This window comes from Streptomyces sp. NPDC033845 (genome assembly GCF_055576225.1).
Genome location: NZ_JBVIRI010000002.1, coordinates 341335 through 396232 on the forward strand (window position 1 = coordinate 341335; position 54898 = coordinate 396232).

General features: G+C 74.0%; 54 protein-coding genes and 1 pseudogene (2 of these 55 running past the window's edge). 27 read left to right on the plus strand and 28 right to left on the minus strand.

Annotation, left to right across the window (positions count from 1 at the left end):
• The 3 genes from ACZ50K_RS05595 to ACZ50K_RS05605 all read right to left on the minus strand — a co-directional run.
• Nucleotides 1-790: the 5' portion of an FUSC family protein gene (locus ACZ50K_RS05595; protein WP_468897835.1), read on the minus strand. 266 nt of this gene lie to the left of the window's left edge; only the first 790 of its 1056 coding nucleotides appear in the window; its start codon is at nucleotides 788-790; the stop codon falls past the left edge of the window.
• 30 nt (nucleotides 791-820) lie between these two features.
• Complete coding sequence (locus ACZ50K_RS05600) at nucleotides 821-2206, minus strand: FAD-dependent oxidoreductase (protein WP_468897836.1); 1386 nt, start codon at nucleotides 2204-2206, stop codon at nucleotides 821-823.
• 140 nt (nucleotides 2207-2346) lie between these two features.
• A complete protein-coding gene (locus ACZ50K_RS05605) occupies nucleotides 2347-3027 on the minus strand; it encodes a DUF305 domain-containing protein (RefSeq protein ID WP_468897838.1) in 681 nt (226 codons plus the stop codon).
• Between the two features lie 76 nt (nucleotides 3028-3103).
• Here ACZ50K_RS05605 and ACZ50K_RS05610 point away from each other — a divergent pair, with 76 nt between their 5' ends.
• A complete protein-coding gene (locus ACZ50K_RS05610) occupies nucleotides 3104-4573 on the plus strand; it encodes an LVIVD repeat-containing protein (RefSeq protein ID WP_468897840.1) in 1470 nt (489 codons plus the stop codon).
• Nucleotides 4574-4585: 12 nt separating this feature from the next.
• On the opposite strand, the gene ACZ50K_RS05615 is transcribed toward ACZ50K_RS05610, so the two are convergent.
• From ACZ50K_RS05615 to ACZ50K_RS05630, 4 genes are all read right to left on the minus strand, one after another.
• Nucleotides 4586-5218, minus strand: coding sequence for a TetR/AcrR family transcriptional regulator (locus ACZ50K_RS05615; protein WP_468897842.1), 633 nt, complete (start codon nucleotides 5216-5218; stop codon nucleotides 4586-4588).
• Nucleotides 5219-5353: 135 nt separating this feature from the next.
• Nucleotides 5354-5980: a phosphatase PAP2 family protein gene (locus ACZ50K_RS05620; protein WP_468897844.1), complete on the minus strand. Its 627-nt coding sequence runs from the start codon at nucleotides 5978-5980 to the stop codon at nucleotides 5354-5356.
• Between the two features lie 35 nt (nucleotides 5981-6015).
• Complete coding sequence (locus ACZ50K_RS05625; RefSeq protein ID WP_468897846.1) at nucleotides 6016-6951, minus strand: M56 family metallopeptidase; 936 nt, start codon at nucleotides 6949-6951, stop codon at nucleotides 6016-6018.
• Between the two features lie 139 nt (nucleotides 6952-7090).
• Nucleotides 7091-7546 carry a DUF5134 domain-containing protein gene (locus ACZ50K_RS05630; protein WP_468897848.1) on the minus strand — a complete coding sequence of 152 codons (456 nt, stop codon included), beginning with the start codon at nucleotides 7544-7546 and terminating at the stop codon, nucleotides 7091-7093.
• A 139-nt stretch (nucleotides 7547-7685) separates the two neighbouring features.
• On the opposite strand from ACZ50K_RS05630, the gene ACZ50K_RS05635 reads away from it, so the two are divergent.
• Nucleotides 7686-8219 carry a GNAT family N-acetyltransferase gene (locus ACZ50K_RS05635; protein WP_468897850.1) on the plus strand — a complete coding sequence of 178 codons (534 nt, stop codon included), beginning with the start codon at nucleotides 7686-7688 and terminating at the stop codon, nucleotides 8217-8219.
• A gap of 18 nt (nucleotides 8220-8237) precedes the next feature.
• On the opposite strand, the gene ACZ50K_RS05640 is transcribed toward ACZ50K_RS05635, so the two are convergent.
• Together ACZ50K_RS05640 and ACZ50K_RS05645 are read right to left on the minus strand one after the other, a co-directional pair.
• Complete coding sequence (locus ACZ50K_RS05640; protein ID WP_468897852.1) at nucleotides 8238-8921, minus strand: glycerophosphodiester phosphodiesterase; 684 nt, start codon at nucleotides 8919-8921, stop codon at nucleotides 8238-8240.
• A 190-nt stretch (nucleotides 8922-9111) separates the two neighbouring features.
• Entirely contained in the window at nucleotides 9112-9759 is a 648-nt protein-coding gene (locus ACZ50K_RS05645; RefSeq protein ID WP_468897854.1) for a PadR family transcriptional regulator, read from the minus strand.
• Between the two features lie 50 nt (nucleotides 9760-9809).
• Between ACZ50K_RS05645 and ACZ50K_RS05650 the strand changes: the two genes are divergently transcribed.
• The 5 genes from ACZ50K_RS05650 (at nucleotide 9810) to ACZ50K_RS05670 (ending at nucleotide 14978) form a co-directional block, all read left to right on the plus strand.
• Complete coding sequence (locus ACZ50K_RS05650; protein WP_468897856.1) at nucleotides 9810-10952, plus strand: LLM class flavin-dependent oxidoreductase; 1143 nt, start codon at nucleotides 9810-9812, stop codon at nucleotides 10950-10952.
• 125 nt (nucleotides 10953-11077) lie between these two features.
• Nucleotides 11078-12484, plus strand: coding sequence for a DUF6421 family protein (locus ACZ50K_RS05655; protein ID WP_468897858.1), 1407 nt, complete (start codon nucleotides 11078-11080; stop codon nucleotides 12482-12484).
• A gap of 26 nt (nucleotides 12485-12510) precedes the next feature.
• Nucleotides 12511-13278 carry an SDR family NAD(P)-dependent oxidoreductase gene (locus tag ACZ50K_RS05660; RefSeq protein ID WP_468897860.1) on the plus strand — a complete coding sequence of 256 codons (768 nt, stop codon included), beginning with the start codon at nucleotides 12511-12513 and terminating at the stop codon, nucleotides 13276-13278.
• Complete coding sequence (locus tag ACZ50K_RS05665; RefSeq protein ID WP_468897862.1) at nucleotides 13257-14336, plus strand: threonine aldolase family protein; 1080 nt, start codon at nucleotides 13257-13259, stop codon at nucleotides 14334-14336. Before ACZ50K_RS05660 ends, ACZ50K_RS05665 begins: the two co-directional genes overlap by 22 nt.
• A gap of 42 nt (nucleotides 14337-14378) precedes the next feature.
• Nucleotides 14379-14978: a transglutaminase-like domain-containing protein gene (locus ACZ50K_RS05670; RefSeq protein WP_468897864.1), complete on the plus strand. Its 600-nt coding sequence runs from the start codon at nucleotides 14379-14381 to the stop codon at nucleotides 14976-14978.
• Here ACZ50K_RS05670 and ACZ50K_RS05675 read toward each other — a convergent pair.
• Nucleotides 14914-16257 carry an MFS transporter gene (locus ACZ50K_RS05675; protein WP_468897866.1) on the minus strand — a complete coding sequence of 448 codons (1344 nt, stop codon included), beginning with the start codon at nucleotides 16255-16257 and terminating at the stop codon, nucleotides 14914-14916. The genes ACZ50K_RS05670 and ACZ50K_RS05675 overlap by 65 nt on opposite strands.
• A gap of 24 nt (nucleotides 16258-16281) precedes the next feature.
• On the opposite strand from ACZ50K_RS05675, the gene ACZ50K_RS05680 reads away from it, so the two are divergent.
• A complete protein-coding gene (locus tag ACZ50K_RS05680) occupies nucleotides 16282-16833 on the plus strand; it encodes a CGNR zinc finger domain-containing protein (protein WP_468897868.1) in 552 nt (183 codons plus the stop codon).
• Nucleotides 16834-16904: 71 nt separating this feature from the next.
• On the opposite strand, the gene ACZ50K_RS05685 is transcribed toward ACZ50K_RS05680, so the two are convergent.
• Entirely contained in the window at nucleotides 16905-17633 is a 729-nt protein-coding gene (locus ACZ50K_RS05685) for a lysophospholipid acyltransferase family protein (protein WP_468897870.1), read from the minus strand.
• Between the two features lie 222 nt (nucleotides 17634-17855).
• Between ACZ50K_RS05685 and ACZ50K_RS05690 the strand changes: the two genes are divergently transcribed.
• The 5 genes from ACZ50K_RS05690 (at nucleotide 17856) to ACZ50K_RS05710 (ending at nucleotide 22355) form a co-directional block, all read left to right on the plus strand.
• The gene (locus ACZ50K_RS05690; RefSeq protein WP_468897872.1) at nucleotides 17856-18182 is read left to right on the plus strand and encodes a TlpA family protein disulfide reductase; all 327 of its coding nucleotides are present in this window, start codon (nucleotides 17856-17858) and stop codon (nucleotides 18180-18182) included.
• A gap of 158 nt (nucleotides 18183-18340) precedes the next feature.
• Complete coding sequence (locus ACZ50K_RS05695) at nucleotides 18341-18880, plus strand: flavin reductase family protein (protein WP_468897874.1); 540 nt, start codon at nucleotides 18341-18343, stop codon at nucleotides 18878-18880.
• Nucleotides 18881-19070: 190 nt separating this feature from the next.
• A complete protein-coding gene (locus tag ACZ50K_RS05700; protein ID WP_468897876.1) occupies nucleotides 19071-19856 on the plus strand; it encodes an electron transfer flavoprotein subunit beta/FixA family protein in 786 nt (261 codons plus the stop codon).
• 54 nt (nucleotides 19857-19910) lie between these two features.
• Nucleotides 19911-20885, plus strand: coding sequence for an electron transfer flavoprotein subunit alpha/FixB family protein (locus tag ACZ50K_RS05705; protein ID WP_468897878.1), 975 nt, complete (start codon nucleotides 19911-19913; stop codon nucleotides 20883-20885).
• Nucleotides 20886-21056: 171 nt separating this feature from the next.
• Nucleotides 21057-22355, plus strand: a complete 1299-nt coding sequence (locus tag ACZ50K_RS05710; RefSeq protein WP_468897879.1) for a DUF6986 family protein — start codon at nucleotides 21057-21059, stop codon at nucleotides 22353-22355.
• Between the two features lie 68 nt (nucleotides 22356-22423).
• Here the strand turns inward: ACZ50K_RS05710 and ACZ50K_RS05715 are convergent, their stop codons facing one another.
• Nucleotides 22424-23410, minus strand: coding sequence for a LacI family DNA-binding transcriptional regulator (locus ACZ50K_RS05715; protein ID WP_468898479.1), 987 nt, complete (start codon nucleotides 23408-23410; stop codon nucleotides 22424-22426).
• Between the two features lie 228 nt (nucleotides 23411-23638).
• On the opposite strand from ACZ50K_RS05715, the gene ACZ50K_RS05720 reads away from it, so the two are divergent.
• Nucleotides 23639-24655 (plus strand): NUDIX hydrolase, encoded by a 1017-nt coding sequence (locus ACZ50K_RS05720; protein WP_468897881.1) that lies wholly within the window; start codon nucleotides 23639-23641, stop codon nucleotides 24653-24655.
• Nucleotides 24656-24693: 38 nt separating this feature from the next.
• Here ACZ50K_RS05720 and ACZ50K_RS05725 read toward each other — a convergent pair whose 3' ends face one another.
• Together ACZ50K_RS05725 and ACZ50K_RS05730 are read right to left on the minus strand one after the other, a co-directional pair.
• Nucleotides 24694-25464, minus strand: coding sequence for an MBL fold metallo-hydrolase (locus ACZ50K_RS05725; protein WP_468897883.1), 771 nt, complete (start codon nucleotides 25462-25464; stop codon nucleotides 24694-24696).
• Between the two features lie 144 nt (nucleotides 25465-25608).
• Nucleotides 25609-26973 (minus strand): M20/M25/M40 family metallo-hydrolase, encoded by a 1365-nt coding sequence (locus ACZ50K_RS05730; protein ID WP_468897885.1) that lies wholly within the window; start codon nucleotides 26971-26973, stop codon nucleotides 25609-25611.
• Between the two features lie 318 nt (nucleotides 26974-27291).
• Here ACZ50K_RS05730 and ACZ50K_RS05735 point away from each other — a divergent pair, with 318 nt between their 5' ends.
• Nucleotides 27292-28581, plus strand: coding sequence for a geranylgeranyl reductase family protein (locus ACZ50K_RS05735; RefSeq protein ID WP_468898482.1), 1290 nt, complete (start codon nucleotides 27292-27294; stop codon nucleotides 28579-28581).
• A 91-nt stretch (nucleotides 28582-28672) separates the two neighbouring features.
• Here ACZ50K_RS05735 and ACZ50K_RS05740 read toward each other — a convergent pair whose 3' ends face one another.
• Nucleotides 28673-29386 (minus strand): alpha/beta fold hydrolase, encoded by a 714-nt coding sequence (locus ACZ50K_RS05740; RefSeq protein ID WP_468897887.1) that lies wholly within the window; start codon nucleotides 29384-29386, stop codon nucleotides 28673-28675.
• 77 nt (nucleotides 29387-29463) lie between these two features.
• Nucleotides 29464-29925, minus strand: a complete 462-nt coding sequence (locus ACZ50K_RS05745; protein WP_468897889.1) for a nitroreductase family deazaflavin-dependent oxidoreductase — start codon at nucleotides 29923-29925, stop codon at nucleotides 29464-29466.
• Nucleotides 29926-30083: 158 nt separating this feature from the next.
• On the opposite strand from ACZ50K_RS05745, the gene ACZ50K_RS05750 reads away from it, so the two are divergent.
• Nucleotides 30084-30776 carry a TetR/AcrR family transcriptional regulator gene (locus ACZ50K_RS05750; RefSeq protein ID WP_468897891.1) on the plus strand — a complete coding sequence of 231 codons (693 nt, stop codon included), beginning with the start codon at nucleotides 30084-30086 and terminating at the stop codon, nucleotides 30774-30776.
• A 198-nt stretch (nucleotides 30777-30974) separates the two neighbouring features.
• Here the strand turns inward: ACZ50K_RS05750 and ACZ50K_RS05755 are convergent, their stop codons facing one another.
• On the minus strand, nucleotides 30975-31712 hold the full coding sequence (locus ACZ50K_RS05755; RefSeq protein WP_468897893.1) for a maleylpyruvate isomerase family mycothiol-dependent enzyme: 738 nt from the start codon (nucleotides 31710-31712) through the stop codon (nucleotides 30975-30977).
• A gap of 63 nt (nucleotides 31713-31775) precedes the next feature.
• Here ACZ50K_RS05755 and ACZ50K_RS05760 point away from each other — a divergent pair, with 63 nt between their 5' ends.
• Entirely contained in the window at nucleotides 31776-32585 is an 810-nt protein-coding gene (locus ACZ50K_RS05760) for an alpha-ketoglutarate-dependent dioxygenase AlkB family protein (protein WP_468897895.1), read from the plus strand.
• 31 nt (nucleotides 32586-32616) lie between these two features.
• Nucleotides 32617-33843 (plus strand): ROK family protein, encoded by a 1227-nt coding sequence (locus ACZ50K_RS05765; protein WP_468897897.1) that lies wholly within the window; start codon nucleotides 32617-32619, stop codon nucleotides 33841-33843.
• Between the two features lie 67 nt (nucleotides 33844-33910).
• Here ACZ50K_RS05765 and ACZ50K_RS05770 read toward each other — a convergent pair whose 3' ends face one another.
• Nucleotides 33911-34426 (minus strand): ATP-binding protein, encoded by a 516-nt coding sequence (locus ACZ50K_RS05770; protein ID WP_468897899.1) that lies wholly within the window; start codon nucleotides 34424-34426, stop codon nucleotides 33911-33913.
• Between the two features lie 151 nt (nucleotides 34427-34577).
• Here ACZ50K_RS05770 and ACZ50K_RS05775 point away from each other — a divergent pair, with 151 nt between their 5' ends.
• Nucleotides 34578-35708, plus strand: a complete 1131-nt coding sequence (locus ACZ50K_RS05775) for a PLP-dependent cysteine synthase family protein (protein ID WP_468897901.1) — start codon at nucleotides 34578-34580, stop codon at nucleotides 35706-35708.
• Between the two features lie 34 nt (nucleotides 35709-35742).
• Entirely contained in the window at nucleotides 35743-36675 is a 933-nt protein-coding gene (locus ACZ50K_RS05780; protein WP_468897903.1) for an SCO4651 family lipoprotein, read from the plus strand.
• Nucleotides 36676-36684: 9 nt separating this feature from the next.
• Here the strand turns inward: ACZ50K_RS05780 and ACZ50K_RS05785 are convergent, their stop codons facing one another.
• From ACZ50K_RS05785 to ACZ50K_RS05810, 6 genes are all read right to left on the minus strand, one after another.
• Complete coding sequence (locus tag ACZ50K_RS05785) at nucleotides 36685-37176, minus strand: SRPBCC family protein (protein WP_468897904.1); 492 nt, start codon at nucleotides 37174-37176, stop codon at nucleotides 36685-36687.
• Nucleotides 37177-37293: 117 nt separating this feature from the next.
• Complete coding sequence (locus ACZ50K_RS05790; protein WP_468897906.1) at nucleotides 37294-39810, minus strand: right-handed parallel beta-helix repeat-containing protein; 2517 nt, start codon at nucleotides 39808-39810, stop codon at nucleotides 37294-37296.
• A gap of 109 nt (nucleotides 39811-39919) precedes the next feature.
• Entirely contained in the window at nucleotides 39920-40531 is a 612-nt protein-coding gene (locus tag ACZ50K_RS05795; protein WP_468897907.1) for an Rv1733c family protein, read from the minus strand.
• 277 nt (nucleotides 40532-40808) lie between these two features.
• Complete coding sequence (locus ACZ50K_RS05800) at nucleotides 40809-41642, minus strand: MOSC domain-containing protein (protein WP_468897909.1); 834 nt, start codon at nucleotides 41640-41642, stop codon at nucleotides 40809-40811.
• A 43-nt stretch (nucleotides 41643-41685) separates the two neighbouring features.
• Entirely contained in the window at nucleotides 41686-42264 is a 579-nt protein-coding gene (locus tag ACZ50K_RS05805; RefSeq protein ID WP_468897911.1) for a DUF6643 family protein, read from the minus strand.
• 217 nt (nucleotides 42265-42481) lie between these two features.
• Complete coding sequence (locus tag ACZ50K_RS05810) at nucleotides 42482-43672, minus strand: glycosyltransferase (RefSeq protein WP_468897912.1); 1191 nt, start codon at nucleotides 43670-43672, stop codon at nucleotides 42482-42484.
• A 144-nt stretch (nucleotides 43673-43816) separates the two neighbouring features.
• On the opposite strand from ACZ50K_RS05810, the gene ACZ50K_RS05815 reads away from it, so the two are divergent.
• The 4 genes and pseudogenes from ACZ50K_RS05815 to ACZ50K_RS05830 form a co-directional block, all read left to right on the plus strand.
• Nucleotides 43817-44614 carry a glutamate racemase gene (locus ACZ50K_RS05815; RefSeq protein WP_468897914.1) on the plus strand — a complete coding sequence of 266 codons (798 nt, stop codon included), beginning with the start codon at nucleotides 43817-43819 and terminating at the stop codon, nucleotides 44612-44614.
• 88 nt (nucleotides 44615-44702) lie between these two features.
• Nucleotides 44703-45218, plus strand: coding sequence for a hypothetical protein (locus ACZ50K_RS05820; RefSeq protein ID WP_468897916.1), 516 nt, complete (start codon nucleotides 44703-44705; stop codon nucleotides 45216-45218).
• Between the two features lie 43 nt (nucleotides 45219-45261).
• Complete coding sequence (gene lnt / locus ACZ50K_RS05825; protein ID WP_468897918.1) at nucleotides 45262-46959, plus strand: apolipoprotein N-acyltransferase; 1698 nt, start codon at nucleotides 45262-45264, stop codon at nucleotides 46957-46959.
• A gap of 9 nt (nucleotides 46960-46968) precedes the next feature.
• Nucleotides 46969-47436 (plus strand): annotated as a pseudogene (locus ACZ50K_RS05830) (NUDIX hydrolase); the annotation flags it as partial.
• An 89-nt stretch (nucleotides 47437-47525) separates the two neighbouring features.
• Here the strand turns inward: ACZ50K_RS05830 and ACZ50K_RS05835 are convergent.
• Complete coding sequence (locus tag ACZ50K_RS05835) at nucleotides 47526-48287, minus strand: trypsin-like serine peptidase (protein ID WP_468897920.1); 762 nt, start codon at nucleotides 48285-48287, stop codon at nucleotides 47526-47528.
• A gap of 289 nt (nucleotides 48288-48576) precedes the next feature.
• On the opposite strand from ACZ50K_RS05835, the gene ACZ50K_RS05840 reads away from it, so the two are divergent.
• Together ACZ50K_RS05840 and ACZ50K_RS05845 are read left to right on the plus strand one after the other, a co-directional pair.
• The gene (locus tag ACZ50K_RS05840) at nucleotides 48577-49866 is read left to right on the plus strand and encodes an ATP-binding protein (protein ID WP_468897922.1); all 1290 of its coding nucleotides are present in this window, start codon (nucleotides 48577-48579) and stop codon (nucleotides 49864-49866) included.
• A gap of 277 nt (nucleotides 49867-50143) precedes the next feature.
• Complete coding sequence (locus tag ACZ50K_RS05845; RefSeq protein ID WP_468897924.1) at nucleotides 50144-50467, plus strand: DUF6191 domain-containing protein; 324 nt, start codon at nucleotides 50144-50146, stop codon at nucleotides 50465-50467.
• A gap of 116 nt (nucleotides 50468-50583) precedes the next feature.
• Here the strand turns inward: ACZ50K_RS05845 and ACZ50K_RS05850 are convergent, their stop codons facing one another.
• The 3 genes from ACZ50K_RS05850 to ACZ50K_RS05860 form a co-directional block, all read right to left on the minus strand.
• A complete protein-coding gene (locus ACZ50K_RS05850) occupies nucleotides 50584-51840 on the minus strand; it encodes a Tm-1-like ATP-binding domain-containing protein (protein WP_468897926.1) in 1257 nt (418 codons plus the stop codon).
• 55 nt (nucleotides 51841-51895) lie between these two features.
• Nucleotides 51896-52396, minus strand: a complete 501-nt coding sequence (locus ACZ50K_RS05855) for an NUDIX hydrolase (protein WP_468897928.1) — start codon at nucleotides 52394-52396, stop codon at nucleotides 51896-51898.
• A gap of 65 nt (nucleotides 52397-52461) precedes the next feature.
• The gene (locus ACZ50K_RS05860; RefSeq protein WP_468897930.1) at nucleotides 52462-53496 is read right to left on the minus strand and encodes a cation diffusion facilitator family transporter; all 1035 of its coding nucleotides are present in this window, start codon (nucleotides 53494-53496) and stop codon (nucleotides 52462-52464) included.
• 157 nt (nucleotides 53497-53653) lie between these two features.
• Between ACZ50K_RS05860 and ACZ50K_RS05865 the strand changes: the two genes are divergently transcribed.
• On the plus strand, nucleotides 53654-54898 hold the 5' portion of the coding sequence (locus ACZ50K_RS05865; RefSeq protein ID WP_468897932.1) for an FHA domain-containing protein. 1227 nt of this gene lie beyond the right edge of the window; 1245 of the gene's 2472 nt are visible here — the first part of the coding sequence; it begins with the start codon at nucleotides 53654-53656; its stop codon lies off the right edge, out of view.

The following is a 54898-nucleotide window of genomic DNA, read 5'->3' on the forward strand; positions in this document are numbered from 1 at the left end:
CCTGGAGGAAGTAGCGCAGGGTGAGCGCCGACTGCGAGGCCAGCCGCAGCCGGGGCCGCAGAACCGCCATCCGGGCCGCCGCCCGCCGCTCGCCCGGCACGGACCGCAGCCGGCCCGCGGTCCGCTCCAGCGAGGCGGCCATGGCCCGCGGCCGGTCCCAGAACGCGGCGGCCGAGGCCCCTCCGTCGGCCGCCCCGGCCCGCCGGACCCCCGGCGGATCCCCGTCCCGGCCGGCCAGCTCGGCGCTCCGCGCCAGCAGCGCCGCCAGATCGGCGCGGTAGGACTCCAGCCCGGCCAGCGCGGACCGGTACGGGTCCGGGGGCCACAGCAGCGGACCCAGCAGGGCCACCGCGGCGATCCCCACCGCGCTCTCCTCCAGCCGCACCAGCGGATACCCCGGGGTCGGGGTGCTGTAGATCACCAGCGCGGTGACCAGCACCTGCTGGTTGGGCGAACCGTCGTGCCGCAGCAGGTACATGAGCGCGCAGGCGCTCACCAGCAGCAGCAGGAACGACAGCGAGGACAGCGGCAGCCAGGAGAGCACCGCCACGCTCAGCAGCACCCCCGCGACCACCCCGACCAGCCGCTCCAGGGCCAGCCGGGGCGCGTCGAACAGGTCGGCCCGCAGGATCAGCACGGACGGCAGGGCGGCCGCCACCGGGAACTGGCCGGTGCCCAGCCACAGACAGGCGTACCAGGGCAGGGCCGCGCACACCACCATCCGGGCGGCCGGCCCGAACCAGCCGCCGACCTGGGGAACGCTCCGGCCGGAGACCGGCATCACGGACATAGCGGAGATGTTAGGGGGTCTCCGGGGCGATCAGGACGGACCGTCCCCCGGATCGGCGGCCGCCGCCAGCAGACCGGACCAGTCGGGGATCTTCACCGAACGGCGGCCCAGCGAACGCCCCAGCTCGGCCTCGGCCCGCTCGATGGCCAGCCAGCCCGGCCATTCCACCGGGCGCAGCCCGGCCGCCCGCAGGGCCGGCAGCGGATCGTCCGGCAGCTCGCGGCCCGCCAGCACCGGCGCGTCCTGGAGCAGCGAGGACACCGTCTCCTTGGCGCAGGGCCGGTTGGTGCCGATCACCCCGGTCGGCCCGCGCTTGATCCAGCCCGCCACGTACTCGCCCACCGAGGCCCGGCCGTCCCGCAGCACCCGGCCCGCCGCGTGCGGCACCGTGCCCCGCGCCGGATCGAACGGCAGCCCCGGCAGCGGCACCCCCTGATAGCCCACCGAGCGCAGCACCAGCTCGGCGGGCAGTTCCTCGAACACCCCGGTGCCCCGCACCCCGCCCCGCCCGTCGGCCTCCGGCACCGTCCGCTCGCACCGTACGGCCCGGACCCGGCCCGCGCCGTCGTCCAGCAGTTCCACCGGACGCAGGAAGAACCGCAGCCCGATCCGCCGGCCGTCCTCCGCCGGGGCGCCCGCCGGGGGAGCGGCGGCCCAGCCGCGCAGCACCTCCACATTGCGCCGGACCGCGGTGGGCAGGGGCGCGCCCGGGTCCGCGTACGCCGGATCGAGGGCCAGTTCGGCGGGGTCCACGGTGATCGGCACCCCCGGGAGCCCGCCCAGTTCGCGGAGCTCCTTGGTGGTGAACCGGCCCTGGGAGGGGCCCCGCCGGGCCACCATCCGGACCTCGCGGAGCCCGCTGGCGGCGAGCGCCTCCAGGGCCGGCTGCGGAATGTCCGTGGGCAGCAGCTCGGCGGTGCCCCGGGCCAGGATCCGGGTCACGTCCACGGCCACGTTGCCCGCGCCGACCACCACCGCGGACCGCACCGCTCCGAGTCCGAACTCCGCCGACCGGGCGTCGGGGTGCGCGCTGTACCAGTTGACGAAGGAAGTGGCCGAGAACACCCCGGCCAGTTCCTCGCCGGGGATGCCGAGCAGCCGGTCCCGGGCCGCGCCCACGCAGTACACGACCGCGTGGTACAGCTCCAGCAGCCGTCCGGTGGGCAGCAGTTCCCCGCCGGCCTCGACATGGCCGAGGAACCGGATCCCGTCGTCCTCCAGGACCTCGCGCAGGGTGCCCTGCAGCGATTTGATCTTCTCATGGTCGGGGGCGACCCCGTACCGGACCAGACCATAGGGGGCGGGCAGCCGGTCGAGCACGTCGACCCGTACGCCCGGCACCTCGCGCTGGCGGACCAGGCTCTGCGCGGCATAGACCCCGCTCGGCCCGGAACCGACGACGGCGACACGAAGCACGGCGGAGCTCCCTTCCGCAGGTGACCCACCAGCATGGCACCGGGACCCCCGCCCGTCAGCCCTCCGGCGCGCCCGGACCCGCCCCGGGCGGCGGCGGACCGGCCCGGGAGGCGGCGGACCGGCCCGGAGGGCCTGTGGGGTCAGCCCGTGGTGCCGGCCATCGAGCGCATCCGGCCGATCTCCGCGGTCTGCTGGGCCACCAGATCGGTGGCCATCTCCTCCACGGCCACGTTGTTCCCGCCGGCCAGCGCCTTCCCCGCCATGGTCAGGGCCCCCTCGTGATGGGTGGTCATCAGTTTCAGGAACAGCCGGTCGAAGTCCTTGCCGCGGGCCGCCCGGAGCTCGGCGAGCTGGGCCTCGGTCGCCATCCCGGGCATCCCGGCGTGGTCGTGCCCGCCGTCCGGCCCCGCGCCCGGCGCCGGATGCCTGGCCAGCCAGCCCTCCATCGCGCCGATCTCCGGCCGCTGGGCGCCGGCGATCCGCTCGGCGAGGCGCTTCACCGGTTCGGCCGCGGCCCGTTCGGGCGCCAGCGCGCTCAGCACCAGGGCCTGCCGGTGGTGCTCGATCATGTCCCGGACGTAGTCGAAGTCGGCGGCGTTGGGGCTGTCGTCGGGGCGTTCCCGGGCGGCCTCCTCGGGGGAGAGGGTGCGGGACTCCTCCCCGGGCTTCCCGGGTGCGATCACCGAAGGGCCGCTCCGGGCGCCGCCCTTGTCGGCCCGGTCCCCGTCGCCCCCGCCCTGGCAGGCGGCGAGCCCGAGCACGAGCAGGGCGGCGGCGGTCGCCGCCGCGAAACCCCGGAGTGACTCTGTTGCCATGTCCATGGAAGGGAAGATACTGCCGGGGTCCACGTTCCGTTCCCACGACGAACGGATTGAAGGGACTCCTAGGGAGGGCACAGTGAGCTCGACGCACCACACCCGTGTGCGACGCAGGAGGCTGGGGGTGGCCGCCGCGGCGGCCGGGCTCCTCGCCACGCTCATCACGGCGGGCTCCGCGGCCGCCACGCCGGACCCCGGCGACGAGCAGCGGACCCCGGCCGGATCCTCGGCGGCCCGCACCTCGATCGGCGAGATACCGGGCCAGGACAAGATCGTCCACAGCCGCAACATCAAGCACCTCGCGAACATACCGAGCGCCAACCCCGACGGCATCGAGACCGACATCGCCTTCCAGGGCCGCTACGCCTACGCGGGCAGCTACGACGGCTTCACCATCTACGACATCAAGAACCCGAAGACCCCCAAGACGGTCAGCCGGGTGCTCTGCCCGGGCGGCCAGAACGACATCTCGGTCTCCGGGGACCTGCTCTTCCTCTCCACGGACTCCTCGCGCAGCGACGACTCGTGCAACAGCGTGTCGCAGCCCGCCACAGAGAAGTCCTCCTGGGAGGGCATCAAGATCTTCGACATCAAGGACAAGCGGAACCCCCGGTACATCAAGTCCGTGGAGACCGCCTGCGGTTCGCACACCCACACCCTGGTGCCGGGCAAGCGCGACATCTACGTCTACGTGGCCTCCTACTCGCCCAACGCCGCCTTCCCGGACTGCCAGCCGCCGCACGACGGCATCTCGGTGGTGAAGGTCCCGAAGAAGGCCCCGACCCAGGCCGCCGTGGTGGCCTTCCCGGTCCTCTTCCCGGACGGCGGCAACCCGGGCGCGCCCGACAACCCGGGCGTCTCCAAGACCACCGGCTGCCACGACATCACCGTGCTGCCCTCGAAGAACCTCGCGGCCGGCGCCTGCATGGGCGACGGCATCCTCTTCGACATCAGCAGGCCGGAACGGCCGCGGGTGATCGACCGGGTGCAGGACAACGTCAACTTCGCGTTCTGGCACTCCGCCACCTTCAACGAGCGTGCGAACAAGGTGGTGTTCACCGACGAGCTGGGCGGCGGTGTCGCGGCCACCTGCAACGCCGCGACCGGCCCCAACCGGGGCGCGGACGGCATCTACGACATCACCGGCCGCGGGGACGCGCGCAAGCTGGTCTTCCGCAGCTACTTCAAGATCCCGCGGCACCAGGCCGACACCGAGAACTGCGTGGCCCACAACGGCTCGCTGATCCCGGTCGGCGGCGGTCGCGACATCATGGTGCAGGCCTGGTACCAGGGCGGCCTGTCCGTCTGGGACTTCACCGACTCCCGCCGTCCGAAGGAGATCGCCTTCTTCGAGCGCGGACCCCTCGACCCGACCGCCCTGAGCCTCGGCGGCTCCTGGTCGGCCTACTACTACAACGGCCACATCTACTCGAACGACATCGCCAAGGGCCTGGACGTGCTGCGGCTCGACGACTGGCGCACCGACAGCGCCAAGCGGGTCCACCTGGACGGGCTGAACGTCCAGACCCAGCCCGACTACCGCCGCTAGTCGCTCAGTGCCTCAGTTCCTCCCGCTCGACGTCCCGCCGGACGGGTTCCCCCCGTCCGGCGGGACGCCCCGGTCCCACTCCAGCCCGTACCGCTGGAACAGCTCACCGCGCAGCCGGGCCGCGTCCATCGAGGCCCCCGGCAGCAGCACCGCGAACACCGCGCCCATCAGCAGCGCCCGCAGCATCGGGTAGTCGCGGTCCGGGTCCGCCGAGCCGTACCGGGCCACCGTGTCCTTGAGCAGCTCCGCCAGCCGCTGCTGCTCCGGGCACTGCACGAACCCCTCGGCCTGCAGGATGCCCGCCATGTGCGTGCGCATCAGCAGCGGCCGGTCCAGGGCCAGCCCGAGGATCGCGTCGATCGCCCGGGCCAGCCGCTCCCGCCCGTCCTCGGTGCAGGGCTCCCGCTCCAGCGCCGCGTGCAGCGAGCGGTGCATCAGCCGGTGCACCGCCGACTGGAGCAGCTGGCGCTTGCCCGGGAAGTAGTACGAGACCAGTCCGCGGGCGGCGCCGGCGCGGTCGGCGATGTCCCCCAGGGTGGTCGATTCGTACCCGCGTTCGGAGACCAACTCCACCGTGGCCTGGAGCAACCGCTCCCTGGAGCGTCTCCGCAGTTCTTCATTGACCGATGCGCTACGCGGGGACATGCTGAACTCCTGCGTTGACTGGCTCGGAGCCAATATACTCAGCGCAGTGGTGCACCGGTGCTCGGCGACGCGGGGGATCGCCGAGCACCGATGTGTGCGCACCGCCTCGCGCCCGCGGGTGACCGAACGGGGCCCTCACCGGGGGGCGGGCCGCCGGCAGCCCGCCACGGTCGCGGCCACCAGGGCCACTCCCAGCAGCCAGCCGCCCAGCACGTCCGAGGGCCAGTGCACACCCAGCAGCACCCTGGTCAGCCCCACCCCGAGGACCGAGACCAGCACGGCGGCCCAGACCGCCGGCCGGGGCACCAGCCAGAGCACCAGCCCGCACACCACCGTCGCGGTCATCGCGTGCCCCGAGGGATAGGCCGCGTAGTGCGCGGAGTCCACCGGGTCCGGCCACACCGGCCGCTCCCGCCCCACCGCCGCCTTCAGCCCCTGCTGCACCACCGAGGCCACCACTCCGGCGATCAGGAAGCGCACGGCCAGCCGGCCCGAGCCCCGCCACCACAGGACACCGCAGACCACCGCCAGCAGCACCCGCATCGTCCAGGGGTCCCACACCCAGTCCGTCAGCACCCGGCTCAGCTGTGTCAGCCCCGGACTCGCCACCGCCTGCCGGTGCCAGGCCTCCGCCACCAGCACGTCGAACCGGATCAACGGCGGCCACTCCAGCACCACCAGGACCGTCAGCACCAGGGCGGCCGCCGCGCAGCAGGCCCCCGTCCACAGCGGCCAGCGTTCGTCCTCACCAGGCAGTCCCATGCCGGGGATCCTCCCACCGGGCCGGCCGCCGGCGGCTATGTCAGGGCCGCCAGACCCGGAACGAAGGCCACCAGCAGCGGCACCGCGGGCACCAGCGCGGCCAGCGCGGTCAGCCGCAGCCGGCGCCCCGCGGAGAGCCGGGGGTCCGCCGACAGCAGCCGGCGCACCCGCCGCGGCACGTCCGCCTGGGAGGTCCCGCACGGCCCGAACACCCCCCGGTCCTCGTTCAGCCCGACCAGGGCCAGCGCGATGGTCAGCCGGCCGAACCGGCGCGAGGCCACGTCGTCGGCGGCCAGCTCCACGAGATGGTGCATCCCCGCCCGGAACGCGGCGAACACCGGCACCTGCGGAAAGGCCCCGGACAGCGCCCCCGCGCAGTGCAGCAGCCAGTCGTGCCGGGCCGCCGCGTGCCCCTGCTCATGGGCCAGCACCGCGTCCAGCTGACGGCCCTTCAGGCGCCGCAGCGCCGCCGTGGTCACCACCAGCTGGGGGGCCGCCCCGGGCAGCCACCAGGCGTCCGGACGCTCGCCCTCCAACAGCACCAGCCGCACCCCGCCCGGATCCTCCCCGGGCAACAGCGGTGCCCGCAGCAGGAGTTCGGACCGGCGGGCCCGGCGCCGGGACCGCGCCCGCAGCACCTCCCGGGTCAGCATCACCCCGGTCCACAGCCCGCCGCCGGCCAGCAGCAGGGCCGTACCGGAGGCCCAGGGCCCGCCGGCGCCCAGACCGTACGCCTCGACCACCCCGTGCGGGGCGGTGGCGAACAGCCGGCCCCGCACCACCTCCCAGGCCGCCGCCGCGCTCAGCACCATCGACAGCCCCAGGCACAGCAGCACGCCGGCCACCGCGCACTGCCACACCCACAGGGCGACCACGGGTTCTCGTTCGGGCCAGTCGGCCCGGGACAGCAGGCGCGGGGCGATCGCGGCGGTCAGGATGCCGAGCAGCAGGAGAACGGCGGGGACCATCATGGCGCCAGCCTATGAGCGCGCGCCTACCTGCCGGTACGGCCCGGCGGCATTGGTGACGCAGGACACGTTTGCCGGGCCCGCCCGGTAGGGCCCGCCCCCGAGGGGCCCGCCCCGCAGGGCCCCGGGGCCGGTCGGCGGGTCAACCGGTCAGCAGCATCGCGAACATGCCCATCCCCATGGCCAGCCGGCACGCCCCCTGGAGCCCGCCCGGCCCGCCCGCCAGCCGGGTCCCGCCGTGCAGCACGTACCCGGAGTAGTAGAGCAGCAGCGCCCCGGTCAGCGCCGCCACCCCCGGCCACAGCGCCATGTACACCATGGCCAGCGAACCGATCAGATGGTGCGCGTGGTGGCCGCCCCCGGACCGCAGCCGCCAGGCCGCCCGGGCCGAGGAGGCGCAGAACACCGCTCCGAGCGCCAGGTGCACCGCCCGGCCGGCCCCCGCGGCCGCCGGCGCGGCCATCACCGCCATCCCCAGACCCATCACGGCGTCCGCCCGGCCCTCGGTTCTGCCCGCCCGCAGCAGGCAGTACCCGCCGCTGGCCGCGCACAGCAGCACCAGCAGCCAGGACAGCACGGGGGCGACGGAGTGGTGCACGGCGGAACCTCCCGGTTCGACGGCGACACCCAAGGAATGCCCGCACGCCGGACACCGCACGCCGGACGCCGCGTGCCGGAAGCGGCCGGTGCGGGCCGGGTTAGGCTTCGGCGAACCGACCGCACGAACGGAGCCGCCCATGTCCCCCGATGCCGCCCTCACCTTCCGCAGCGCCGCCACGGCCGACGTACCGGCCCTGGTCGCCCTGGTGGAGTCGGCGTACCGGGGCGAGGCCAGCCGGGGCGGCTGGACCACCGAGGCGGACTACCTGGACGGGCAGCGCACCGACGAGGCGGGGGTGCGCGAGGTCATCGAGAAGCCGGACTCGCTGCTGATGGTGGTCGAGCGGGCGGGCACCCTGGTGGCCTGCTGCCAGCTCGAACACCGCGGTGACCACGTCTACTTCGGGATGTTCGCGGTCCGCCCCGGACTCCAGGGCGGCGGCCTCGGCAAGGAGATCCTGGCCGAGGCCGAGCGGCGCGCCGGCGAGGACTGGGGCGCCAAGGAGATGCGGATGACCGTCATCAACGTCCGCGAGGAGCTGATCGCCTACTACGAGCGGCGCGGCTACCGGCGGACCGGCGAACTGACCCCCTTCCCCTACGGGAACGAGCGCTTCGGCCGTCCGCGCCGCCCCGACCTCGCCTTCGAACTCCTCGTCAAGCCGCTCTAGCGGTGTTGCGCACCGCCGTCAGGCGGTGAACCGGCCGGTCCGCCGGATCTCCGGGAAGTCCGTCGCCGCGCCGTCCAGTTCGAGGGCCCGCACCAGCCGCAGCTGCTCCTGGGTGTTCACGATCCAGCCGGTCACCCGCAGCCCCGCGGTGTGCGCCGACTCCACCGTCTCCAGGGTCAGCCGCCGGATGTCGAGGGAGACCGTCTCCGCGCCGGCGGCCAGCGCCCGGTCCACGATGTCCTCGCCGTACCGGCTGGCGGTCAGGGCGGTCCGCACCCCCGGCAGCAGCCGGGCGGTCTCGGCGAGCGCGGCGTCCTGGACCGAGGCCACCTCCACCCGGTTGGTCAGGTCCCGCCGCCGCAGCACCTCGGCCAGCGCCGCGGCGACGGTCCGGTCCGGCACGGAGACCCGCAGCGGGGTCCGGACCGCCTCCAGGACCTCGTCGAACAGCGGCACCCGCTCGCCGCGGCCGGCGTCGAGGCCGCGCAGTTCGGAGAGGGTGAGATCGACGACGGCACCGGAGCCGTCGGTGGTGCGGTCCACCTCCGGATCGTGCAGCACGACCAGGGCGCCGTCCTTGCTGAGCTGCACGTCCAGGGCGATGACGTCCATACCGGCGCGCTCCGCGCGCACGAAGGACCTGAGGGTGTTCTCCGGCTCCACGCCCATGACCCCGCGGTGACCGATGGTGAGGAAAGTCAAGGTTCTCTCGCTTCCGTCGACGGCGGCTGCCCGGCGACGGCCCGGTGTCCCGACCGGGCCGCCCGTGGGGAGGCATGCTAGTGCGCGCGGCGTGCGATGGGACCGGGCGTGCAGCGGCCCGGCAGGGCCGTCCGGCCGGTTCCCGCCAAGGGGTCCCCGCTCCCGCCCGGCGTCCGCCGACCGGGCCGCTTCACCCTGGCGTGGGCGAGTCCCCGCCGGCTTGACCGGAGCCGTCCCCGGCCCCGGGTCCGGGCGGGGACGCGGCGGCCTCCAGGGCCGTCAGATCGGCGAGCAGGGCCTCCGCGAGCTCCAGTTCGGCCAGGTGCTGCCGTTCGCTCCAGCGCAGCGTCAGGGTGGGGAACGCCCAGTCCCGGACCTCGGCCGCGTGCGTCATGGCCTCCCGTACGGAGGCCAGCTCGGCGCGGGTGCGCTCCTGGTGCTCCGTGACCATCCGGCGGAGCCGCTCCGGCTCGGCCAGGTGTCCCAGCCAGACCCGCAGCAGCAGTCCGTGCTTGAGCACCGGCGGGCCCGCCTCGGTGGTGTCCGCGGCCCATCCGGCCAGTGCCTCCCGGCCGGCCGCGGTGATGGAGTAGCGGCGCTTGGTCCGGGTCTCCTCCGGTCCGGAGCGCTCGGAGGCGGCGTAGCCGAGCTCCTCCAGCCGGCGCAGCTCGGCGTAGATCTGGCTGATCGCGGGCGACCAGTAGAAGAAGCGGAGGGAGGAGTCGGCCCACTTCTTGAGTTCGTAGCCGGTCCGCTCGCCGGGGAAGGAGAGGAGCCCGAGGACGGCCCAGGCGGTCGGCGGCAGGTCTTGCTTCTTCGACGTCTGACTACTAGTCATATTCCTATTCGAAGTGAAGCCGGGCAAGGGACGCGACTCTGGAGGCACCGTTGAAATTCTCCGTGATCTTCGAGGCTCAGCTGGCGGATCCGACCGTGGACCGGGAGCACCAGCTCATCCGCGACAGCGTCGAGCAGGCCGTGCTCGCCGAACGCATGGGCTTCGACCGGGTCTGGGCGGTCGAGCACCACTCGCTCAAGTGGTACGCCCACATGTCCGCACCAGAAATCTTCCTGACCTGGGTCGCGGCCAGGACGAACACCATACGCATCGGCCACGGGGTCGTGTGCATGCCCTTCAACTTCAACCATCCGGCCCGGGTCGCCGAGCGGGCCGCGATGCTCGACCTGCTCTCCGGCGGACGGCTGGACCTCGGGGCCGGCCGTGGCGGCACCGAGCAGGAGACCTCGCTGTGCGGGGTCGACCGGGAGCGCACCGCCCAGGAGGTGGAGGAGGCCCTGCGGATCATCGGCAGGGCCTGGCAGGAGGAGGAACTGGAGTACCACGGCGAGCTGATCCACATCGGCCCGCACCCGATCCTGCCCCGTCCGGTCCAGACCCCGCACCCGCCGCTGTTCCTGGCGTGCAGTCGGGCCGACACCCTGGTCCGGGCGGCCGAGCTCGGCATCGGCGCCCTGGTCATGGGGTTCGCCGGTCCGGAGTCCGTCGCCGCGATGCGCGAGGTGTACGACCGGGCGGTCGCCGCCCGGGACGGCCGCCTGCAGGTCTCCACGGTGGTCAACGACCACTTCGCGGTGCTCTGTCCGACCATCGTCCTCGACGACCCCGCCGAGGCCCGCCGGGTCGGCATCCGCGGCCAGCGGTTCTTCGCCCAGGCCATCGGCCACTGGTACGGGGGTGCCGGGGTCCCCGACGAGGCCGTGGTTCCGGGCGCCGACGAGGCCGGGGAGATGCGCCGGGCGGCCGAGCAGGTGGCGGCCCGGCTCCACGAGCAGCGGATCCCGGTCCGGCCCACCGCCACCGCCACCTTCAACGCCGACCACGCCTACGGCGGCGCGGACGACGCGATCGCCTACGTGGAACGGCTGCGGGACGCGGGCGCGGACGAGATCATGTGTCTGATCCAGATGGGCACCGTCCCCCAGGAGGCCTGTCTGGAGACCCTGCGGCAGTGGGGGGAGAAGGTGATCCCGCACTTCCGGGACGGCGGCCGCCGTGCGCCCCTCCGATGAATCGCGGGAAGAATTTCGGTGGATCCGGGGGGTGCGCAGGATAATTTCCCGCATCCCCTCTTGAGCGGGAGAGCCTTACATGCATACGCTGTCTTGACGTGAGGTTCTCCTGTGGAGGAAGTGACATGACGGAAACTCTTGTGCCGGGAATCGGCGGGGCCGTGATAACCGCCGGTGCGCGGGTGGTGGACCACCCTGCGTGGCCCGCGCTCAAGGCCGCCGTGGAGGAGATCCGCCCCTGGCAGTCCAAGGACGGCTCGATCGACTTCGAGGCCGAGGGCGCTCCCGCCCGGGAGGCCGTCCAGGAGGCCGTGATCCGGGTGATCGCCGCGGTCGAGGAGCTCTCCCCGCTCCTCCCGCACGCCGCCGACTACCACCGGGCCCTCGTCGCCGACCTGCGCAAGTGGGCCGAGAGCGGCTTCCCGGTGCCGGACTTCCTCGACTCCCTGCTGGCCTTCCAGCCGGCCGCCGAGCGTGCCGACGGCCTCCAGCACCTCGTCGTGTTCCCCATGTACACGCAGAACGGCAACCCGGACCGCAACCTGGAGGCCGTGGCCCTCAAGATGGTGTGGCCCGAGTGGCTCGCCGAGCTGGAGCGCACCCGGTACGACAACCCGCTGTTCCTCGGCATCACCTTCGAGGACTTCACCGCGGGCTACGACACCAACTCCGCCGTGCTCTTCCCGGAGACCATCGCCGTCCGCGAGGCCCCCGAGCGCTTCACCTGGGGCGGCATCTTCTGCGACCGCGAGGCCGCCCGCTTCCGCAAGGTCACCGAGGCCGCCGTCGACACCCTGGGCATCGACCTGCCCGCCGACATCGCCGCGATGATCACCGACCAGGAGCGCTGCGAGAAGGCCTTCGTCCTGTGGGACATGGTCCACGACCGCACCCACAGCCACGGCGACCTGCCGTTCGACCCCTTCATGATCAAGCAGCGCCAGCCGTTCTGGATGTACGGCCTGGAGGAGCTCCGCTGTGACCTCACCGCCTTCAAGGAGGCCGTGAAGCTCCAGGCCGAGGGCAACGAGCACGGCCGCGACGTGCAGTACGCCGTGCTCTTCGACCGGATGTTCCGCTTCCCGCTCTCCGGCGACCGGGTCCGCAACTACGACGGCCTCGGCGGCCAGCTGCTCTTCGCCTACCTCCACAAGCACGACGTGGTGCGCTGGACGGACAACAAGCTGCGCATCGACTGGGAGCGCGCCCCGCAGATCACCAACCAGCTCTGCGGCGAGATCGAGGACCTCTACCGGGCCGGCATCGACCGCCCGAAGCTGGTCCACTGGTTCAAGGCCTACGAGCTGGTCTCCACCTACCTGGCCCCGCACCCGGGCTCCAAGTGGGCCAAGGGCCCCGACGCCCTGGACCTGACACAGCCGCCCCGCAAGCTGGTCGACGACGTGCTTCCGGACGAGTTTCCGCTCAGCATGTTCTTTGAGGCGCTCGCCAAGAAGCTCAAGGGAGTGATCGCCTCGACCAAGGGGATCACCGCGCGCAACGCCGACGAAGCCGAGCGGAACGCCGCGTGAGCCCCCGCCCCCAGGAGGGTCACAGCATGAACGATTCCGTGAACGGCAACGGGAACGGAAGTCTGAGCGGAGCGGTGGTGGCGGTGGCCGGGGCCGGCGGGCCCGCGGGCCGCGCCGCCCTGATCCGGCTCGCCGAGGCCGGAGCCGTGGTCGTCGCGGCCGACGCCGACCCGGCCCGGCTCGCCGAGGCCGTGGACGCGGCCCGGTACGCCCACGGCGGCGCCACCGTCACGGGTGACACCGTCGACCTGCTCGACCTGGACGCCACCAGGGAGTGGGCTGCCCGCACCGAGAAGGAGTTCGGGCGGATCGACGGACTGGTGCACCTGGTCGGCGGCTGGCGCGGCAGCGCCTCCTTCACCGAGACCGACCTCGCCGACTGGGACTTCCTGGAGAAGCTCCTGATCCGCACCGTCCAGACCACCACCATGGCCTTCCACGACGGCCTGCTGCGCAGTGACCGCGGCCGTTATGTGCTGGTCAGCCAGTCCGGCGCGCACAAGCCGGTGGCGAACAACGCCGCCTACAACGCGGGCAAGGCCGCGGCCGAGGCCTGGACCCTGGCCATGGCGGACTCCTTCCGCAAGGCCGGAGGCGAGGACGGGCCGCAGGCCGCCGCGGCGGTCCTGGTGATCAAGGCACTGGTGCACGACGCGATGCGTGCCGAGCGGCCGAACGCAAAGTTCGCGGGCTTCACCGACGTCAAGGAACTGGCCGAGGCCATTGCCGGCGTCTGGGAGCGGCCCGCCCCGGAAGTGAACGGACAGCGTCTGTGGCTCACCCCGCAACCGTAAGGACCGACGCCCGTCGGCACCACGATCCGACGGTGCGCGGGTTCGCGAGCGATAACTACGCGGGCGCCCACCCCGAGATCCTCGCGGCCATCGCCCTCGCCAACGACGGCCACCAGGTCGCCTACGGCGAGGACGAGTACACCGAACACCTGCAGAAGGTCATCCGCAGCCACTTCGGCCCCTACGCCGAGGCCTTCCCGGTCTTCAACGGCACCGGCGCCAACGTCACCGCCCTCCAGGCGATGACGGACCGCTGGGGCGCGGTGATCTGCGCCAGGAGCGCGCACATCAACGTGGACGAGGGCGGCGCCCCGGAGCGGATGGCGGGCCTGAAGCTGCTCACCGTCGACACCCCGGACGGCAAGCTCACCCCGGAGCTGATCGACCAGGAGGCCTGGGGCTTCGAGGACGAGCACCGGGCCATGCCGCAGGTCGTGTCCATCACCCAGAACACCGAGCTGGGCACGGTCTACACCCCGGAGGAGGTCCGGGCGATCTGCGAGCACGCGCACGCGCTGGGCATGAAGGTGCACCTGGACGGTGCCCGGATCGCCAACGCGGCCGCCTCCCTGGACGTGCCGATGCGGGCGTTCACCAACGCGGTGGGCGTGGACGTGCTGTCGTACGGCGGCACCAAGAACGGCATGCTCTTCGGCGAGGCCGTGGTGGTGCTCAACCCGGACGCGGTCCGGCAGATGAAGCACATCCGCAAGATGTCCATGCAGCTGGCGTCCAAGATGCGCTTCGTCTCCGTGCAGTTGGAGGCCCTGCTGGCCAAGGACCTGTGGCTGCGCAACGCCCGGCACGCCAACGAGATGGCGCAGCGGCTGGCGGCCGGGGTCCGCGAGGTCGACGGGGTGGAGATCCTCTACCCGGTGCAGGCCAACGCGGTGTTCGCCAAGCTGCCGCACGAGGTGTCCCGGCGGCTCCAGCGGCGCTACCGGTTCTACTTCTGGGACGAGGCGGCCGGACACGTGCGCTGGATGTGCGGGTTCGACACCCAGATCGAGGACGTGGACGGGTTCCTCCAGGCGCTGAAGGAAGAGCTCGCCCGATAAATATGCGGTCGGCGTCATAGGTATTCGGTAGGCTCCTGGGTCATGGAACTGATCCAGGAGCACTCCGAGCTGTCCGCCTATCTCGCCGAGGACCAGGTCATCGACCACGGCCATCCGCTGGTCCGGCAGACCGCCGACACCCTCCGGGCCGCCACCGGCGACCCCGCCGGATACGCCGAGGCGGCCTTCGAGTACGTCCGCGACACCGTCCCGCACTCCGCCGACTCCGGCGATCCGCGGGTCAGCTGGCGCGCCTCGGAGGTGCTCGCCACCCGCAACGGCATCTGCCACGCCAAATCCCACGCCCTCGTCGCCCTGCTGCGCGCCCGGGGCATACCCGCCGCCCTCTGCTACCAGCGGCTCACCGAGGACGACGGGTCCGACCCCATGGTCCACGGGCTGATCGCCCTCCGGCTGCCCGACCGGGACGGCTGGTCCCGGCTGGACGCCCGCGGCAACAAGCCGGGCGTGGACGCCCGCTTCTCCCTGGACCGGGAGCGGCTCGCCTTCCCCGTCCGGCCGGAACTCGGCGAGGTGGACTACCCGCTGCTGCACGCCACCGCCCACCCGGCCGTCCTCAGGGCGCTCCAGGAGTCGGCGGACCGGCCGGAGCTGTGGCGGAACCTTCCGACGGAGCTGTAGCCGACCCCGAGCCGGCCGCCGGAACCGGCCGCGGACCCTCCCCGCCGCCCGTCCGCTCCCCGCCGCCCGTCCGCACCGACAGGTGCAGCAGCGCCGCGGCCGTCTGCAACCCGGCGATCACCAGCAACAGGCTCCGCGGCTCCGCCCCGGCGGCCAGCCCCACCAGCGCCGCGCCCGCCGAGGCCGCCGTCAGCTTCAGACCAGCGCCCAGGGTGAACACCTGGGTGCGGACGGCATCCGGTGCGTACTCGGCCCGGACCCGCAGCGTGGCCGTCAGCAGCGGCCCGTCGCACAGCCCGGCCAGCGCGAAACCGGCCGCCGCCCAGGGCAGCGAGGGCGCGAACGCCGCCGCGGCCAGCGCCGGACCGGTCCCGGCCAGCGAGAGCCGGGCCAGCCGCCCGGGCTCCATCGGGGCCCGCACCGCGCTCAGCCGGGCCACGCCCAGCGATCCGGCGAGCGCCCCGACCGCGAAGGCCGTCATCAGCACCCCGCCCCCGCCGGGACTGCCCAGCCGGGTCGCGAACAGCACCGAGGTGGTGGTCAGCGCCCCGATGCCGACGAAGGCGAGCGAGGTGGCCGAGGTGATCGCCCGCAGCTGCGGCACCCGCCACAGGGCCGCCAGGCCGGCCCCCAGCCCCGGCGCGCGGTCCGCGGCCGGAACCGCGGCGGGCCCCTTGGCGGGACCCGCGGCCGACGGCGCCGGCGGCGCGTAGTGCAGGGTGCCCGCCAGGACCGCGGCGAGCGCGCCCGAGCCCGCCAGCAGGGCCGTCGCCGGGCCCGGGGAGACGGCCGCCGCGACCAGGCTCACCACCGCCGGGGCGGTCACCGCGGCGGCGTTGTAGGTGGAGGCGTCCCAGGCGTAGGCCCGGTCCCGCCCCGGACCGGCCGGCACCAGTCCCGCCACCAGGCTGGACAGCCCGCCGGTGACCATCGGGCCGCAGCAGCCGCCGACCACCGCCACCGCCAGCACCACCGGGGTGGGTGCCCGCCCCAGCAGCACCGCCAGCGCGGCCACCGCGAGGGCGAACCCGGCCAGCGAGCCCACGTAGAACAGCCGGGGGCGCCGCACCCGGGAGGCCAGGGCCCCGGCCAGCGGTGCGGCCAGGACGTGCGGGGCCAGCCAGGCGGTCAGGACGAACGCGCCGTGCGCCGGGTCCCCGGTCCGGTCCAGGGCCAGCAGCACCAGCGCGATGCCCACGCCCTCGGAGGCGAACCGGCCGGCCAGGGCGGCCGCCAGATAGCGCGGGAACCCGGCGCCGGGTATCCGTAACGTCTTCATGCGCCAAGACGTTACAGTGAGGGCATGAACGGTTTCCACCCCGCCCAGCGGCTCGTCGACCTCGCCGAAGCGGTCCGGGCCGACCCCCGGGCCTCCCGGGACACCCTCGTGGGCCTGCTCGCCCGGCACGGGGAACGGCCGGAGGACCTCAAGGAAACGGCCTTCACCGAGGCCGACGCGGAGGAACTGAGGGCGGCGGCCCGGCGGATGGGGGAGGTCCTCGCGGAGACCGACGCCGACCGGGCGGCCGGGAGCCTCAACGCGCTGTTCGAGGAATGCGGGGCCCGCCCCCGGCTGGTCCGCCACCAGGATCATCCGTGGCATCTGCACGTGGACCGGGAGGACTCGGGCTGGGGTGACTGGTTCCTGGCCGCGGGAGCCCTCGCGCTCGCCCAGCTCTGCACCGCGCACGGCCGGATCGCCTGGGGCGCCTGCCCGTCCCCCGGCTGCGGCCGCTACTTCCTGGCCACCGGGCCCGGCAGCCCCCGCCGCTACTGCTCCACCCCCTGCGCCACCCGGGAACGGGTCGCCGCCCATCGCCGCCGCAGGCGGGAGGACGCGGACCGGGCCGGCTGAGGCGGGCCCGGGGGCGAGGTGTTCGTGATGTCCGTGGAGCCCACGGTGTCCGTGGGGCTCCGGGTCCGTGCCTAGGCCGCGTCGGATTCCTTCACCTGGGCCGGGGTGGGCGCCGTGCCGCCCAGGTGGGCCGGCAGCCACCAGGAGTCCTCGGGACCCTTGGGGCGGGCCGGGTAGGCCTGCTGGGCGGCTTCCAGGAGCTCCTGGACCCGCTCGCGCAGCCGCCGGGTGATGGCTCCCGCGTACTGCCCCACCGGGGCCTCGATCGGCTCGCCGACCCGCATGGTCACCGGGATGTGGCTGCGCCGCAGGTCCTTCGGGCGGCCCTTGGTCCACATCCGCTGGGTGCCCCACAGCGCCACCGGGATCAGCGGGACCCCCGCCTCCTGCGCCATCCGGGCCGCACCCGACTTGAAGCTCTTCAGGCAGAACGACTGCGAGATCGTCGCCTCGGGGAACACGCCGATGATCTCTCCGGCGCGCAGCGAGGCCAGCGCATGCTGGTACGCCGACTCGCCCTGGGCGCGGTCCACCGGGATGTGCTTCATCGCGCGCATCAGCGGCCCGGACACCTTGTGCCGGAACACCGACTCCTTCGCCATGAAGCGGACCAGCCGCTTGGACGGCCGCGCGGTCAGCCCCGCGAAGATGAAGTCGAGGTACCCGATGTGGTTGGAGACCAGTACCGCCCCGCCCTTGCGCGGGATGTTCTCGGTGCCCTTCATGTCGATCCGGACGTCGAGCGCCTTGAAGAGGGTGTGCGCGGCGCCGATCACCGGCGGGTAGACGAGTTCAGCCATCGGGGGACGTCCCGCTTTCTGCCGTGGGAGGTGGGAGGTGCTCCCGGCTGAGAAGTTACGCCAACGTAGGTTACGTGGCATGGGGATCGTGCCCGATACGCGCCCGCGTGGCCAGCCCAGAAGCCCGGACCAGGGGAGATTCTCGTCACGCCGGGAATGCGTCGCGTGCCGGGTGTGCTCGGATGACCGTACGAACACACCGGTACGGGGGAAGGAGCGGATGTGCGCGCACCAGGGGAGTGCCGGTCGCTGGAGGCCGGCGAACTGGGGGCGGAGCGGGGGGAACGGGCCACCCTGGTCCAGTTCTCCAGCGCCTTCTGCCGGCCCTGTGTCGCCACCCGGCGGGTCCTCGCCGAGGTCGCGGCCATGGTGGACGGGGTCGCGCACATCGAGGTCGACGCCGAGGAGCGGCTGGACCTGACCCGGGCGCTCGACGTCGCGCAGACCCCCACCGTCCTGGTGCTGGACGCCTCGGGGCGGATCGTGCGCCGGGCCGTCGGCATGCCCCGCAAGGCCGATGTGATCGCCGCGCTGGGCGCCGCCCTGTGAACGCCGGGGCGCACACCCCCGGTCACACCCCGCCGCCCGCCCCGGACCGCGCCGCAGAGCCCCCAGTGACGCGGCTGACATCTGGCGGAAGCCGCTTGACGGCGCGCGCGGGTGATCGACAGGCTGGCGGGACGCGGTACGAAGAGAAGGATTTCCACATGACGGCCCCGTCCGGCCTCGCCACTGCCCAGCAGGGTTCGCCCGAGCTGCTCCGCTCGGTCTTCCGGCAGCACGCCGCCGGTGTCGCGGTGATCACCGCGCTCGACGGGGACCGGCCGGTGGGCTTCACCGCCACCTCGCTCAACTCGGTGTCCGCCGAGCCCCCGCTGCTCTCCTTCTCCGTCGGCACCGGGTCGTCCAGCTGGCCGGCGCTGTCCGCGGCCGGCTCCGGGCTGCTCGGGGTGCACATACTCGGGGAGCATCAGGGGGACCTCGCGCAGGTGTTCGCCCGTAGCGGAGCCGATCGGTTCGGTGCCGGCACCGGGTGGCGGCCGGGTCCGTACGGGGTACCGGTGCTGGAAGGGGTGCTGGCCTGGCTGGTGTGCCGGGTGGTGGCCCGGGTGCCGGCCGGGGAGCACCGGGTGGTGATCGCGGAAGTGGTTGCCGGGGAGCCGCTCGGGGAAGGCCGCCTGGAGGATGCCGGCGGCGGCCGTCCGCTGCTCTACCACGGAGGCCGTTTCAACGCGCTGCGGGACTGAATCGTCCCTCGTGCCCCCGTTGTCAAGGTCACAGTCGAGTGGCCTTGCAACCTGGTGGAACGCACGCTGTACTGACGAGTAACATTTCGGTGGGAGCGCGGACCGCCCCGACCGGGAGACGGCCGAGAAGGCGCCTATGCTGCCAATACAAGGCAGCAGCCAGAAGAGACGATGCAGTAGGAGAGCCGGCGTGAGCTTGAGGATCGTTGTCTGTGTGAAGTACGTGCCCGACGCCACCGGCGACCGGCACTTCGCCGATGACCTGACCGTCGAACGCGACGACGTCGACGGCCTGCTGTCGGAGCTCGACGAGTACGCCGTCGAGCAGGCGCTGCAGATCGCCGACGAGGCGGACGACGCGGAGATCACCGTCCTCACGGTCGGTCCCGAGGACGCCAAGGACGCCCTGCGCAAGGCGCTGTCCATGGGCGCCGACAAGGCCATCCACGTCGAGGACGACGACCTCCACGGCACCGACGTCATCGGCACCTCGCTGGTGCTGGCCAAGGCCGTCGAGAAGGCCGGGTACGACCTGGTCATCACCGGCATGGCCTCCACCGACGGCACCATGGGCGTGCTCCCGGCCGTCCTCGCCGAGCGTCTGGGCGTCCCGCAGGTCACCCTGCTCTCCGAGGTCAAGGTCGAGGACGGCACCGTCACCGGCCGCCGCGACGGCGACTCCGCCAGCGAGCAGCTCCAGGCCTCGCTGCCCGCGGTCGTCTCCGTGACCGACCAGTCGGGCGAGGCCCGCTACCCCTCCTTCAAGGGGATCATGGCCGCGAAGAAGAAGCCGGTCGAGTCCTGGGACCTGTCCGACCTGGACCTGGAGTCGGACGAGGTCGGCCTGGAAGGCGCCTGGACCGCCGTGGACTCCGCGGCGCAGCGCCCGGCGCGCACCGCCGGCACGATCGTCAAGGACGAGGGCGAGGGCGGCAAGCAGCTGGCCGAGTTCCTGGCCGGCCAGAAGTTCATCTAGGACTTCGGCACCACCCGTCCCCCCATCGCTTCGCAACTGCAGGAGAGCAGTCCCATGGCTGAAGTTCTCGTCTACGTCGACCACGTGGACGGTGCCGTCCGCAAGCCCACCCTCGAACTGCTGACGCTGGCCCGCCGCATCGGCGAGCCCGTCGCCGTCGCCCTGGGCGCCGGTGCCGCCGGCACCGCCGCCGTCCTCGCCGAGCACGGCGCGGTCAAGGTGCTCACCGCCGAGGCCGCCGAGTTCGCCGACTACCTCGTCGTACCCAAGGTGGACGCCCTCCAGGCCGCCTACGACGCCGTGTCCGCCGGCGGCTCCCTCGCCGCCGTCCTCGTCCCCTCCTCCGCGGAGGGCAAGGAGATCGCGGCCCGCCTCGCGGTCCGCATCGGCTCCGGCATCATCACCGACGCCATCGACCTGGAGGCCGGTGACGAGGGCCCGGTCGCGACCCAGTCCGCGTTCGCCGCCTCCTTCACCACCAAGTCCCGCGTGTCCAAGGGCACCCCGGTCATCACCGTCAAGCCGAACTCGGCCCCGGTGGAGGCCGCCCCGGCCGCCGGCGCGGTCGAGGAGCTCGCCGTCACCTTCGGCGCCCTCGCCACCGGCACCAAGGTCGTCTCCCGCACCCCGCGCGAGTCCACCGGCCGCCCCGAGCTGACCGAGGCCGCGATCGTGGTCTCCGGCGGCCGCGGCATCAACGGCGCCGAGAACTTCCACATCATCGAGGAGCTCGCGGACTCCCTCGGTGCCGCCGTCGGCGCCTCGCGCGCCGCCGTCGACGCCGGCTGGTACCCGCACTCCAACCAGGTCGGCCAGACCGGCAAGTCGGTCTCCCCGCAGCTGTACATCGCCTCCGGCATCTCCGGCGCGATCCAGCACCGGGCCGGTATGCAGACCTCGAAGACCATCGTGGCCGTCAACAAGGACGCCGAGGCCCCGATCTTCGACCTGGTCGACTACGGCGTGGTCGGCGACCTCTTCGCCGTCGTGCCGCAGCTGACCGAGGAGATCAAGTCCCGCAAGGGCTGATCGCCTGACCTGCGCAGATCCTGCGCGGACTGTTCGGCCCGGGGCCGCGTGGTGACTCTCACCACGCGGCCCCGAGCCGTTTCCTGCAAGCATTGACTGAGCGGAATGCCCTGACTAAATTCTGCTATGCGGATCAATGCTTCCGTGAAGCGGAAAAGAGGAGAGTGCAGGATGGGTCAGCAGGAGAAGGTGGCGACGAGCCTCGCCGGCGCGGTCAGCGAGGGCATCAGCGCCTCCCTCGCCCCGGTGGACGCGGAACTCGCACGCCGGTACCCGGGTGACCCCGGCACCCGCCAGCCGATCCACACGGTCTACGTACCCGGCGACGTCTTCACCGCGGACACCGTCCGCACCTGGGGCGACCAGGCCCTCGCCGCCCTCGACGAGCACGCCCCGGACGCCGCCACCTTCGGCAAGGTCCTCGGCATCGACGACGCCCTCGCCACGACCGTCTACGAACGGGTCCGCGCCAAGCTGGCCGCCGAGCCCATCGAGGACCTCCGGGTCGACTTCGAGGACGGCTTCGGAGTCCGCTCCGACGAGGAGGAGGACCAGGCCGCCGCCCGCGCCGCCCGCCTCATCTCGGAGGCCTACTCCAACGGCACCAACGCCCCCTACATGGGCATCCGGATGAAGTGCATGGAGTCCAACGTCCGCGACCGCGGCCTGCGCACCACCGATGTCTTCCTCTCCGGCCTGCTCGCCCACGGCGGCCTCCCGGACAACCTGGTCCTCACCCTCCCCAAGGTGACCTACGCCGAGCAGGTCTCCGCGTTCGTCAAGCTGCTGGAGGCCTTCGAGAGCACCCGCGGCCTGCGCCCGGGCCGGATCGGCTTCGAGATCCAGATCGAGACCAGCCAGTCCATCCTGGCCTCCGACGGCACCGCCACCGTGGCCCGCATGATCGACGCCGCCAAGGGCCGGGCCACCGGCCTGCACTACGGCACCTTCGACTACAGCGCCTGCGTCGGCGTCTCCGCCGCCTACCAGTCCAGCGACCACCCGGCCGCCGACCACGCCAAGGCGATCATGCAGGTGGCGGCAGCCGGCACCGGGGTCCGCGTCTCCGACGGCTCCACCAACGTGCTGCCCATCGGCACCACCGAGCACGTCCACGAGGCCTGGAAGCTCCACTACGGCCTCACCCGCCGCGCCCTGGCCCGCGCCTACTACCAGGGCTGGGACATGCACCCCGGTCACCTGCCCACCCGCTACGCGGCCGTGTTCACCTTCTACCGCGAGGGCCTGGAGACCGCCGCGGCCCGGCTGAAGGCCTACGTCGCCAAGATCGAGGGCGATGTCATGGACGAGCCCGCCACCGCCAAGGCGCTGGCCGGCTACCTGGTCCGCGGCCTGGACTGCGGCGCCGTCGGCTCCGACGAGGTCGCCGCGCTGACCGGCCTGACCCGCGCCGAGCTGGACGCCTTCGCGATCCCGCGCCGCTCGGCCACCCTCACGGCCGGCGCGTAACCGCCCACGCACCCCGCGGGGCCCGTCCGGAACCTCCCGGACGGGCCCCGCGGGCGTACGCCGGAAACTCAGTCCGCGGGCGGCAGCTCGCCCGAGCCCCGGGGGACCAGCCGGGTCGGCAGCTCGATCCGGGCCGGCGGCGGGGCCGCCCCGGACAGCCGGCTGAACAGCCGGTCGGTGGCCACCCGGCCCATGGCCGCCGCGTCCTGGGAGACCACGGTCACCCCGGGCCGCAGCAGATCGGCGAGCTCGAAGTCGTCGAAACCCACCAGGGCCACCGGACGGGTGGAACCGGCCAGCACCCGCACCACCGTCACGGTCACCCGGTTGTTCCCCGCGAACAGGGCGGTCACCGGCTCCGGACCGGCCAGCATGGCCCGGGCCGCCTCCGAGACCCGTCCGGGCTCGGTGGAGCCGAGCGACAGCCAGCCGGCGTCGACCGGCAGCCCGGCCGCCTCCATGGCCGCCCGGTAGCCGCGCAGCCGCTCGGTGGCGGTGTGGATCCGGGGATGGTCCCCGATGAACCCGATCCGCCGGTGCCCGTGCGCGATCAGATGCGCCACCCCGTCCCGGGCCCCGCCGAAACTGTCCGAGAGCACCACGTCCGCATCGATCCGGCCGGCCGGCCGGTCCACGAACACGGTGGCCACCCCGGCCCGGATCTCCGGCTCCAGATAGCGGTGGTCCCCGCCCGCCGGGATCACGATCAGCCCGTCCACCCGCCGGGCGCACAGCGCGAGCACCAGCTCCTGCTCCCGGTCCGGGTCCTCCGCGCTGGAGCCGTTGATCAGCAGCGCCCCGTGGGCCCGGGCGACCTCCTCCACCGCGCGGTTCAGCGGACCGTAGAACGGGTCGGCGAGGTCCTCCAGGACCAGGCCCACACTGGCGGTACGGCCCTTGCGGAGCACCCGGGCGCTGTCGTTCCGCCGGAACCCGAGCGCGTCGATGGCCTCCTGGACCCGGCGCCCGGTGTCCGGGGTCACCCCCGGCTCCCCGTTCACCACCCGGGAGACGGTCTTCAGGCCGACCCCGGCGCGGGCCGCCACGTCCTTCATCGTCGGCCGGTTGCCGTAGCGGGGCTCGGACGGGCGGCGGGAGTGCGGCACGGGACGGAAACCTCCGGGTGGTCAGTGGCCCGGCCTCGCCGGCCGGGTAGGCCTCTGACCTTGAGGATAAGCACTCGGCCGACAATCGGGTTTCCGTGACCGGGTGTTCCGGGCAAGCCACAGGGGGCATCGGATGAGCGCGCACGAGATCGGATGGGGTCTGATGAGGGGGGACACGTGATTGTCTGGATCAATGGCGCCTTCGGGTCCGGGAAGACCAGCGCTGCCTGCGAGCTGACCGCCCTGGTTCCGGACGGAGTCCTGTTCGATCCCGAGCTGATCGGCGACGCGCTCCGGGAACTGCTGCCGGCCAAGCGGCTCGCCGAGGTGACGGACTACCAGGACCTGCCGAGCTGGCGGCGGCTGGTGGTGGACACGGCGGCGGCGCTGCTCGCGGAGGTCGGCGGGGTGCTGGTGGTCCCGATGACCCTGCTGCGGCAGGACTACCGGGACGAGATCTTCGGCGCGCTGGCAGCCCGCCGGATCCCGGTCCGCCATGTGCTGCTCACCCCAGCAGAAACGATCCTGCGGGAGCGGATCGCCACCCGCCCCGACCCGGCCGTACGCGCCTGGTGCACCGAGCACATCGCCCCCTACCGGGAGGCCCTGACCTGGCTCGCGGCGGACGCCCACCCGGTGGACAACGGCTCGCTGACCCCGGCCCAGACCGCCGAACGCATCGCGCGGGCGGTCCGCACCGGCGCCGCCGAGGTCTGTGAGATCGTCCAGACCCCCGAACCGACCCGGGAGACGGTCGCCTCCGGTGTGCTCCTCTTCGACGCCCGGGACCGGGTCCTGCTGGTGGACCCCACCTACAAACCGGGCTGGGAGTTCCCCGGCGGAGTGGTCGAACCGGGAGAGCCCCCGGCCCGGGCCGGGGTCCGGGAGGTCGCCGAGGAACTCGGGCTGGCCCTGGAACACCCGCCGGGGCTGCTGGTCATCGACTGGGAGCCGCCCGCGCCGCCCGCCTACGGCGGACTGCGCCTGCTCTTCGACGGCGGCCGGCTCACCGACGCGGACGCGGCCCGGCTCCGGCTGCCGGGCCCCGAACTCCGCGAATGGCGCTTCGTCACCGAGCGCGAGGCCGCGACCCTGCTCCCGCCCCAGCGCTTCGAACGGCTCCGCTGGGCCCTGCGCGCCCGGGAGCGCCGCACCGTGCTCAACCTGGAGTCCGGCACCCCGGTGGGGACTTAGGCCGTCACGGGGAGGTGTCCGCCGGGCGCCGCGGCCCGTCAGATGGCCGCCGGTTCGGTGGCTGCCGGGCCGGTGGTCGCCGGGGCCGCGGCCGGCTGCCCGGTGGCCGCCTGTTCGGCCGCCGCCTCCGCCGCGGCGGTCCTGAGCGCCTCGGCGGTGCCGGTGGCCACCGGGTCGCCGTGACCGAAGCAGGCGACGGAGGGGGCCAGCGCCGCCAGCCGGGCCAGCGAGGCGATGGCGGCCGCCCGGTCCACGTTGAACACGCCCAGCATCACCGTGCCCACCCCCGCCACCGCGTCCCCGGTGAAGAGCACCCCGTGCGCGGGCAGGTGCACACTGATGCTCCCGTCCGTGTGCCCGGGCGAATGCACCACGAACGCCCCGTCCCCGAAGGGGAGTTCGGCGCCGTCCTCCACCTCCCGGTCTACCCGGGTGGGCGGGGCCTGAGGAGCCGTCAGGGCGTGCTCCCAGAAGGGGAGTTCCCAGTCCAGCAGCACCGGCGGGGGAATCGGGGCCTCGCCCCGGATCACCGGGGCCTCCAGCCGGTGGGCGAGGATCTCCGCCCCCCAGCGGTCCGCCAGCTCGCCCGAGGAGCCGACGTGGTCGCCGTGGCAGTGGGTCAGGACGATCCGTTCCAGCCGTTCGGGCCGCAGCCCGAGGGAGCGCATCGCCTCGTCGATCTCCCCGGCCGAGCCGGTCCGGCCGGCGTCGATCAGGGTCAGGGCCCCGCCGTCCTGCCAGAGATAGGCCTGGCCGATGGGGAAACGGAGCATGTGCAGTCGGCTGGGAATGACCTCTACGAGTTCCATGCCGCGACGCTACGCAGCGAACCCCGCCCGGAGCGCCGGAGTACGCCGGGAGCGAGTACGCCCAGAGCACAGGCCCCACCGGGAATATCCGGCCAGGGCCCGAAGGCCCCGGCCAGCCGGTTCACCGTCGCGTGCGACGGTCCGTCAGACCCGCTTGGATTCCGCGTAGTTGACCAGGAACAGCGCCTCCGCCACCGACAGCCGCTCCAGCTCCTCCGGCGACACGCTCTCGTTGACCGCGTGGATCTGCGCCTCCGGCTCGCTCAGCCCGATCAGCAGCATCTCCGCCTCCGGGTACAGCGAGGTCAGCGTGTTGCACAGCGGGATCGAGCCGCCCATGCCGCTGATCTGCATCTCCTGCCCCGGGTACGCGGTCTCCAGCGCGGACCGCATCGAGGCGTACGCCGGGCTGTCCGTGTCGGCCTGGAACGGCTGCCCCTGACCGACCACCTCCAGCTCCAGCCGGGCCTGCCACGGGGTGTGCGCCACCAGGTGTGCCTCCAGCAGCTTGATGGCCCGCTCGGTGTCCGTGCCCGGCGGCACCCGCAGGCTGACCAGCGCGGACGCGCTCGCCTGCACCGACGGGGTGGCCCCCACCACCGGCGGGCAGTCGATGCCCAGCACGGTGACCGCGGGGCGCGCCCACAGCCGGTCCGCGATGGTGCCCGAACCGATCAGGCCGACCCCGTCCAGGACCTTGGCGTCCGTGCGGAAGTCCTCCTCCGGATACTGCAGGCCCTCCCAGACGGCGTCCGAGTCCAGCCCGTCCACGGTGGTCGACCCGTCCTCGGCGCGCAGCGAGTCCAGCAGCCGGATCAGCGCGGCCAGCGCGTCCGGGGCCACCCCGCCGAACATCCCGGAGTGCAGGTTCCCGCCCAGGGTGTCGATCTTCACGCGGAGCAGGCACATTCCGCGCAGGGTCGCGGTGACGGTGGGCAGACCGGGGCGGAAGTTGCCCGCGTCGCCGATCACGATGGCGTCGGCGGTCAGCAGCTCCGGATGCGCCTGCGCGTACTGCTGGAGGCCGCCGGTGCCCTGCTCCTCCGAGCCCTCGACGATCACCTTGACGCCCACCGGCACCCCGCCGTTGGCCTTCAGGGCGCGCAGCGCCAGCAGGTGCATGATGAACCCGCCCTTGCAGTCCGCGGCCCCGCGGCCGTACCAGCGGCCGTCGCGCTCGGTCAGCTCGAAGGCCGGGGAGATCCAGGCCGAGTCGTCCAGCGGCGGCTGCACGTCGTAGTGCGCGTACAGCAGTACGGTCGGGGCGCCGGCCGGGCCGGGCAGGTACCCGTACACCGACTGGGTGTCGTCCGGGGTGTCGAGCAGGGCGACGTCCTGGAAGCCCTCGGCGCGCAGCGCGTCCGCGACCCAGGCGGCGGCGGCCTCGCTCTCGCTCTTGGGGAACTGCGCCCAGTCCGCCACCGACTGGAAGGCCACCAGCTCGCCGAGCTCCGTCTTGGCACGGGGCATCAGCGAGGCGATGGTCTCGGCGATCGGGTTGGGCGACATGGGCACGCTCCTCTTGGGTGCGACGTTGTGGTACGTAGGCCGGGTAAGGCGTTCGATGCTTCCGATCCTCGCACAGCGGGAGGCGGCGGCGACTCGCCGTAGGATTTGCCGGGCAGCGGAGCAACCGGGTGATCAGGAGCATCAGCACACGTGAGCAGCGACGACGTACGCGACGGGGCAGGGCAGGCGGAGGCCGAGGGCGTGGCCGGGGGCGCGGCTGAGGGACCGGCCGGAGAACCGGCCGGGGGGACGGCCGAGGCGCCGGACGGGACCCCGGCCGGGGAGCCCGCCGACGGGGAGCGGGCCGCGGAGCCCGCCGTGGCCGGGGCCGCGACCGGGGGTGCCCGTGGGGGCGCCGACGAGGTCTGGGACGTGGTCGTGGTCGGCGCGGGCCCCGCCGGGGCCTCCGCGGCGCATGCGGCCGCCTCGGCCGGGCGGCGGGTCCTGCTGCTGGAGAAGGCCGAACTGCCCCGCTACAAGACCTGCGGTGGCGGAATCATCGGCCCCTCGCGGGACAGCCTCCCGCCGGGCTTCGTCCTGCCGCTCCAGGACCGGGTGTACGCGGTCACCTTCTCGCTGAATGGCAAGCTCGCCCGCACCCGCCGATCCCGCCAGATGCTCTTCGGGCTGGTGAACCGGCCCGAGTTCGACGCCGGACTGGTGGCCGCCGCCGAGAAGGCGGGGGCGGAGCTGCGGACGGGCACGGCGGTCGCCCGGGTGGAACAGCACGGGCCGGAGGTCCCGGACCGGCGGACCGTCGCGGTGGTCCTGGCCGACGGGGAGACCGTGCTCGCGCGGGCCGTGGTCGGAGCCGACGGCAGCGCCAGCCGGATCGGCGCCCATGTCGGCGTGGAGATGGGCCAGGTGGACCTGGGCCTGGAGGCCGAGATCCCCGTTCCGGAGACCGTCGCGGAGGACTGGAAGGGGCGGGTCCTGATCGACTGGGGCCCGCTGCCCGGGAGTTACGGCTGGGTGTTCCCCAAGGGCCGCACCCTGACGGTCGGTGTGATCTCGGCGCGCGGCGAGGGCGCGGCCACCAAACGGTATCTGGAGGAGTTCATCGCCCGGCTCGGGCTGGCCGGCTTCGAACCGTCCATCTCCTCCGGACACCTGACCCGCTGCCGCACCCCCGAGTCCCCGCTGTCGCGCGGCCGGGTGCTGGTCGCCGGGGACGCGGCCGGACTCCTGGAACCGTGGACCCGGGAGGGAATCTCCTTCGCCCTGCGCTCCGGCCGGCTGGCGGGGGAGTGGGCGGTACGGGTCGCCGAGGCGCAGGACGCCGTGGACGCGCGCCGGCAGGCCCTCAACTACGCGTTCGCCGTCAAGGCCGGGCTGGGCGTGGAGATGGCGGTCGGCAAGCGGATGCTGACCGCCTTCGAGGCCCGGCCGGGCCTGCTGCACGCGGTGCTCACCGGGGTCCGCCCGGCCTGGCGGGCCTTCGCCCGGATCACCCGGGGCTCCACCACCCTGGCCGAGATGGTCCGGAGCTCCCCTCTGGCGGGCAAGGCCCTCCGCCTCCTGGACGGCCACCAGTCCCGCACCGCCGGCGCCGCGACCCGCCCCGCGGACCGGGAGGTTCCAGAGGACCGGGAGAACCGCGAGGCCTGAGCCCCGAGCCCCGGCGGCCCCCATTGCAGGGTGCCGCCGGGCGCGGGCCGGGCCCGGGGCCGCACCGTCTCGTCGGGAGACGCGCCCGCCCTCACTCCACGGCAGCACCCAGCAGAACCTCGGCCAGCTGGTGCGGCCGGGAGAACATCGGCCAATGGCCGGTGTCCATCCGGACCAGCCTCCAGCGCTCGCTGTTCAGCAGTTCGGCCACATCCTCGTCGGGCTCGGCGTCCTCGGGCTCGGTCCCCGGCATCACGCACAGGACGTACGTCCCCGGAAGTTCCGCGAGCGGCCCCGCCAGCACGGCGGGCTCGGTCAGCGTGGCACCCGGGTGCGGCGTCGAGCCGTGCACCAGGCGGGCGATCTGCTCGTCGGAGAGACCCTCGCCGTCGAAGTGAGCCGCCGGGGAGGGCGGCCAGAACCCCCCGTTCTCGGCGATCGACGCCTCCACCGCCGCCCCGCCGTCCGGCCAGGCGGAGAGGAACGACTCGCCGTCCGTGGGAACGCTCGCGTCGACGAACACCACGCGGGCCAGTCGGTCACCGATCCGCTCCGCGGCCTGCCCCACCGGGATGCCCGAGTAGCTGTGACCCACCAGGACCACATCGCGCAGCCCCAGACGTTCCACCTCCGCGACGATGTCCTGGACATGAGTCGCCTGCCCCGCCGGGACACCCTGCTTGTCCGCAAGACCGGACAGCGTCAACGGATGGACGCCGTGGCCGGCAGCGCGCAGCGACGGCACCACCTCGTCCCACGCCCACGCCCCGAGCCGCGCACCTGCGACCAGTACGAAATTCACCATCCGCGCACCGTATCCGTCCGGCCTGACGATCTCCCACCGGATAATTCCGGCGCTCGCGCTCGCGTTCGTGCTCGTGTCTACGGCGAGACGGTGAGGCGGAAGACGGGGTGGTCGGGGGCGGCCGCGATGAGTTCGGCGTCCGTGGAGTTCGCGGTCACGCCCTGGAAGAACCGGTTGACCTCCCAGCCCCATTTCTTCAGGTAGCCGCGCAGCACGGCGGCCTTCTCGGCGGGGTCGGTGAGCTCGACGGCGGTGAAGGTGCGGACCCTGCGGCCCACCCGGAGCTCGCCGCCCCCGGCCGCCCGCATATTGCGGACCCACTGGGAGTGGCCGCGGGCCGAGACCAGGTACTGGCCGTCGTCCTGCCGGAAGGGGTTGACGGGAATCCGCTGCATCGTTCCGGAGACCCGGCCGCGGACCGAGAGCTCGGCGGTGCCGGCCAGGCTGATGCCGAGGCGGGCCAGCCTGCCGACCAGCGCGTTGAAGCGGGCGTCGAAGCCGGTGGTCTTGGCGTAGTAGTGCGGGGCCTTGGCATTCATGGCTGCTGCTCCTGGTTCTGGTGCTCACATTGGAGAGCGGTGCTCTCGCTTGTGAGCAGTGTGCTCTGATCGGTGCTCCATTGCAAGAGCACTGCTCTCGAATTGGTGCGCTGCTCCGTTTTTTGGGCACTGCTCTCGCTTCGTGGCACACTGAGGCCATGAGCACCGTGCGAGGGGCCCGAGCGAGGGCGCGGATCGAGGTCACCGCCGCGATCAAGGACGAAGCGCGCCGCCAGCTGGCGGCCGAGGGCGCGGCGAAACTCTCGCTGCGCGCGGTAGCGCGCGAGCTGGGCATGGTCTCCTCGGCCCTCTACCGATACTTCCCCAGCCGGGACGACCTGCTCACCGCCTTGATCATCGACGCGTACGACAGCGTCGGCGCAGCCGCCGAGACCGCCTTCGAGGCCACTGCCGGGGCCGCGCCCCGGGGCCGCTGGGTCGCCGTCTCCGAAGCCGTCCGCGGCTGGGCGCTGGCGCGCCCGCACGAGTACGCGCTGATCTACGGTTCGCCGGTTCCCGGCTACAGCGCCCCGCAGGAAACCGTGGGACCGGCCTCCAGGGTCGGCAACGTGCTGATCGCGGTGGTCCGCGAGGCCCATGAGGGCCCGGGGCTGGCGCTGCCGCCACTGCCCGCCGAACTCCGGCCCGAGGCCGAGCGGATGACCGAGGAGTTCGCCCGGGGACTGCCGCCGCAGGTGACGGCCGCGCTGGTGGCGGCCTGGGCGCAGCTGGTGGGGCTGATCTCCTTCGAGCTGTTCGGCCAGTTCCAGGGGGTGGTGGCGGAACCGGAGCGCGCCCGGTTCTTCGCCCACAGCGCGGACCGGCTGGCCCGGGAGGTCGGTCTGCCATAGTCCGTGCCGGGTGCTCCGGTCCCGCGCCGACCCCGGTTCCCGGGCTCGCCCCGGCCCCGGGTCCCGGGCCTCCGGTCCCGGGCCGACCTCTGCCCTCGGCCCCGAGTGTCGGCCTGACTTCGGCTGGGTGCAGGTGCAGGTGCAGGTGCCGGGTCCGGGGGTCGTCTGGTCGGGCCCGGTGCCCCGCGGTGGGGCGGATTAGATGCCGGCCCGGTCGATCCAGAGGCGGGTCAGGTCCTGGTCGCCGGTGACGGTGGGGCCCTGGAGGGGGAGGCGGTTCCACAGGGCCGCGTAGAGCCAGGAGGCTTCGGCGGTCACCTCGCAGTCCGCGGGGCCGGCGTCGTCGAGGACGGTGCGGGCCGGCTCGGGGGACAGGTGGACGGACCAGACCGCGCCGGTGTCGGCCGCCCGGACCCGCAGCAGCCGGGGTTCGGGGGTGCGGACCCGGCTGCGGCCGCGGGCGTGGAAGCCGGTGAGCAGTTCGTCCACACCGTCCTCCGCGAACGCCGCGTCCACCGGTCCGAACTCCCGGCCGTCCGCCGCCTCGGCGTCCAGCCGGTGGACGGCCGTCTCGTGCGCCTGCCGGCGGGCCCAGAACTCCAGGGGCGTAGGTGCCGTGGGAAGGAAGGTCCAGCACTGGAGGTCCTCCGGCGCTTCCCGCAGGGCCCGGAGCAGGGACTGGTGGCCCTCCCGGAACCAGTGCAGCAGCTCGGCGCCGGTGAACTCCGGGGCCGCCGGGAACGGGGTCCGGTCGGTGTGCGCCTCCGCCACGTAGCCGGTGGCCCAGCGGTGGACCGCTCCCGTGTGCCGCAGCAGATCGGCCACCCGCCAGCCCGGGCAGGTGGGCACCGGTGCGTCGGCCCCGGCCCGGGCGGCCGCTTCGGCCAGCAGCGTGCCGTCCCGTTCCAGGGTGCTCACATAGTCACTGAACCTCATGCGCGGCAGTGTGCCATGCGGCCGCGCGGCTCGTCCGGCCGCGCGGCCGGGCACCATGGGGGGATGGCAGGGGACGCGTTCGAGCTGTTTCCCCGGGAGCGGACCGAGGTCGCCCCGGGGGCCGTGCACGTGCCGGGGTGGTTGGGGGCCGGGCGGCAGCTGGAGCTGGTCGAGGCCTGCCGGCGGTGGGCGCTGCCGCCCGCCGGGCTGCGGACCGTACGGACCCCCGGCGGGGGGACGATGACCGCCCGGCAGGTGTGCCTGGGGCTGCACTGGTATCCGTACGGCTACGCGTCCACCGCCGTTGACGGGGACGGGGCACCGGTGAAGCCGATGCCCGACTGGCTCGCGGATCTGGCCGATGAGGCCGTACGGGCCGCGTACTCGCCCGGTGGCTCGTACGGACCCCTCCACCCGGGCGCCGGGCCGAGCCCAGCCGGCCCCGATCCGGCCGCGCCCGCCCGGGCCGAGGGCCCCGGCTTCGGCTCCGGCTCCCGTCCCAGGGGCGGGGGCGGGGGCCGGGACGTGGTGCCGCGCTATGACGTCGCGCTGGTCAACTTCTACGACGGGGACGCCCGGATGGGCATGCACCGGGACGCCGAGGAGCGGTCCGGGGCGCCCGTGGTCTCGCTGAGCCTCGGGGACTCCTGTGTCTTCCGGTTCGGGAACACGGCCTCCCGCGGCCGCCCGTACCGGGACGTGGAGCTGCGGAGCGGGGACCTGTTCGTGTTCGGCGGGCCCTCCCGGCTCGCCTATCACGGGGTCCCCAAGGTGTACCCGGGCACGTCGCCGGCCGGACTCGGGCTGACCGGGCGGCTGAATCTGACCCTTCGGGTCGGCGGACTGGACCGGGACGGCGGACGACGGGCCTGAGGGTCGCGCCGATCATGGGAGGATCGCCCCTATGAACGGCAACGCCAACACGGGATCCACGCGCAGCAGGCTGGAGAGGGGACGAGGAGCCCTCGGGCCGGCGCTGGAGCTCGTACACACCGGGCGGGCGCCCACCCGGGCGGTCCTGACCGCGGAACTCGGGGTCACCCGGGCGACCGCCGGGGCCGTCGCCGCCGAACTCGAAGCACTCGGTCTGATCCGGGTCGACTCCAGCCCGCGCGGCGCGGGCGGCACCCAGGGCCGCCCCTCGCACCGGCTGTCGGTGGACGAGAACGGGCCCGTCGCCCTGGCGGCCCAGATTCACCCGGACGGGTTCCGGGCCGCCCTGGTCGGCCTCGGCGGCCGGATCGTGGCCACCGCTCCCGGCCGGACCGTCTCCGCCGACCCGGCCACCGTGCTGGCCGCGGTGGTGGAGTCGGGCGCCGCACTCCTGGCCGAGAGCGGCCGCCGCTGCGTGGGCGCGGGCCTGGCGGTCCCCTCGGCGATCGCCGAGCCCGAGGGCACCGCACTCAACCCGCTGCACCTGTCCTGGCCGGCCGGGGCACCGGTGCGCACCGTGTTCGCCGACTGTGTGAAGGCCGCCGGGATCGACGGCCCGGCCCTCACCGGCAACGACGTCAACCTGGCGGCGCTGGCCGAGCACCGGCACGGGGCCGGCCGCAGCGCCCAGCACCTGCTGTGCGTGGCCACCGGCCACCGGGGGGTCGGCGGCGCGCTGGTCCTGGACGGCCGCCTGCACAGCGGGAGTTCCGGGCTGGCCCTGGAGGTCGGCCATCTGACCGTCAACCCGGAGGGCCGGGCCTGCCACTGCGGCAGCCGCGGCTGTCTGGACGTGGAGGCGGACCCGCTCGCCTTCCTGACCGCGGCGGGCCGCACCCCGGGCCCGGAGGTGTCGCTGCTCCAGCAGGCCCGCGACCTGCTGCGCGCGGAGTTCGGCGATCCGGCGGTACGGGCGGCCGCCGAGGAGATCGTCGACCGGCTGGGGCTCGGCCTGGCGGGCCTGGTGAACATCCTCAACCCGGACCGGATCATCCTGGGCGGGCTGCACCGGGAGCTGCTCTACTCCGACCCGGAGCGGCTGCGGGCCGTGGTCGCCGACCGCAGTCTGTGGGGGCGCAGCGGGGGAGTGCCGATCCTGCCGTGCACCCTGGACCACAACAGCCTGGTCGGCGCGGCCGAACTGGCCTGGCAGCCGGTGCTGGACGATCCGCTGGGCACCCTGGGCGCGGCTGCCTGAGCGGCCCGCCGCCCCGCCCCGCCGTCCCGGACCGCCGCCCCCGTCCCGGACCGCCGCCCCGCCGAGCTCAGGCCGGCGCGGGCTCCGACACGGGTGCTGCCAGGGCCACGGGCTCCGGTACGGAAACCGGCACCGGGGCCGCGAGGGACACCGGCTCGGCCGGCAGGGCCTCCAGCCGGACCGGATCCGCCGTGTCCAGGCAGAACCAGACGGTCTTCCCGGCGGCGCCGGACTCGTGCCGGGCTCCCCAGTTCTCGCTGACCGCCTCGATCAGGGCGAGGCCGCGACCGCGGGTGTCCGTCGGTGCGGCCACCCGGAGCTCGGGCAGCCGGGGGTCGTTGTCGCGCACCGAGACGGTGAGCCGGTCCCGCCGCAGCTCCAGCACCACGGTGCAGCCCTTGTCGGGCCCGGCATGGCGGTGGACGTTGCTCAGCAGCTCCGTCACCCCCAGCACGGCCCGGTCGACGAGCGGGTCGAGCTGCCAGTGGCGCAACTGGGCGGAGACGATCCGCCGGACCTGGCGGATCCGGGACGGGACGGCCTGCAACTCGACGGTGCAGTGCCTGCGAGAAGAACTGATCACGGCTGCGACTCCCCGACATCAGTGTTACGGGCGCTGCACCCTCAGTGACACCACACCAGAGTCCCCCTCCGGCACTCCCCGCGCAACACATACGCGGATGTACATTGCGAAAGCGTGCATATCGGGCGCGCCTTTCGAGAGGACGCGGACCATGGGCACCAGCGGGACCACCGTGGACGTGGACCGGTCCGACCCGGACTACCGGGCCTGGCTGAAGGAGGCCGTACGGAAGGTCCAGGCGGACGCCAACCGGTCCGCGGACACCCACCTGCTGCGCTTCCCGCTGCCCGAGCCCTGGGGCATCGACCTCTACCTCAAGGACGAGTCCACCCACCCCACCGGCTCGCTCAAACACCGCCTGGCCCGCTCCCTGTTCCTCTACGCCCTGTGCAACGGCTGGATCCGGCCCGGCCGTCCGGTGGTGGAGGCCTCCTCCGGGTCCACGGCGGTCTCCGAGGCCTACTTCGCCGCGCTGATCGGGGTGCCGTTCGTCGCGGTGATGCCGCGCACCACCAGTCCGGAGAAGTGCCGGCTGATCGAATTCCAGGGCGGGGACTGCCACTTCGTGGACGATCCGATGACGGTGTACGCGGAGGCGGCGTCCCTCGCCCGCCGCACCGGCGGCCACTACATGGACCAGTTCACCTATGCCGAGCGGGCCACCGACTGGCGGGGCAACAACAACATCGCCGAGTCGGTGTACCAGCAGCTGCGGCTGGAGCGGTATCCCGAGCCGGCCTGGATCGTGGCCACCGCCGGGACCGGCGGCACCTCCGCGACCATCGCCCGCTACGTCCACTACATGCAGTACGACACCCGGATCTGCGTACCGGACCCGGAGAACTCGGTGTTCTTCGACGGCTGGACCCGCCACGACCCCGGGGTCACCGCCGACTGCGGATCCCGGATCGAGGGCATCGGGCGGCCCAGGATGGAACCGAGCTTCGTGCCCGGGGCCGTCGACCGGATGATGAAGGTGCCGGACGCGGCGAGCGTCGCCGCCTGCCGGGCGCTGGAGCGGGCCATCGGCCGCAAGGCGGGCGGCTCGACCGGCACCGGCCTGTGGAGCGCCCTGCGGATCGTCGCCGAGATGGCGGCCGCGGGGGAGCGGGGGAGCGTGCTGACCCTGCTGTGCGATCCGGGCGAGCGTTATCTGGACAAGTACTACTCCGACGCCTGGCTGGCGGCCCAGGGTCTGGACATCGGCCCCTACGAACGCACCATCGACACCTTCCTCGCCACCGGGTCCTGGGACGAGTCGGCGGCTTCCGGCGGGGAATAACCCCGGGGTGAGTCCGACGACCTGGGGTGGGGACATGAACGGGACGAACAGCAAGGGAACGCCGAAGACGGGGAACGGGGTCGCGGCCTTGGCGGCGTTACTGGTCGCGGTCGGGGCGCTGGGGGCCACCGGCTGCTCGGGCGACGACGGGACGGCGGACGGGAAGGCCGGCGGAAGCACGGCGGCACCCTCCGGGAGCGCGTCCGGGAACGCGTCCGGGGCCCCGGCCACGCCGACTCCGACGCCCACGGCGGACAGTCTGGAGGCGATGGTCGCCGCGCTGGGCAAGGCCTCCGACGCGGCCGCCGCGACCGGCTCCGCCGAGGTGCGGATGACGGTCCGCTCCCCGGACACCGGCGGCCGGGCGGCCGTGATGGAGGGCACGTACTCCTGGGGGAACGGCCTGGCGATGGAGGCCGAGGTGCCGGCCGCCGACCTCAACATGCAGTCCCTGGTCGCCGACGGCACGGTCACCTACCGGCTGGTCAAGGGCGCCTACTACTACCAGGTCGACCCGGCGCCCTCCGGCCCCTACCGGGGCAAGAGCTGGCTGAAGGTGGAGGCCTCCGCGGTGCTCGGGGAGAAAGGGGTCGCCGCCCTGGAGGGGCCCCGGAACGACCCGACGGCCGGTCTGAAGTCGCTGAAGTGGGCGGACGGGGTCACCCGGCTCGGCAAGGAGACCGTGCTGGGCAAGGCCACCGACCACTACCGGGCCACCATCCCGCTGGACCGGCTCGGCGCGGGCGCCGAGGCGTTCAGCGCGCTGGGTCCCGGCACCGAACTGGTCACGGACGTCTGGGTGGACGAGGAGAACATGCCGGTCCGGCTGAACCAGGTCTTCGGCTCGCTGCGGGTGGACATCGACTTCCACTCCTTCGGCGCGGCCAGGGACATCCCGGTCCCGCCGGCCGCGCTGACCGCCGACATGACCGAGGAGTTCAAGAAGGCGAGCCGGAAACAGGGCTGACAGCACCCGTCAGGGGCGGCCGGCGGACCGGGCACGCAGCAGCCGGCCGTCCAGGGTGCGGACCGCCGTGCGGAAGGAGCGGCCCAGGGCCGGGCGGGCCGCCGTCAGGGCGAGACGGAAGGAGGCGGGGCCGTCCGCCGCGAAGGTCCAGCGGACCCGGGTGCCGGTGCCCCGGGGGGTGAGCCGCCACTCCTCCAGCAGGGCCCGGACCCCGGGGGCGTTCGTCTCGTCCACCCGGTAGGCGTAGCGCCGTTCCGGCTCCGCGGCCATGATCGTCTCCTGGAAGCGGACCCCGCCCGCCAGCCGGACCTCCCGGCCCGCGCCGCCGTGCGTCGGCCGGGCCAGGGTGACCGCCCGGAACCAGGCGGGCCAGCCGGTGACCTCCTCGGCCAGCGCGTGGTAGACCTCCTCCGGGGAACCGGCGGCCATCGCGTCGAACACCAGCCGGACCGGGGCCGTCTCGATGAAGTCGAGTCCGACGGGACGCAGTGCGCGGGGCATGGCGGTCGCTCCTCGGGTCAGGGGCCGGGGGGTGCCCGGACACCCTAACTGGCGGAGCGTCAGATGTCTCGGGCGGCCGACCGGACGCCCGTCACCGCACGGCCGGCCGGACGCCCGTCACCGCACCGCCGCCGGTACGACCGGGAGTTCGGGCAGGTCCGCCGGGAAGAGCAGGGTCAGCTCCTCCGTGCTCGGCTCCGACAGCTGGGCCACCCGCCCGGCGTGCCGTTCCACCATCGACTCGAAGGTCTGCCGGGCGGTGCGCCCGTTTCCGAACGCCGGCCCCTTGGGGAGTGCGGTGAAGTAGCCGAGCAGGGCCCGGACGGTGTCCTCGCCGAGCCGGTACTCGTGCTCCTCGGCCTGCTGCTCGACGATCCGCAGCAGTTCCTCCGGGCCGTAGTCGCCGAAGGTGATGGTCCGGGAGAACCGGGAGGCCACACCGGGGTTGACGGTCAGGAAGCGGTCCATCTCCGCCGTGTAGCCGGCGACGATCACCACCACCGCGTCCCGGTGGTCCTCCATCAGTTTGACCAGGGTGTCGATGGCCTCCCGGCCGAAGTCCCGGCCCGAGTCCTCCGGGGCGAGGGCGTACGCCTCGTCGATGAACAGCACCCCGCCCCGGGCCCGTTCGAAGGCCTCCTGGGTGCGGATCGCGGTGGACCCGATGTGCTCGCCGACCAGGTCCACCCGGGACACCTCGACCAGATGGCCGCGTTCCAGCACGCCCAGCGAGACCAGGATCTCCCCGTACAGCCGGGCGACGGTGGTCTTGCCGGTGCCGGGGGATCCGGTGAAGACCAGATGGCGGCGGACCGAGGCTGCCTTCAGGCCGGCGCGCTGCCGCCGCCGGCCCACCTCGATCATGTCGGTGAGGGCCCGCACCTCGCGCTTGACGCTCTCCAGACCGACCAGTCCGTCGAGTTGGCCGAGCACCTCGGTGGACTCCCGGGCCGTGCCGGAACCGGACCCTGACCCCGATCCGGATCCGGTCGGGTCCGCGGCGTCACCGGCACCGGCCGCACCCGCCCGGCCCGCCGGGGCGGTGGCCGTGCGGGGCCCGGCGGGGGTGGACTCGCGGGCCGGGGTGGGGATCCGGGGCGGGTCCTGCCGGAGCTCCCCGGCGGCCGGGCCGCCGCCGGAGGTCCCCAGGACCCCGGGGCGCTGGGGCAGTTCGTCGCCGGTGCAGTCCAGCAGGACCGGTCCGTCCTCGGCGAACTCGTAGCCGCCGCGCTCGCAGCGCTCGGTGCGGCAGCCGGTCAGCCGGGTGTGGCAGCCGTCGATCACATGGAAGCCGAAGCCGCCGCTGCCGGTGACCCGGCAGTCGGTGAAGGTGCCCCGGCCGCCCGCCGACACGTAGAACCCGGCCTCCACGGCGGAGCCGACCACACAGCGTTCGACGACCGGGTCGGCCCCCTTGGTGACGATCACCCCGGTCTGGACGGTGTCCACGGTGCAGTCGGTCAGGCCGCCGCCGCTGCCGTGGTCGCGGAACCAGGCGCCGGTCCCGGCCTCCCGGATCCGGCAGTCCGCGAGGGTGGCGGTGGCCCCGTCGCTGACCGATACGGCGGTCCGGGAGACCTGGGTGAGATCGCTGCCGGTGACCTCGGCGCCGGACCCCCGGTCCAGGACGAACAGGGCGTCGGGGACGTCATGGATCCGGCAGGAGTCCAGCGAGGCACTGGCCCCGTCGCTGATCCACACCGCCGGGTAGTCGCCGGTGCTGTCGTGGATCTCCGAGGACTCGGCGACCACCCGGGTCCCCGGGTCCCAGACGGAGAGCCCGTTGCGGCCGAACCGCCGGACCGTGCTGCGGCTGAGGGTGAGGACCGAGCGGGAGCGCAGGTCCACCGAGTTCTCCGGCACGTCGTGGATGTCGCACCCGGCCAGCGACAGCACGGCGTCGGTGTCCAGGGTGACCCCGTCGGCGGTGGTGCGGTGCACCGAGCAGTCGGTCATCCGGGCCGCGGCCCGGGCCGCGATCTGCACCCCGGTGCCCCGGATCTCGTACACCTCGCAGCCCAGGGCCTCCAGACCGGAGCCCTCCCCGGTGACGGTGATGCCGGCACCGGTGCTGTGGTGGATCCGGCAGCGCTCCAGCCGGGGATGGCCGCCGCCGCGAACCACGAGACCGGTCTGCCCGGCCGCCAGCACCTCGCACTCCTCGAAGACCCCGCCGCCGCCGTCGAGCACCGCGATGCCCACGCCGGCCGGGTTCTCCACCGTGCAGCGGCGGACCAGCGGGCGGGCTCCGCCGCGGACCTCGATGCCGGCCGCCGAGCGGGTGCTGACCCGCAGGTCGGTCAGTTCGGGAGCGCCGTCCTCGACGAGCAGCGCGGGAGCGGCCCGGTCCTGCCCTTCGAGGTGCAGGTCCTGGACCACCGCCGAGGCGTACACGGTCAGCGCGACCCCGTCGGCCGGGGCGATCCGGACCGAGCCGACGGCCGAACCCTCCGGGCCGCGCAGGGTGACGGCATGCCGCAGCACCAGGTTCTCCCGGTAGGTGCCGGGGGCGATGGACAGCACGTCGCCGTCCCCCGCGGCGGCGATGGCCGCGGTCAGCGTCGGATACTCACCGGAGCGGCGCCGCCACCGCGATGTCCCGCCGTGCGTCACCTGGACCGTGCCCTGAGCCATGGTGCTGTCGTGCCCCCGCCCTCGTACTCGCGCGGCCGGAGCCGACGTTCCGGCCGCGTTGCCGTCCGCCGGTCCACCGTAGCGCGCGCGGGGCCGGGGAGTTGCCAGGTCAGCTGCCCGCGCCCGCCCGGCCCCAGTCCGGTCCGGCCGCGGCCCAGGCCCGGTCCAGTCGTATGTACCGCCGGTGCATGAGGCGGCGTACGACCATCCGCCGGAGCGTCTCCACCAGCGCGGCCACTCCGAGGGCGGCCGCCAGCCCGGCCATCGCCGCGTGCATCCCGGCCGTGGAGGGGTCCAGCGGCCGGCCGACCAGCCGGCCCCGCAGATCGGTCCAGATCCGGAACCGGTCGCCGGACCTGGGGGGTTCCTCGGCGGCGGGCACCGTCCCCTGGTGGCGGGTGCCGTCCGGTGCGGTCCAGGACGCCACGATCTTCGTCCGCCGGGGGGTCTGCGCCCCGGCCGAGGGGTCGGCCTCGGCGCCGGGCGGCCGGCCCGCCACCGGGCGCACCACCACGGCGGGCACCAGGAAGCGCTCCTGCCGCTGCTCCCGGGCCGCCCGTTGCAGGGTGGCGTCCACCTGGATCCCCGAGATCCAGCCGATCGCGGGAGCCGCGACCAGCAGACACAGCAGGGCGGTCATGGCCACCCAGGCCTCGATCAGATCGGTGGGCCGGCGCAGCGGATTGCGCCGCCACCGCCAGACCCCCGCAGCCGCTCGCACGGTCGGGCACCCCCTTCGCCTCCGTCGGGCTGTGCGCCCGGGGACGGACAGGCCTGCGGCCAAGCCTCCCCCAAGCCTCGCGGGCGCGCATTCCGGCACCGGCGAGAGCTGCGTCACCCACCGGCCGGATTCCGGTCATCGGACGCCGCGCGCACCTTCCTCACCGGTCAACGCGGCCGACGGGCGGTCCGGTTCCGCGCGCGCCGGAGGACTGCTCGAAGGTGTCACTCCGGATGGCCGCCGGGGGCGCAGGGGGTCGCCGGGCGGGCGTCGGGGGTCATTCCAGGATCCGCACCCCGTCGCCCAGCCGCAGGGTGCCCAGCCGGACCGGCACCAGCTGCCGTCCGAAGGCCAGGGACTTTCCGATCCGGTGGTGCGTCGCCAGGGTCCGCAGCGGCTCCTTGCCGCGCAGGCCGGTCCGCTGGTCGGTGGTGGTCACGATGCAGCGGCCGCATTCCCGCGCGCCCCGGAAGAGGGCTCCGCCGATCTCGATCAGCCGCCAGTGGTCCTCGGCCCAGGCGGTCGCCCCGGCCACCACCACATTCGGCCGGAAACGATTCATCGGAAGGGGCCCTTCCGCCGCGTGGGAGCCCTGTGCGATCAGTTCGTTGAGGGCGTCCAGGGAGGCCTGGGTGGTCAGCAGCAGCGGATACCCGTCCGCCAGCGACACCGTCTCGCCCGGCAGCGCGTAGTCCGGGTCGACGGGCCGGCGCACCGACGGGTCGTCCAGGTGCACCAGCCGGGCCGGTTCGCCCAGATAGGCGGAGAACCAGGCGTGCGCCGCGGCGTCGGCGACGACGGTCTCCCACTTCTTCCCGAACAGCAGCACCGGTTCGAGGATGCCGGGCTCGGGCACCGCGACCGTGAGCCCGGGCATGCCCGGTGCCGACAGCCGGACCCCGCCGCCCTCCAGCGGGCGGGCCCCGGCGAGCGCCAGCCTCGGCTGCTGGCGCTGGGTGATGACGCTCCCCTCGGCGTCGACGACGGCCCACCGGCGGTCCCCGGACAGCCCCCAGGGCTCCACGGCCACCTCGTCGGGAGCTGTCCCCGCTACCGACTTGACGGGGTGGACGTGGAGCGCCTGGACGTACAGCGCCGAATCGTTCGACATGGAGGCATCCTGCCAGCCGCCCGGGCCGGCCCGCCTCCGTGTCTCAGTAGCCGCCGCGCCCCTGGTACGGGCGGCCGTACTGGTCCTCGTACCCCTGGACCGGGGCGACCTGCACCGGGACCTGCACCTGCACCGGACGCGGGGCGCCCGGGCGCATCGCCTCGTACCCGCCGGCGCTCATCGCCGGTACCGGGCGGGGCTGCTGCGGGGCCTGCTGCTGGTAGCCGCGGGCCTGCTGGGGCTGCTGCTGCGCCTGTTGCGGCAGGTACGGCACGGCGGCCTGCTGGAGCGGCATCGGCTGAGGGGCCTGCTGCTGGTACGGGTACCCGTACGCGGGGGCCGCCTGCTGCGCGGGCACCGGGGCGGACGGCAGGGCCGGCAGCGCGGGCAGGGCCGCCGGCAGGGCGGGCAGATAGCCGCCGGAGCCGGCGGAGTTGCCGAGGCCGTTGTGGCCGGCGCCCGAGGGGTACCCGCCACCGACCGGTTCGTACGCGGCGGGCACCCGGATGGGGGCGATCTGCGGGGTGCCCCGTTCGGCGACCAGGGAGTCGTAGATGGGGGTGTCCGGGAAGGAGGGCGCGGAGTAGTAACCGCCGCCATAAGTGGAGCGGGGGGAGGTCATGTCACATAAGTTAAGCCCACGGCTTCACCGGGTCCATAGCCCAGGGCCCCCAACACCGTCCTGACCTGCATCTTCGCAGGTCAGGACCGCAGCTTTCACTTGACGTTCACGTGCACGATTCGTCGCTTCCGCCCGTGATTGCCACTTCTCGTACCCCCGGTGTCGCCCGGAGTTGTGACGGATTGTCACCGTGACGCGATGGGGAGCTGACGGTCTCTCAGGCGTCGGTGGGCCGGGCGTAGGTCCGCCCCTTCCAGGCGGCCCCCCGGCCGCGGTGGTGCTGGACCGCGGAGTCCACCGTCATCAGCAGGTACAGCAGCGCGGTGAACGGGAGCAGCGGGGCGAGGGCCGGGGACTGCCGGTAGTAGCGCAGCATCGGCACCGCGGTGCCCGCCATCACCAGCCAGGCCAGCCCGCCCGCCCAGGCGGTGGCCGGACGGCCGGCGGCCAGTCCGGCGGCCAGCGCGCACGGGGGCACCAGATAGACCAGCACCAGACCGAGGACCGTGCCCGCCAGCAGCTCCGGACGGTGCCGGAGCTGGGTGTAGGCGCTGCGGGACACCATCCGCCACAGGTCCCCGAGCCGGGGGTAGGGGCGGACGCTGTGCACCCGGTCGGCCAGCCCCAGCCAGATCCGGCCGCCGGACCGCTGCACGGCCCGGGCCAGGGACACGTCGTCGATCACCGCCTGCCGGATCGAGTCCGGCACCCGGGCCCGGTCGACGGCCTCCGACCGCAGCAGCACACAGCCCCCGGCGGCCGCGGCGGTGCGGGCGCCGGGCCGGTTGACCCACCGGAAGGGGTAGAGCTGGGCGAAGAAGTAGACGAAGGCGGGCACCACCAGGCGCTCCCAGAAACCGGCCACCCGCAGCCGGGCCATCAGGGACACCAGGTCCAGGCCCTCCCGTTCGGCGGCCTCCACCAGCGCGCGCAGACTGTCCGGGTCATGGGCGATGTCGGCGTCGGTGAGCAGCAGGTACGCCGGTGCCGGGCGCGCGGCGTCGGCGCGGGCGGCCGCGATGCCGTGCCGGAGGGCCCACAGCTTGCCCGTCCAGCCCGCGGCCGGCTCCCCGGGCGAGGTGACGGTCAGCGGGATTGCGGGGTGCTCCCGGGCGATCCGCCGGGCCAGGGCGGCCGTCCCGTCGGTGCTCCCGTCGTCCACCAGATAGACCCCGGCGGGTCCGGGATAGTCCTGGGCGAGCAGCGAGGGCAGGCTCAGCGGGAGCACCTCCGCCTCGTCCCGGGCGGGGACCACGACCGCCACGGAGGGCCAGTGCCCCTCCCGGGGCCCGGTCGGCGGGGTGCCGGGCGGCAGCCGGACGTCGGTGCGCCAGAACATGCCCTGGCCGAGGAGCAGCCACAGCCAGATGACGAGGGAGACGCCCGCGGCGAGGGTGAACAGGCCCATCGCCGCAGTGTGCCCCACCGCCCCCGCCGGAACCCGCGAACCCGCCGCAGCGCGCCGGGCCCGCACGTCCGGCAGGCGTCCGGTGGGTGTCCGGTGCGCGTGCCCGGCCGGTCGGTGAGCGGAGAGGTCCATTAAAGTGACCGGGTGAAGATCGCGCTGATGGACTCAGGAATCGGCCTGCTCGCGGCGGCCGCCGTGGTGCGGCGGCTGCGGCCCGACGCCGATCTCGTCCTGTCCTCCGATCCCGACGGGATGCCCTGGGGCCCCCGCACCCCCGAGGACCTCACCCGGCGCGCCCTCCAGGTCGCCCGCGCGGCCGCCGGCCACCGGCCCGACGCCCTGATCGTCGCCTGCAACACCGCCACCGTGCACGCCCTCGGCGCCCTGCGGGCCGCCCTGGAACCGGGGATCCCCGTGGTCGGGACCGTACCGGCCATCAAGCCGGCCGCCGCGGCCGGCGGGCGGATCGCGATCTGGGCGACCCCGGCCACCACCGGAAGCCCCTACCAGCGCGGTCTGATCCGGGACTTCGCCGGGGCCGCCCGGGTCACCGAGGTGCCGTGCCCGGGGCTCGCCGACGCCGTGCAGTGGGCCGACGAGGAGGCCATCGCCGCGGCGGTGGCGGCGGCCGCCGCCCTGACCCCGCCCGATGTCACCGACGTGGTCCTCGGCTGCACCCACTACGAACTGGTCGAGGACGCCGTACGCGCCGCGCTGGCCGTCCGCACCGGGGGAGCGGAGCTCACCTTCCACGGCTCCGCCCTGCCGGTCGCCACCCAGGCGCTCCGCCGCCTGGGCGCCGTCCCGGACCCGGACCGGCCGGCCACCGGCGCACTGACCGTGCTGTTCAGCGGCCGGACCGCCGAGCTGCCGCCGGAGGCCCTGCGCTACTCCGAGGGCCGGCTGCTCGCCGAGGGCGAGAGCGCCACCCTCAGCGGCTGACCCCCGCGGCCGGCCGACCCCGCCGGCCGGCCGACCCCTCCGGCCGGAGCCGGTGGCGCGCCCGCCGAAGCTGAGTACGCTGCGATACATGACGGGTCACCCTCCGGGGCCGTTGTGGACCGGCCGCGCCGCCAACCGGGCGCAGTGGCTGCTCTCCGCCACCGGCCTCGCCTGCATCGCCCTCGGCATCGTCCTCGCGGTCGGCTCCGCGTGGACCGCGGGGAGCGTGCCGCTGGCCATGTCGGTGGTCGGCTGCCTGGCGGTCGGACTGCTGGTCCTCTACGGAACCCTCGCCTTCGTCCATGTGCACGTCACCGTGGACGCCGAATCGGTGGAGGTCCGCTGCGGGCACATCGGACTGCCGCGCCGCCGGTTCCGGCTCGACGAGATCGCCTCCGTCGAGTACCTCCCCCGGGTCACCCCGCACGCCTGGGGCGGCTGGGGACTGCGCTGGCGGCCCGAGAAGGGCACCGCCGTGGTGGTCCGGCGCGGCCCCGGCCTGGAACTGAGACTGGTCGGCGGCAAGGTGTTCACCGTGACCGTGGACGACGCCGAGAACGCCGTCCGGGTCATCCGCACCCATCTGCGGGCCCTCGCCCGGTAGCGCGGATCGGGCCCGCACGGCATGGGGACGTACACTCCGCCAGATGAGCAGCAGCACCAGTCACGTGGTCGAGAACGAGCCTGAGCGGCCGCCCGGCACCACCCCCGCCGGCGAACCCACCGACGCCACCGACGCCACCGGAGCGGCCGGATCCGCCGGACCCGCCGAGAGCCCCCAGGCCGCCCGGACCGCCGCCGGGCCGGCCGACGCCCTGACCGCACGCTTCGGCCGGGCGGCCGGCCCGCTGCGCGCGGCCGGCGCCGCCCTGGCCGGAGTCCTGCTGTACCTCAGCTTCCCGCCCCGCCCCCTGTGGTGGCTGGCCCCCTTCGCGCTCGCCCTGCTCGCCGGCTGCCTGTACGGACGGCGGGCCCGGGCCGGGTTCGGCCTCGGGACCCTCTTCGGCCTCGGCTATCTGCTGCCGCTGCTGGTGTGGACCGGCGAGGAGGTCGGCCCGGTCCCGTGGCTGGCCCTCACCGCCATCGAATCCCTGTTCTTCGGCCTCACCGGCCTCGGGATCGCCCTGGTGTCCCGCCGCCGCGGCTGGCCGCTGTGGGCCGCCGCCGTCTGGATCGCCGGGGAGGCCCTGCGGGCCCGCGTCCCGTTCGGCGGGTTCCCCTGGGGGAAACTGGCCTTCGGCCAGGCCGACGGCCTCTTCCTGCCGCTCGCCGCACTCGGTGGCACCCCGCTGCTCTCCTTCGGCGTCGCCCTCTGCGGATTCGGCCTCTACGCCACCGCCCGCGCGGCCCGCACCGCCCCCCGCCGCACCACCGCCCTGCTGGCCGCGCTCACCGTCGCCGCCCCGGTCGGCGCGGCACTGGCCGCCCGCCCGCTGGTCTCCGACAGCCCCCAGGCCGGCACCGCCACCGCCGCCGTCATCCAGGGCAACGTGCCCCGGCTCGGACTGGACTTCAACTCCCAGCGCCGCCAGGTCCTCGACAACCACGCCCTGCGCACCGAGCAGCTCGCCCGGGACGTCCGGGCCGGCCGGGTCCCCGCGCCCGACTTCGTCCTCTGGCCGGAGAACTCCTCCGACCTGGACCCCTACCAGGAACGCGACGCCTACGAGGTCATCGACAAGGCCGTCAAGGAGGTGGGCGTCCCGGTGGCCGTCGGCTCGGTGCTCTCCCCGGCCACCGGCCCGCTCCGCAACACGATGATCCTGTGGGACCCCGTCAAGGGACCCGTCGCCACCTACGACAAGCGGAAGATCCAGCCCTTCGGCGAACGCATCCCGATGCGCTCGGTGGTCCGGATCTTCAGTTCGGACGTGGACCGGGTGCGCCGCGACTTCGGCGCCGGCAAGGAACCCGGGGTCTTCGACATGGCGGGCAGCCGGATCGGCATGGTGACCTGCTACGAGGCCGCCTTCGACGACGCCGTCCGCTCCACCGTCCGGGCCGGCGCCCAGGTCATCGCCGTCCCCAGCAACAACGCCACCTTCGGCCGCAGCCAGATGACCTACCAGCAGCTCGCCATGGACCGGGTCCGCGCCGTGGAGCACAGCCGCACCGTCCTGGTCCCCGTCACCAGCGGGGTCAGCGCCGTCATCCTGCCCGACGGGAAGGTGGTCCGGCAGACGGAGATGTTCACCCCCGACGCCCTGGTCGAGAAGATCCCGCTGCGCACCACCCAGACCCCCGCCACCCGGCTGGGCCCGCTGCCCGAGTACCTCCTGCTGGCCCTGGCCGCCGGGGCGCTCGGATGGCCGCTGGTGCGCCGGGCGCGCCGGGCCCGCCCGTAAGGTCGGGGGATGGGCACCCCCGAGTTCATCCGCGCGGTCCGAGCCACCGCCGGCCACCAGCTGCTCCTGCTGCCGGGAGTGACGGCCGTGGTCTTCGACGACCGCGGCCGGGTGCTGCTCGGCCGGCGGGCGGACACCGGCAACTGGTCGGTGATCGGCGGCATCCCCGAGCCCGGGGAGCAGCCGGCCGAGACCGCGGTCCGCGAGGTGTACGAGGAGACCGCCGTGCGCTGCACGGTGGAGCGGGTGGTGCTGGTGGAGATGCTGACGCCGATCACCTACCCGAACGGCGACGTCTGCCAGTTCTCCGACGTCACCTTCCGCTGCCGGGCCCTGGGCGGCGAGGCCCGGGTCAACGACGAGGAGTCCCTGGAGGTGGCCTGGTTCGAGCCGGACCGGCTGCCGCCGCTCCAGCCGTTCGCCCTCCAGCGGATCCGCCGGGCCATGGCCGGGGAACCGGCCTGGTTCGCCCCGGCCGGGTTCCCGCCCGAGGCGGCGGAGTTTCCGGTCGGGCCCCCGGGGGAGTTCTCGCCCGAGGCTTCGGCCGGGGTCGCGGACGAGGCTCCCTAGAGGATTCCGTCCGCCGTACCGGAGTAGAGGGCGCGGGCGGCCGGGCCCAGGACGGCGCTGTAGGAGACGTCCGGGTCGGTGCCGCCGCCCTGGTAGCCGCCCAGCACCCCGGTCAGGGCGCCGTCGGCCAGCCACGGACTGCCGCTGGTGCCGCCGCTCAGGTCCGGGCAGGAGATCCGGCGCTGGCCGGCGGAGAGCCGCCCGGTGCGGTTCGCGCAGCGCACCGGGAGGTCCCGGTCGGCCGGATAGCCGAGGACGGTGACCGTGCTCCCGGCCGCCTCCCCGAAGGCCACCGGGAAACCGCCGACCACCTCCTCGATCCGCCGCCCGTCCAGCGGGGCCACCGTCACGAACGCCAGGTCGGCGTCCGGATCCCCGGACCGCTCCCAGGCCGGGTCCACCGCGCGGCCGGTGAGCCGCCAGTACCCGTACGGCGCCCGGCCGTCCCGGTAGCCCGGCGCGAACACGGTCCCGGCCAGGTCCCCCAGGCAGTGCGCGGCCGTGGCGATCAGGTCCCGGCCGGCGCTCTCCACCACCGAGGCGGTGCAGAAGTGGCCGCCGTCCGGCCCGCCCGCGAACAGCGGCCCGACCCGGTCGGCGGCCGGGCCGGCCGCCGCCACCGAGGTCACTCCCGGCCGGTCCACCGCCGAGGCGTCCGAGGGGTACGCCGACAGCAGCGCGGCCATCGCCGCCAGCGCGAGGGCGGTCCGGGAGAGCCGCCCCGGGCGGGCCGGAGCCGGGTCCGTGGTACCGATCATGGGCCGAGCCTGCCGGGCCGTCCTGTGAACGGACCCCCGGAGCAGCTGGGAGTTCCCTGTGAATCCGTGAGTCCGCAGCCCCGCGGAGGAATCCGTGAGTCCGCAGCCCCCGGACACCACCCACAGGCGCTGCGGACGAGGTGCGGGCACGCTGCGGGCGCGGTCTATGGACGCGGCGGAGGGTTTCCCTCCACCCTGTTGTGCACCACGGAGCGTGATCGCGCGGGGCCCGCCGCCCTAGCCTCACCGCAAGGCGCGACGCAGTGCACGAACCGAGGGGCGGTACCCGGTGAACTGGCTCATCCACGACTACCGCGAGAGCGATCTCGCGGCGGTGGTCCACCTGATCGACACCACGGCCGAACTGGGCCAGGAGTCGGTGTTCTCGCTCGCCGAGTGCATCACGGCCCTCACCGACCGGCAGCCCGCCGTGGTCGCCGTCCACCAGGGCGTCCCGATCGGGGCCGCGCTGGCCACCGTCTCCGGGGAGCGGGCCTGGGTGATGCGCATCGCCATCGCGGCCGGCTGGCGCGGCCGGGGCCTGGCCAGCGCCCTGCTGGTGGAACTGGAGCGCCGGCTGATCGCCGCCCGCGTCGGACGGATCTCCTACGTGCTGCCCGAGGAGGACCTCCTCGGCGAGGGCCTGCTCAACGCGGGCTACACCCGGCAGCCCGCCGTGGCCTACTTCGAGAAGACCGAGCCGCTGCACGGCCCGGCCGCCGGCCTCCTCGACGACCTGGGCGGCCGGTTCCTCGGCAACGACCTGTGGGACAAGGTCGCCGGGATGGAGACCGAGAAGCACCTCATCGAACGGCGGGTGGTGCTGCCGCTCGCCGAACCGGAACGGGCCGCCCAGCACGGGGTCCGGCCGCCGCGGGCCATCACCCTGTTCGGCCCGCCCGGCACCGGCAAGACCACCTTCGCCCGGGCCGTCGCCTCCCGGCTCGGCTGGCCCTTCGTGGAACTCCTGCCCTCCCGGCTCGCGGACGAGGGCAACCTGGCGGCGGCGCTGCGCTCGGCGTTCTCCCGGATCGCGGAGCTGGAGCGGGTGCTGGTGTTCATCGACGAGGTCGAGGAGATCGCACCGGTCCGTACGGAGCCGGCCCAGCCCGGCGGCATCCACGGGGTGACCAACGAACTGCTGAAGCTGATACCCGGCTTCCGGGAGGGCGACGAACGGCTCCTGGTGTGCGCGACCAACTCGATCCGCTCCCTGGACCCGGCGTTCCTGCGGCCCGGCCGCTTCGACTACCTGATCCCGATCGGCACCCCGGACGCCGGGGCGCGGGCGGCGATCTGGTCCCGGTACACGGAGGGCCGGGGCGATGTGGACGTGGCGGCGCTGGTGGCGGCGAGCGAACTGTTCACCCCGGCCGACATCGAGCACGCGGCCCGGATCGCCGCCCAGGTGTCCTTCGAACGGGACCTGGAGGCGGTGGGGGCGCGGGTGGCGGCCTCGGTGCGGATGGGGGCGAGCACAGAGGACTACCTGGCGGCGGTGGCCCAGTGCCGGCCGACGGTCACCCCGGCGATGACGGGCGAGTTCCAGGCCGACATCACGGCCCACGCCCGGGTCTGACCCGGCGCCGAGCGGAAGGGGGGCGGAGGAGGCGGCCCGTAGTGCTCCCCAAAGCACTACGGGCCTTCCGTGCGGACAAGCGGCCGCACGGAACGACCACGCCCCGGTTGGGGTGTACGCCGGCTGGGGCGTGGACGACTGGCCGCTCGGGAGCCTTGTGGGCGCCCCGCTCAACACAGTCGAGTCAACCAGCCGGCCCACCCCCCGGGCTTCGGCCGGACGGCCACACCCGGACTCGTCCGAACGGCCCAGCGGACCGTTCGGTTACCGTCGGGCCATGGGATTCGTCGTCTTCATGACCCTGCCGGGCCTGGCCCTCGTGCTCACCGCGGTGGCCTTCCTGGACTTCGCCCTGGTCCGTGCGGGCCGGGCCGGGCTGCTGCCGTGGCGGTGGGGCGGCCGTCAGGGGCAGATCTCCGCCACCGGGTTCGAGCAGCTGCACGCCGGGTTCTCGCCGGGCAAGCAGAACGAGCTGGAGGAGCGCCGGAGCGCCCGGCTGGTCCGGGACGACGAGGAGGACGGGGCGCCGCCGCGCGGACGGATCGACCTGGACTCGGGGACCGCGCTGATCCGGGTGACGGGCCGCCGGGCCCGGTCGTAGGAGCGCGCGGGGGCCACGGGGCCACGGGCCGCGGTGGACCGGGTGACGGCCGTGGCGGCGGGCGTGGTGGAGGTGGTGCGCCGGGGCGTGGTGTCCGGCGCACCGGGGGCGTGCGGTCAGGCGGCCTCGCGGGTGCGGCGCTCGGTGATCAGGGCGTGCAGTCGGTCGGCGGCGGCCCTTCCGAAGGCCGGGTCGTTGATGTGGGTGTCGTAGTCGACCAGGGCCGCCCCGCTGTCCCGCAGCCCCTCCCGGAGGGCGTCGAACAGGGCGGTGTCCGCCGCCGGATCGTGGTACGGGCCGTCCGGCGCGCCCAGGGTGGACAGTCCGCGCAGCGGTACGCAGACGGTGGTGGGGCCGGTGGCCGCCCGCAGTTTGGCCGCCACCCGGCGGCCGAGCTCCGCGCATTCGGCCGGGGTGGTCCGGATGACGGTGATCGACGGGTTGTGCACCCGGACCCGCCGGTAGCGGACCCGTTCGGGGAGGTTCTCCAGCGGCCCGAACTTGACCATGTCCAGGGCGCCGAGGCTGACCACCTGCGGCACCCCGGCCCGGCCCGCGGCGCTGAGCCGGTCCGGTCCGGCGGTGAGGATCCCGCCGCACAGGTCGTCGGCGAGCTCGCTGAGGGTGAGGTCGAGGACCCCCGCGAACACGCCCTGTCCGGCGAGCGCCTCCAGGGTGCGGCCTCCGGTACCGCTGACGTGGAACACCAGTACCTCGTAGCCGAGTTCGGTGAGGCGTTCACGGGCCGCGTCCACCCCGACGGTGGTCACTCCGGCCATGCTCGCGGCGATCAGCGGCCGGTCGCCGCCGAGGGCCGGACCGGGTCGTTCGGCGGCCGACCGGGCGTGCGCCCGGGCCATGCCGGCCGCCGCGGCCACCGCGTTGGCCAGGATCGGCTCGGAGACCCGGTTGATCCCGGCGATGTCCACCACGCTGTACATCATGGTGATGTCGGAGGACCCGACGTAGGGGGAGACGTCCCCGGAGGCCATCGAGGAGACCATCAGTTTCGGCACGCCCAGCGGCAGCGCCCGCATGGCGCGGCTGGCGATGGAGGTGCCCCCGCTGCCGCCGATGGCCAGGACCGCGTCCAGCCTTCCCTCGGCGTGCAGCCTCAGTACGGTGGCCTCGGCGCCCCGGGCCATCGCGGTGACGGCGGTGCCCCGGTCGGCGGCCGCCCGTAGTTCCGACAGTTCCGTTCCGGCCGCGCGGGCCACTTCCTCGCGCGGCACGTCGGCGGCCACCCGGGGCTCGCCCATCACTCCCGTATCGACCAGGACCACTTCGACGCCGGCACGCAGCAGCCGCTCGCGCAACCAGCCGTACTCCACACCCTTGGTGTCCAGGGTTCCCACCAGCACGACGTTCGTCATATGTGCAATGTCCACGCATACGGGACTTCTGACAAGGCCGCCGACTCCGCCCGGATCAGGCCGAGTTCGAACCGAGCTCGGTCAACAGCCTTTCCAGGAAGGCGTTCTGGGCGACGACCAGCCGGCCGCGGGCCCCCTCCGGGGTGAACCAGGCGACCCGGTCCAGCTCCGGGAACTCCTCGGTCCGGCCGGAGCCGGGCGGCCATTCCATGCGGAAGGTGCCGGGCCGCATCAGGGCCGGGTCGAGGTCCGCCTCCACCGCCCAGACCGTGACCAGCTTGCCGTTGCGCTGCCGTACCTCGCCCAGGGGCAGGTACGGGCCCTCCGGCGGAGGCAGTCCGATCTCCTCGGTGAACTCCCGCCGGGCGGCGTCCCGCGGCGACTCCTCCGGACCGTACTCGCCCTTGGGGACGGACCAGGCGCCGAACTCGCGCCGTTCCCAGAACGGCCCGCCCATGTGCCCGAGCAGCACCTCCACGCCCGGGGCCTGGTCCCGGCCGGCGGTGCGCCGGAACAGGAGGAGCCCGGCGCTGCGCTTCTGTCGTGTCGCGGCCATGGGCCATCCCTTCCCCGCGGGACACCGGTTCAGGCGCCGGCGGCCGTGGCCCGGCCGCCGGGCGTTCAGTGGTGGTGCGGGCCCTCCCGGTGCACCGGGCCGTGCGGGGCCGAGCAGTGCGGGTCGGTGGGCGAGCCGCTCTCGCCGGCCCGGCCGACCCACAGCAGGGACTCCTGGGCGTGGTCCACCTGGAGGGTGGTGTGGGTGATCCCGTAGTCGGCGCCCAGCAGCTTCTCCAGATCGCGGCGGACGGCGTGGCAGTCGCTCTCTGGCTCCACCAGGACGTGCGCGGACAGGGCGGCCTCACCGGAGGTGATCGTCCAGATGTGCAGGTCGTGGACCTCGGTCACCGGGCCGTGGGCGACCAGCCGGTCGCCGACCGCGTCCGGGTCCAGATGGGCGGGGGCGGCCTCCAGGAAGATCCGCCCGGACGCGTGGACCAGCCCGTATCCGGCCTTCACCATCAGCGCCACCACCACCAGCGTGGCGATGGCGTCCGCCTGCACGAACCCGGTGGTGACCACGATCAGTCCGGCCACCGCGGTGCCGATGAACGCGAACAGGTCGTTGAGGATGTGCTGGTAGGCGCCCTCGACGTTGAGCGAGGTGCGGTTCGCCCGGGAGATGCACCAGGCGGCGATCACATTGACCACGATCCCGGCGAGGGCCGTGCCGAGCACCAGCCCGCCCTCGACCTGCGGCGGGTCGATCAGCCGGCGCACCGCCTCGTAGGCCAGCCAGGCGCCCAGCAGGAGCAGGGTCAGTCCGTTGGCCTGCGCGGAGAGTATCTCCGCGCGCTTCAGCCCGTAGGTGAAGCCGCCGCGGGCGGGCCGGGCCGCCAGCCGCATCGCGATCAGCGCGAGGACGATCGAGACGGCGTCGGTCAGCATGTGCGCCGCGTCCGAGATCAGGGCCAGGGACTGGGCGAGGATGCCGATGACCACCTCGACGGCCATGAACGCGCAGATGAGTCCGAGGGCGATGCCCAGCCAGCGGCGGTCGGCGTCGGCGGACACCCCGTGCGCGTGCCCGGCGTGGCCGTCCGGCCCGCCGTGATCATGCGCGTGTTCGTGCGCGCGGTCGTGGTCGTGTGCGCCCATGGCTTCCCCCGCTTGTTCGGTTCCCGCTCCGACGGGTGAAGTGAAGCGCACCTTTCCGGGATCGGCAAAGGCTGCAACGGGGACCGTTGTCATTCCCTATAAGAAGCCTCTGACCTGCGGTTATGCTCGCGCGGAAGGATCGTGGGAAAATCTGCTCATGGTCCAGCGCCCCGGTGTGCCGACCGCTCCCGAACTGGTCCTGGAGACCGACGGGGGCACCACGGTGATGAGTCCCGGACGGGTCTACCGGGTGGGCCGGGACCCGCTGAGCGAGGTCTTCCTCGACGACGCCCGGGTCTCCTGGCACCACGCGAACCTGCACGCGGACGGCGACCACTGGACCCTGGAGGACGAGGACAGCACCAACGGCACCTGGGCGGACGGCCGCCGCGTCCACGAGTGGTGGGTGGGGCCGGGCAGCGAGCTCCGCTTCGGCAGCGAGGAGGACGGGCCCCGGGTGCGGCTGCGCGCCGAGACCCGCCCGCCGCCCGCCGCACGCCCGGCGGCCCCCTCCGGCGGGACCTTCCTCCGGCCGACCAGCATCCGTCCGCTGCCCGGCCCGGAGGCCGCGCGGAGCACCGTACGGATCGGCCGGGCCGCCGACAACGACCTGGTCATCGACGACCTGGTGGTCTCCCGCCGGCACGCCGAGCTCCGCGCCCTGCCCGGCGGCGGCCATGAGATCGCCGACCTCGGCAGCCACAACGGCACCTACCTCAACGGCGCCCGGGTGGGCCGGGCGGCCGTCGCCGACGGGGACGTCATCGGCATCGGCCACTCCGCGTTCTGCCTCTCCGGGGGCACCCTCCGGGAGTACGTGGACACCGGCGAGGTGACCCTGGACGTCCGGGACCTCACCGTCCGGGTGGACCACGGCCGCAAGACCCTGCTGGACGGGGTGTCCTTCCCGCTCGGCGCCAAGTGCCTGCTGGCCGTGGTCGGACCCAGCGGGGCCGGCAAGTCCACCCTGCTCGGCGCCCTCACCGGGCTCCGGCCCGCTGACGAGGGCTCGGTCCGCTACGACGGGCGCGACCTCTACCGCGACTACGCCGAACTCCGCAGCCGCATCGGGCTGGTCCCCCAGGACGACATCCTGCACGCCCAGCTCGGCGTCCGCCGGGCCCTGTCCTACGCGGCCGAACTCCGCTTCCCCGAGGACACGGCCGCCGCCGAACGGGAGGCCCGGGTCGACGAGGTGATCCGCGGCCTCGGCCTGGAACAGCGCGCCGGACAGCCCGTCCACAGCCTCTCCGGCGGCCAGCGCAAACGGGTCTCGGTCGCCCTGGAACTGCTCACCAAGCCGTCCCTGCTGTTCCTGGACGAACCCACCTCCGGACTCGACCCGGGCATGGACCGGTCGGTGATGCACATGCTGCGCGGGCTCGCCGACGACGGCCGCACC

What these genes read in the sequence shown, in the direction of transcription:
- ACZ50K_RS05845 (WP_468897924.1), top strand. Translation starts at nt 50,144, where the DNA reads ATGGGATTCGTCGTCTTCATGACCCTGCCGGGCCTGGCCCTCGTGCTC.
- ACZ50K_RS05605 (WP_468897838.1), bottom strand. Translation starts at nt 3,027, where the DNA reads ATGGACATGGCAACAGAGTCACTCCGGGGTTTCGCGGCGGCGACCGCC.
- ACZ50K_RS05855 (WP_468897928.1), bottom strand. Translation starts at nt 52,396, where the DNA reads ATGGCCGCGACACGACAGAAGCGCAGCGCCGGGCTCCTCCTGTTCCGG.
- ACZ50K_RS05675 (WP_468897866.1), bottom strand. Translation starts at nt 16,257, where the DNA reads ATGAAGACGTTACGGATACCCGGCGCCGGGTTCCCGCGCTATCTGGCG.
- ACZ50K_RS05835 (WP_468897920.1), bottom strand. Translation starts at nt 48,287, where the DNA reads ATGATCGGTACCACGGACCCGGCTCCGGCCCGCCCGGGGCGGCTCTCC.
- ACZ50K_RS05810 (WP_468897912.1), bottom strand. Translation starts at nt 43,672, where the DNA reads ATGGGCCTGTTCACCCTCGCCGCGGGCGTCTCCCTCGTCATCTGGCTG.
- ACZ50K_RS05655 (WP_468897858.1), top strand. Translation starts at nt 11,078, where the DNA reads ATGACGGAAACTCTTGTGCCGGGAATCGGCGGGGCCGTGATAACCGCC.
- ACZ50K_RS05680 (WP_468897868.1), top strand. Translation starts at nt 16,282, where the DNA reads ATGAACGGTTTCCACCCCGCCCAGCGGCTCGTCGACCTCGCCGAAGCG.
- ACZ50K_RS05670 (WP_468897864.1), top strand. Translation starts at nt 14,379, where the DNA reads ATGGAACTGATCCAGGAGCACTCCGAGCTGTCCGCCTATCTCGCCGAG.
- ACZ50K_RS05725 (WP_468897883.1), bottom strand. Translation starts at nt 25,464, where the DNA reads ATGGAACTCGTAGAGGTCATTCCCAGCCGACTGCACATGCTCCGTTTC.
- ACZ50K_RS05645 (WP_468897854.1), bottom strand. Translation starts at nt 9,759, where the DNA reads ATGACTAGTAGTCAGACGTCGAAGAAGCAAGACCTGCCGCCGACCGCC.
- ACZ50K_RS05740 (WP_468897887.1), bottom strand. Translation starts at nt 29,386, where the DNA reads ATGGTGAATTTCGTACTGGTCGCAGGTGCGCGGCTCGGGGCGTGGGCG.
- ACZ50K_RS05785 (WP_468897904.1), bottom strand. Translation starts at nt 37,176, where the DNA reads ATGCCCCGCGCACTGCGTCCCGTCGGACTCGACTTCATCGAGACGGCC.
- ACZ50K_RS05695 (WP_468897874.1), top strand. Translation starts at nt 18,341, where the DNA reads ATGACGGCCCCGTCCGGCCTCGCCACTGCCCAGCAGGGTTCGCCCGAG.
- ACZ50K_RS05705 (WP_468897878.1), top strand. Translation starts at nt 19,911, where the DNA reads ATGGCTGAAGTTCTCGTCTACGTCGACCACGTGGACGGTGCCGTCCGC.
- ACZ50K_RS05820 (WP_468897916.1), top strand. Translation starts at nt 44,703, where the DNA reads ATGACGGGTCACCCTCCGGGGCCGTTGTGGACCGGCCGCGCCGCCAAC.
- ACZ50K_RS05635 (WP_468897850.1), top strand. Translation starts at nt 7,686, where the DNA reads ATGTCCCCCGATGCCGCCCTCACCTTCCGCAGCGCCGCCACGGCCGAC.
- ACZ50K_RS05790 (WP_468897906.1), bottom strand. Translation starts at nt 39,810, where the DNA reads ATGGCTCAGGGCACGGTCCAGGTGACGCACGGCGGGACATCGCGGTGG.
- ACZ50K_RS05805 (WP_468897911.1), bottom strand. Translation starts at nt 42,264, where the DNA reads ATGACCTCCCCCCGCTCCACTTATGGCGGCGGTTACTACTCCGCGCCC.
- ACZ50K_RS05780 (WP_468897903.1), top strand. Translation starts at nt 35,743, where the DNA reads ATGAACGGGACGAACAGCAAGGGAACGCCGAAGACGGGGAACGGGGTC.
- ACZ50K_RS05685 (WP_468897870.1), bottom strand. Translation starts at nt 17,633, where the DNA reads ATGGCTGAACTCGTCTACCCGCCGGTGATCGGCGCCGCGCACACCCTC.
- ACZ50K_RS05730 (WP_468897885.1), bottom strand. Translation starts at nt 26,973, where the DNA reads ATGTCGCCCAACCCGATCGCCGAGACCATCGCCTCGCTGATGCCCCGT.
- ACZ50K_RS05620 (WP_468897844.1), bottom strand. Translation starts at nt 5,980, where the DNA reads ATGGGACTGCCTGGTGAGGACGAACGCTGGCCGCTGTGGACGGGGGCC.
- ACZ50K_RS05755 (WP_468897893.1), bottom strand. Translation starts at nt 31,712, where the DNA reads ATGAGGTTCAGTGACTATGTGAGCACCCTGGAACGGGACGGCACGCTG.
- ACZ50K_RS05800 (WP_468897909.1), bottom strand. Translation starts at nt 41,642, where the DNA reads ATGTCGAACGATTCGGCGCTGTACGTCCAGGCGCTCCACGTCCACCCC.
- ACZ50K_RS05765 (WP_468897897.1), top strand. Translation starts at nt 32,617, where the DNA reads ATGAACGGCAACGCCAACACGGGATCCACGCGCAGCAGGCTGGAGAGG.
- ACZ50K_RS05775 (WP_468897901.1), top strand. Translation starts at nt 34,578, where the DNA reads ATGGGCACCAGCGGGACCACCGTGGACGTGGACCGGTCCGACCCGGAC.
- ACZ50K_RS05625 (WP_468897846.1), bottom strand. Translation starts at nt 6,951, where the DNA reads ATGATGGTCCCCGCCGTTCTCCTGCTGCTCGGCATCCTGACCGCCGCG.
- ACZ50K_RS05860 (WP_468897930.1), bottom strand. Translation starts at nt 53,496, where the DNA reads ATGGGCGCACACGACCACGACCGCGCGCACGAACACGCGCATGATCAC.
- lnt (WP_468897918.1), top strand. Translation starts at nt 45,262, where the DNA reads ATGAGCAGCAGCACCAGTCACGTGGTCGAGAACGAGCCTGAGCGGCCG.
- ACZ50K_RS05850 (WP_468897926.1), bottom strand. Translation starts at nt 51,840, where the DNA reads ATGACGAACGTCGTGCTGGTGGGAACCCTGGACACCAAGGGTGTGGAG.
- ACZ50K_RS05760 (WP_468897895.1), top strand. Translation starts at nt 31,776, where the DNA reads ATGGCAGGGGACGCGTTCGAGCTGTTTCCCCGGGAGCGGACCGAGGTC.
- ACZ50K_RS05745 (WP_468897889.1), bottom strand. Translation starts at nt 29,925, where the DNA reads ATGAATGCCAAGGCCCCGCACTACTACGCCAAGACCACCGGCTTCGAC.
- ACZ50K_RS05710 (WP_468897879.1), top strand. Translation starts at nt 21,057, where the DNA reads ATGGGTCAGCAGGAGAAGGTGGCGACGAGCCTCGCCGGCGCGGTCAGC.
- ACZ50K_RS05750 (WP_468897891.1), top strand. Translation starts at nt 30,084, where the DNA reads ATGAGCACCGTGCGAGGGGCCCGAGCGAGGGCGCGGATCGAGGTCACC.
- ACZ50K_RS05660 (WP_468897860.1), top strand. Translation starts at nt 12,511, where the DNA reads ATGAACGATTCCGTGAACGGCAACGGGAACGGAAGTCTGAGCGGAGCG.
- ACZ50K_RS05615 (WP_468897842.1), bottom strand. Translation starts at nt 5,218, where the DNA reads ATGTCCCCGCGTAGCGCATCGGTCAATGAAGAACTGCGGAGACGCTCC.
- ACZ50K_RS05715 (WP_468898479.1), bottom strand. Translation starts at nt 23,410, where the DNA reads ATGAAGGACGTGGCGGCCCGCGCCGGGGTCGGCCTGAAGACCGTCTCC.